Origin of the sequence: Leptolyngbya sp. CCNP1308 (assembly GCF_034932455.1) — a bacterium.
Lineage (GTDB): Bacteria > Cyanobacteriota > Cyanobacteriia > Phormidesmidales > Phormidesmidaceae > Nodosilinea.
In genome coordinates this window covers 1-55,324 of record NZ_JAYGIH010000081.1, presented here as the reverse complement: position 1 = coordinate 55,324, position 55,324 = coordinate 1, and the positions used below count along the sequence as shown (strand labels likewise).

Below are 55,324 nucleotides of genomic sequence, written 5' to 3'. Positions count from 1 at the left end.
CACGCCGTGCAAACCCTGCAACTCACCCACTCTACAAAAAGAACCCCCTGATCCAGCAGGGGGCCTAACCTGATGTCGCATTAGGGGGGACAACCTTACAGCGCGTGACACACTGCAATGCCCCTACGTTGGTCGTCGCCTGTCCGATCCTTTACAGCTGGCGACGGCTGGCAACTTCGAGCTTTTGACGGTTGTATGCTGTTAGGGTGTTCTGCAACTGTTGAGATTGGGCGAGAAGGGCATCATCTAGCGCTTGATTTAACGCCTGCACCGAAGCCGAAGCGTCGGAGTGCTCGATCATCAGGGTCAGGAGGGTGTCATATTCAGCGATCCAGGCTGCGATCGCGGCCTCATCAAAGCAGTCGCGGCGGTAACCAGCAGTCAAGTGTAGCCCCCCCTCGGCCTCACTCAGGTGCCAGCTCAAATCCCACCGCACGTAGATCGGGGGCTGGGGCATCGCTGCCACAGTCAACCCCTGCAAGTCAGGCACAGGAAGCGACGGATCAAGATTGAACAGCACGGGCACAATCGGCTGAAGTGGAGGGGCAGCATGGGGATGAGATCGCCCCTCGTTGCCCTGTGCCCAGCGCACCCACTGACTTAGGGAATAGTCGGCGTGGTCGTAGCATTCCAGCAGGCGATGGCGGGTTTGGTGCAGGTAGTCGCTTAGGGTCTGCGCTGGCTGAAGCTGGCTGTGTACGGGCAAAACATTGACGCAGTGGGCCACCAGCCGCGATCGCCCCGGCTGTCCCTGGCCCGCCACAGAAATGCCCACCATCAGTTCTGGGGCCTGGCTCCAGCGATGTAGCAGCAGGCAAAAACCCGCCAGCAGCGTCATAAAGGGCGTACAGCCCTGCCGTTGGCTCCAGGCCTGAAACCTCTGGTAGCGCTCAGTGGATAGCTGCCACGACTGATGGGCACTTTCGTAGCTGGGTGGATGGGGGCGGTTTTCCTTCGGAGAGGCTGCGCTAATAGCCTTGATTGGCAGCCGCCACTGGGGCAACGAGAGCTGCTGCCAGTAGGCCGCAGCCGTTCCCCGATCAGCCTGTTGAATATAGTCCTGGTAGGATACTGCTGGCGGCAGCATCGCGCCCTGCCGCTGTACAGCGGCGTTGTACAGCCCACTCAAGTCTTCTAGCAAAATTTGAATCGACCAGCCATCCACCACAATGTGATGCACAGTCAGCACCAGACCGTGGTGGTGCTCGGCCAGCTTCAGCACCTGCACCCGCAGCAGGGACGGCTGGGTGAGGTCAAAGGGGCATTGCTGCTCCGCGTTCAGCCAGCGCTGCACCTCGGCTTTTTGCTCGCCGGGTTCTACCCCCGTAAGGTCGATTAACGGCAGAGTCAGATTGAGGTGCGGCACAATTCGCTGCCCTGTGCCTGCGTCGTTAATCGCGGCTCTCAGCGCCTCGTGGCGATGGATCAGCTGCTGCAAACTCTGGTGCAGAGCTGTGAACTGGAGTGGCCCCCGCAGGTCTAACCAAACGCATTCTGTATAGGCTAGCGATGCCTCAGGATTGAGCTGGGCCAGCAACCAGATCTCTTGCTGGCTCTCGGTTAGCGGCAGATCCAGCGACAGATCTGCCATTGGATCTGTCGCTAGAGACTTTCCCGGCAGAAAGCCTCCCCGCTGCATCTGCACCACGGCATTTTGTACGACCTGAATAATCTGTTCTACGTCAGCCTCGGTGTGGGCGGTGGAGAGAAAGCAGTTGCGCCCTTCCCAGACGTAAATTCCCTGCTCGATCAGGTGGTAAAACAGCAGGTCATAGTTGCCGGTAAAGGCAAAGCGAAACAGCGAGCCAAACTGCACGATTTGAATAGGCACCTCGGCCTGGTCAAAGAAGGTGTTGAGCCGCTGGGCCAGGGCCTCGGTGCGCTGGTTGAGCTGGGTTTGCAGGTCAGCCCCCTGCTGCTTGAGGTGCAGCAGCACAGCTCTGGCCGCCGCCATCGCTAGGGGTGGTTTGCAAAACGTTCCGGCAAAGAAGGTGCGCTCAGCGCTAGGGTACGAGTCGTCGCCGTAGTGCCAAAGGCCGCCATCAATGCCATCCATATACTGGGCCTTGCCTGCAACGATGCCGATGGGCATACCGCCTCCCAGCACTTTGCCGTAGGTCGCTAGGTCGGCCTCTACCCCAAACCAGGCCTGCGCCCCGCCAGAATGAATGCGAAAGCCCGTAATGATCTCATCGAAGATCAGCGCAACTCCATGAGCCTCGGTGATACGGCGCAGGTCTTGGAGAAATCCTTGGGGCTGTAAGTCAGGGCGGCGGCTCTGCACCGGCTCCACCAGTACCGCCGCCAGCTCCGAGGCGCGGGTTTGAATGAGCTGAAGTGCGCTTGGTTCGCCGTAGGGCAGCACCAGCACATCCTCCACCATGCCGGGGGGAATGCCCGGAGCCAGGGGCACAGCAGCATCCCCCCCCGCGCGGGCCAGCACGCCGTCAAAGTGACCGTGGTAGGCATGTTCAAAGCGCACAATCAGGCGGCGGCGGGTGGCGGTGCGGGCCAGCCGCAGGGCGGTCATCACCGCCTCAGTGCCCGACTGGGTAAAAGTGACTCGCTCCATCCCCGTCAGTTCGTGGATTAGCTGAGCGACTTCCCCCGCCAGTTCGGCCTGGGGGCCAATCTGAATGCCTCGCTGGAGTTGGGCTGCGATCGCTTCCTGAATAAACTCGGGCCGATGGCCAAACAAATGCACCCCAAAACCCATCGTCAGGTCGATATATTCGTTACCGTCCACATCCCACAGGCGGGAGCCCTCGGCCTGGGTACCGACAATGGGGTAGAGCATTTCTTTAATTGAGGGGCGAAATCCGGCGCAGGCGCGGCTGTCAGCTAAATAGGAATGGCTGGCCTGCTTGCGGCGTTTTGACTCGGCGGTGCGCTGGGTGTAGCGCTGAATGAAGGCGTTTAGATAGCGCTGCTGCGGTTCGGTGAGTGACTGGGGCGTGGGCGCGTGGGGTTTAGGGCTCTGGGGAACAGGCGGTTGAGGGTCAGGGGCGGGGGCGATCGCCGGTATCTCTGACGGGCCTTTGACTTGAGCCTGACGCAGCAGATCGAGCTGCTGGGCCATGAGCTGCATCTGCTGGGCCACGATTTGCTCTAGGGCAGTGGGCGCGATCGCAGGTTGCACCCCAACTGCGGGAATTGCCGCAGTATTCTTAACCAACGAGGAAGGTACGACATCGTTATCGTCAGAGGAAGGCTGAGATACCGGGAGTTGAGGGGCCGAAACCAGCGTCGCCTCGGCAGGGCCATTGTTCTCAGACAAACTGTGCTGGGCAATATAGGCAGCTAACGCCTCCAGGGTTTGCAGATCTTCAAAGAACTGACGAATGGTGACTTTGACGCCAAAGCGCGCCTCAATGGCTTGCACTGCCTCAATCAGCACAATGGAGTCGGCCCCCAATTCTAAAAAAGGAGCCTGGGGGTCAAGGGTTTCGGGTGAGACCTGAAGCAGTTTTGCCACTAGCTGCTGTAAATCGGCCTGCACTGGGGCAACGGTAGCTGGCGCTGGCGAGTCAGAGCGGGCAGGCGAAGAAGCGGTAGACATCGACGTAAACCAATAGGACTGACGTTGAAAGGGATAGGTGGGCAGCGCGATGGGCCGCCCGGCTCCGGCATCGAGGGCGGCCCAATTGACGGGCAGACCGCGCACCGCCAGATGGCCCAGGGTTTGCAGCATCACCGACCCATCCTCCTGCCCTGGTTCTAGGGAGGGCAGCCAGGGCTGGATGGCCTCGGGATGACTGCGCCGGGCCATGCCCAGCAGGGTGGGCTGGGGGCCAATTTCGAGCCACAGGTTGGGGGTATGGCGAGCCAGGCTGTCGAGCCCGGCGGCAAACTGCACGGGCTGCCGCAGGTGTTGGCACCAGTAGTCGGCATCGGGGGCCGTTGTCAGCCGCTGCCCGGTCAGGTTAGAAATCAGTGGAACTTGCGGCGGCTGGCTGGGAATCGTCTGGGCGATCGCGGCAAACTCCGCCAGCATCGGCTCCATCAAGGGCGAATGAAAGGCGTGGGAAACTGCCAGAGGACGGCTGCGGATGCCCTGGTTTGAGAGGGTTTGCAGCACTTGCTCAATGGCGGTTGTGGCCCCAGAGATGACGGTATTCTGCGGCCCGTTGACGGCGGCGATCGCCACCTTAGCCAAAGGCTCTAGCAGGGGCTGCACCTGGTCAGCGGCGGCAAACACAGCGGCCATCGTGCCTTCGGGCGGTTGCTGCTGCATCAGACGCGATCGCACCGTCACCAGCCGCAGGCCATCCTGCCAGCTCAAACAGCCTGCTACGCAAGCCGCCGCATATTCCCCCAGGCTGTGACCCAGCACAATGCCGGGGGTAATGCCCCAGCTGCGCCACAGCTCACTCAGGGCGTAGGCTAGGGCAAACAGGACGGGCTGGGTATAGGCTGTTTGGTGCAGCAGGTGGGCTCGGTCATCTGTTTCGGCAAACATCACCGCCAGCAGGGGCACCGGTAGCTGCGATCGCAGCGCCGCATCGCACTCATCCAAAACGCGCCGAACGATGGACTGGGTTTCATAGAGCTGTCGCCCCATGCCGACAGTTTGCGCTCCTTGCCCCGTAAACAAAAAGGCCGGGTTCTGCGGCGGGCGGCGGGGAGCTTTCGCCGTTATAACGGCTGGATTGGGATGACCCTGGGCAAAATCCGTCAGGTGCGATCGCAGCTGCTCGGGCGAATTGGCCACCGCCATCAAACGGTAGGCAAAGTGCGATCGCCCGGTGTGCGCCGTTCGGCAAACATCCGCCAGGTTGACCGCTGGCTGGGCCTGCAAAAACTCGCCGTAGCGACCCGCCAGCGCCGCCAGGGCAGCTGCCGATTTCGCCGTCAGCATCAGCCCGTGCCAGGGGCGAGGCTGAGCCGCAGGGGCGGAGCGAGCGGGGGCCGCCGCCACAACAAGATGGGCGTTGCTGCCCCCAAAGCTAAAGGCGCTGACCCCCGCCAGCCGCCGCTCTACTCCCTCTGGCAGATCCCAGGGGCATCCCTGCTGAGGAATAAACAGGGGCGTATCGGTCAGATCGATGCGCGGATTTAGCGTATGCAGGTGCAGGTGGGCCGGAATGTGCTGATGCTGGAGGGCCAGCACCACTTTGATCAGACTGGCAATGCCCGCCGCTGCTTCCAGGTGACCTAGATTGGTTTTTAGCGACCCCAGGGCGCAGCGCTGCTGAGGTGATCGCCCGCCCATCAGCACCGCTTTGAGGGCATTGACCTCAATCGGGTCGCCCAGGGGCGTGCCCGTGCCGTGGGTTTCGACGTAGCTAATCTGGGCGGCGGGCACCTGGGCCTGGGCCAGCGCCTGGCAAATCACCGCCTGCTGGGCCGGGCCATTGGGGGCGGTCAGCCCATTACTCAGCCCGTCCTGGTTAATCGCCGAGCCCTGCACCACTGCGAGAATGCGATCGCCCGCCCGTTCGGCATCGGCCAGCCGCTTCAGTACCACTACCCCGCACCCTTCTGAGCGCACGTAGCCATCGGCGGCGGCATCAAAGGTCTTGCAGCGCCCGTCGGCCGCCATCATCCCCGCCTGCTGAAATACCCGCGTCAGCTCGGGCCGCAGAATGACATTTACGCCCCCCGCCAGGGCCAGATCGCAGTCTCCGGCGGTCAGACTTTGCCCCGCCAGATGCACCGCCACCAGCGACGACGAACAGGCCGTATCTACAGCGATGCTGGGGCCTTTTAGGTTCAGGCTGTAGGAAATGCGATTGGCGGCAATGCAGAGGGCCGTACCCGTGGCACTGTGGGAGTTCAGCCCAGCGGTCGGGCTGGTTTGTATCAAATCGCCGTAGTCGCTGTGGCTAATGCCGACAAAGACCCCCGTGCGGCTGCCGGCTAGCGACTGGGGTGCGATCGCCGCCTGCTCTAGCCCCTCCCAACAGACCTCCAACAGCAGGCGCTGCTGGGGATCAAGGTAGGCGGCTTCGCGGGGCGAAATGCCAAAAAAGGCCGCATCAAACTGATCGATGTCGGGCAAGAAGCCGCCCCAGCCTGCCGCCCCTAACCAGGGGCGATCGGGCGGCATCGGGGCGATCGCCTCGCGGCCCTGGTACAGAAGCTGCCAAAACTCATCGGCATTATTGGCCCCCGGAAACCGGCAGGCCAGGCCCACGATCGCGATCGGGTTCATTGTTCAAAAATCTCTCAATACAGATCAAACGCCTGTGGTATTTGGGGTTCAGCGCGTTACACCCCGGCGAGACGCCAGAATTTTGGGGAATGACATCCCCTAGCTCTCGCTGCCCAAATGCTCGGCCAGGGCGGCAATGGTGGGATAGTCGTAGAGCAGCGTAGGCGAAACCCGGCGCTGGAGCCAGTCTTCTAGCTCCCCTGACAGCCCCACCGCCTCGGCGGAGTCGAGCCCATAGCTGTCGAAGGGCACATCTGGGTCGATGTCGTTGGGATCGAGGCTGAGGCAGGTCGCCAACTGCTCCACCAGCCAGGTTTCGACAGTGGCAGCAGTCGGGGGAAGCGCAGTCGATCCGTCAGCGATCGCGCGATCCTGACGCTGATTAACAGGTTGATTCATAACAGAAACCCTGATTTTTATGATTGGGAAGTAGCGGGCTGGGCGGTGGTGAACGGGCGCAGCTGCCCGGCCAAAAACTGCGATCGACAGCGATCGCGCTGAATTTTGCCGCTGGAGGTTTTGGGAATGCTCCCCGGCTTAACCAGCACCACGGTTTCGACCCGCAGCCCGTGAACCTGGCTGACCCGCTGCCGAATTGCGCGCACCACGGGTTCGGGTTCCAGCCGCCGCTGCCACCCCCGCGCCACCTCCTGCACGACTACCAGCTGGGTCTGGTGGCCTTGCTCTACGGTAAAAGCCGCCCCCCAGGTCGAGTGCAAAGCGGGGTGGCTGGCCGCCACAGTGGCCTCCACATCGCTGGCGTAGTGGTTGCGACCGCGAATAATCATCAGCTCCTTCAGCCGCCCGGTCACAAACAGTTCGCCGTCATGCAGGCAGCCCAGATCACCCGTGCGCAGAAAAGGGCCAGCCCCAGCCGCACCAGCATCGGCCAGCCGGGCGTGAAAAATCTCCTCGCTGAGCTGGGGGCGCTGCCAGTAGCCCTGGGCCACGCTGGGGCTGGCCACCCAAATTTCTCCAACCTCGCTGGGGCGGCAGAGGGTCAGCGTTTCGGGGTTGACGATCGCCACTTGCCCCCCGTCAATCACCTGCCCACAGCCAACCAGCTGCCGACCCTGGGCCGCTGGCTGTAGGCGATGGGCCGTAAGCTGGGAATCATCCACAGTCAACAGCTTGGGGACACGGGTGCGATCGCCCCCGCTAATCATCAGCGTGGCCTCGGCCATGCCGTAGCAGGGGTAAAACGCCTCCGGGCGAAACCCGCAGTCAGCAAAGGCCGCCGCAAAGCGCTCCAGGGTGGCCGCCCGAATCGGCTCTGCCCCGGTAAACGCCACCGTCCAGGGGCTCAGATCGAGCCCCTGACGCTGGTCTGGCCTGATCTTTTCCACGCAGAGTTCGTAGGCAAAATTGGGGCCGCCGCTCACCGTTGCCTGGGTCTGCGACACAGCCTGGAGCCAGCGCAGGGGCCGCTGCAAAAAGTCAACCGGCGGCATCAGCATGGTCGGAAACCCCGCATACAGGGGCGTAAGAATGCCGCCAATCAGCCCCATGTCGTGGTAGGGCGGCAGCCAAATAACGCCCTGGCTGTGGTGGTCAAGGCCAAACTTGTGGCTAATCGCGGCCACGTTGTGCAGTAAGTTGCCGTGGCTAATCTGCACGCCCTTAGGCGCAGCGGTCGAGCCTGAGGTGTACTGCAAAAAAGCAATATCGTCGGGGGCGAGGATCGGGGGCTGCCAAGCGATCGCCCCCTCAGGAGCAACAGCATCCACCATCAGGCAGGGAATCGCAGATAGCGGATGGGGGCAAGCTGGCTGCGCCGAGCTCGTCAGAATGAGAGCCGCCTGCACCTCGTCAGCAATGCGTTCAAGGCGGTCGAGTGACTGGTTGGGGCGAGGGGGATACACCGGCACCGCGATCGCCCCGGCATAGAGACAAGCACAAAAGGCCAAAACGTAGTCCAGTCCTGGCGGGCAGAGCAAGAGTACTCGCTCGCCTTGCAGATTTTGCCGCTGCATCTGAGCGGCGATCGCCCGACTGCGGCAATCTAAATCGGCGTAGGTCAACGCGTCGGGCGCAGCGATACCGTCATTCCAGAGTTGCAGGGCAACCCGATCGGGCTGTCGGGCCGCCCGATCAATTAAAAGGTCAACCCAGGTCAGGCCGAGGGCAACAGCCGGGGAGCAATCCAAGGTCAGAGGGGGCATGGGGTAAGGCAAAGCAGTTGCGAATGAAGCCAAAAGCTGTTTTTGCTTAATTGACACTATTTCTCAAGAAGTATAGGTAGCTTAGGTCATCCGCGCAAGGGGCGATCGCAGGTAAACAATGCCAATAGCAGCTGGAATAGGTTCAAAATCATTTCCGGAAACCATTGTGCCTGGGCTTGACAAAGGGACTCGTTTCCCACTAACTCTTTAGTAAGTATTCTCATTAAGATCAGTTCCTTCTGTTTCGAGTTGACAATATTCTCTTTAGCGCGGCGGCGTTCAGTACTCCGCCGCGCTCGTTTCAAGCTGTTTAGTGGTGTGTGAGGACTTGACCGTGAAACTGTTTTTAGAACCCTGCGCCTTTGGAATATCAGGCGCGATCGCCGCCGCGATCGCCCTGCCCGCCTATGCCCAGACCACCGTTATTACCGCCGTGCAGCTGGTGCAAACCGAAGCCGGGCTGTCGCTGACCTTTGAGGCGGGCACCGACGCGCCCCTGCAAACCTTTATCAACCGCGATGGCAACACCGTGGTGGTCGATGTGGTCAATGCCCAACTGCAAACCTCCGAGGGCGACGCCTTCCAGCAGTCCAATCCGGCGGCGGGCATCGAGTCGATTGCGGTCAGGTCGCTGGCCACCAACCGCATCCAGGTCACCATCGTTGGCGAAACGGCGGCTCCCGAGGTGGCGATCGCCCAGCAGTCCACCAATTTAATCTTTGCCATCAGCACCGCCGCCCCCGACAGCGAAGCGCTTACCCCTGATTCCCCGGCATCCCCCGCCGCGCCCCCCGTCACCAGCGAAGGCGGTGCCCCCATTCGCGTAGTGGTCACCGCCACCCGCACCGAAGAAGCCCTGGAGGATTTGGGCCGCTCCGTCACCGTCGTTGACCGCGAGCAAATCGAGCAGCAGTCGGTCCTCTCCCGCGATGTTGCCGATATTTTGGGCAATCTGGTGCCGGGCTTTGGCCCCCCCAACCAGTTGCGCACCACCCGGGGCCAAAACCTGCGGGGCCGCGAGGCCGCCGTTTTGATCGATGGCGTGCCCCTCTCCACCAACTTTCGGGTCAACCGCCAGGAGTTGCGCAGCATCGACCCCTCGGCGATCGAGCGGGTTGAAGTCATTCGCGGCCCCAGCGCCATCTACGGCGGCCAGAGCACTGGCGGCGTAATCAACATCATCACTCGCCCCCCCGCCGATGGAGAGGTGGCGATTGAAACCCAGGTGGGCGGCAGCGCCTCGTTAGGCAGTCTAGAGGGAGATGGCTTTGGCAGTATTTTCTCCGTTGGGGCCTCGGGCGGCTTCGATCGCAGCGATTTTCGCCTCAGCATCTCTCGCGACCAAACCGGCAGCTTCTTCGATGCCCAGGGCAACCGAATCGTCTCGGAGGCTAGCCTCAGCGAAACCACCAGCTACAACCTGCTGGGCAAAATCGGCTACGACCTCAGCGACCAACAGCGGCTCGACTTTACCATCAACTATTTCGATGCCGAGCGCGATACCGAGTATGTCGCCAACCCCTCGACGCTGTTGATTCCCGGTCGTCAGGTGGCCCAGTCCTTGAGAATTCCCGGCTTGCAGCGCGACAACAACCCCGGCGATCGCAACCTGCTGGTCAACCTCGGCTATACCCACGAAGACTTGCTCGGTAGCCAGGTGCAGGGCCAGATTTACTACCAGGAGGCGATCGCTCGCGGCGAGTTTGCCGACGGTCGCCTGGGCGGCGAATTCTTTCCCTTCCTGTTTCAGTCGCGGCTCGATGCCGAACGCTGGGGCGGTCGCCTGCAAATCGAAACGCCCTTAAACACCGCCGAAACCCTCAACCTGCTCTGGGGCGCAGACTATGAAAGCCAGGAAAATCAGCAGATTACCGCCCGGTTTGACCCCGTGGCCTTTGATACTCAGCGCCGCCTCACCACCGTCCAAGAATTTGACTTCACCCCTCCCTACCGACTCAACAGCCTGGGCCTGTTTACCCAACTCGACTGGGAGGCCAGCGAGTCGCTGCTGCTGCGCGGCGGCCTGCGCTACGAAAATATCAACCTCGACGTCGATGACTACTTTTCCGCCACCCGCAACCGATCCATTCAGGGCGGCAGCCGCAGTTTTGACGATATCGTTTTTAACGCTAGCGCCGTCTACAGCCCCGTCGAAGACATTGCGCTCTTTGCCAGCGTGGCCCAGAGCTTTAGCGTGCCCGAGTTTAGCCGCATTTTGAGGACACCCCCAGCCGGGTTTGTCAGCGTCGCCGACGACCTCGACATCACCCAGCCGATCAAAGTCACCGAGTATGAGCTCGGCGTTCGCGGCAACTGGCCATCAGTGCAAACCAGCCTCAGCGGGTTTTACAATACCTCAGACCTGGGTGCCAGCCTGGTACCCAGCACCACTGGGCTGCTCAGCATTCAGCGCGCCCCCCAGCGAGTCTACGGTGTTGAAGCCACCCTCGATTGGCAGCCCGCCGACCAGTGGGGCATCGGCGGCACCATCAGCTGGGTCGAAGGCGAAAACGATGTCAATCAAGACGGCGACTTTCTGCCCCTCAACAGCGGTGAAATTGCCCCGATTAAATTCACCGCCTACCTCGAAAACGAAACCCTGCCCGGTTGGAATAATCGACTGCAAGCGCTGATTGTCGGCAATCGCAATCGAGCCGCCGCTGCGGGCGTAGAACCCTTACCGATCCAGAGCTATGCCACCGTTGACTTCATCAGCAGCGTGGATATCGGCTCGGGCACCCTGCAAATCGGCGTTGAAAACCTGTTTGACACCCAGTATTTCCCAGCCGTGGCTCAATTTCTCTCGGGCTTTGACGATCGCAACTACATCGGCGGTCGAGGCCGTACGGTTCGTATTCTCTATTCAACGACGTGGTAGCCAACCTTCTCCGGTTAGGTGAAAAACCTCTGAATAGGCTAGTCGGCTGCTAATACTAAATCCTACTTGGCTACCCCCGATTCCTCTGGGCAAATGCCATTTACCCCTACGGTTTCGCCTGGTGAAAATTGGGGTTGTGCGATGCGGATTTAGTATAAGAGGACGTTTGAAAAGTCATCTTTACTTGTAGCAAAAGTGAAGATCCCCCTCAATCCCCCTTAAAAAGGGGGACTTTTACCCCCCTTTTTAAGGGGGGCAGGGGGGATCAGCCGGTGACTAAAGCTACAGCGACTCACTTTTCAAACACTCTTTAAGCCAAAAATGACAGGGTAGGTAATTTCTTAGAAAGGACATACCCCCATGTAGGGGCGCAGGGCTTGCGCCCTTGAGAAGCATCAAAATTCTCGGGTATTTTCGTTTCCAAAATTGTTCTTAGTGAGGTTCAGGGTTCACGGTTTCAAGTTCACGGCAGGGCTTAAACCGCCTGACTAATGGGAATACACAAAGGAGTGTTGGAAACCGGGTCGGTGATGATCCGACTCTCTAGGTTAAACACCTGTTGCACCAGGGTTTCGGTCATGACGGTGATCGGTTGACCCTGGGCGACTACGCTGCCGCTGCGGAGGGCAATGAGGTGGTGACTATAGCGGCCTGCCATATTTAAGTCGTGCAAGACCATAACGATGGTGCGCCCTGTTTGCCGGTTGAGGTTGTGCAGCAGGTCAAGCACCTCAATTTGGTGGGCCAGGTCGAGGTAGGTGGTGGGTTCGTCGAGCAGCAGGATTTCTGTGTTTTGGGCCAGGGCCATGGCAATCCAGGCGCGCTGGCGCTGGCCACCGGAGAGGGTGTCGAGGGGGCGGTTGGCAAACTCGTGCAGGTGAGTTGTTGCGATCGCCTCCTCCACTTTCAATTCATCTTCCTTCGACCACTGCTGGAGCCAGGTTTGGTGGGGGTAGCGACCCTGGGCGACTAGCTCGCGCACGGTTAGCCCCTCGGGGGCGGCGGGGCTTTGGGGCAATATGCCCAGGCGCTTGGCGAGGTCTTTGGTGGGTAGGCGGGCGATCGCATCGCCATCCAGATACACCGTGCCGCCCTGGGGCCGGAGCAGCCGCGCCAGCCCCCGCAGCAGGGTTGACTTGCCGCAGCCGTTAGGCCCCACCAGGGTAGTAATCTGGCCCTGGGGAATCGCTAAATCAAGCCCCTGAATGATGACATTGCTGTCGTAGGCCAGGGTGAGCTTGCGGGTGGTGAGGGCAACTTGGGTGGCAACATCGAGCATTTTGTTGGGAGGGCTATCAACAAAGACCTAGGAGTGATTGTAGTGGATCAGCGGCCCTGTTCTAAGGCTCATTCACACTCCTGCCCGCCGCTTGACTTATGCAGGGGCATTGGAGACTATTAGGATCAATTCGCAACAATTCCTGAGATCTCCCTTAGCCATGAGTCTTGAGCTGACTACCCGAGAGGTCGAGGCCATCTGGACAGAGGCCCAGCAGCACCGCCCGTCCGCTGTTTCAATCGATCGCCTAGAAACCATCTGTACGGTGCCATCACAGCTGGGCAATGGCTACCACCGCTACCTAGAACTGTGCCCCGGTTTAGATCTTTGCCTGGTCAACACCACCTCCCACGATGTGGCCCATCACGTGCCCGAAAACCAGCATCCGGTGCAGTTTATGGCCTTTCTGTCGGGGGTCTACGACAGCGGCGACCTGGTGCTGATCAATGCTGAGCAGGGCTATGTCGGCGGTAGCGGTATTCAGCCGCGCCACCGTGTCCACAGCCCTGGCTGGCATCGCCACGTTGGCGTTAATATTCACCTGACATCGGCTCTGTTTCAGCAGTTGTTCGCATCCGCTGACGGAGCGTTGCCCCCGACCCTGCAGCCCCTGCTACAGGAGAATGACTGTCAACATCGGTTTTCTCCTAAGATGACCACCGCCATGCGAACCGTGGTGCAGCAGATCCTCGCCTGTCCCTTTGTCGGCATCACCAAGCGGCTGTATCTTCAGGGCAAGGTGTTCGAGCTGATGGCGCTACAGCTGGATGGCTTGCTCAACGAGGGTACGGCGACGCCATCGGCATCTCCCAAGGCTGACACCGTGGCGCGCATTCACTACGCCGCTGAGATTTTGCGATCGCACCTTGAGCAGCCCCCCCATCAAACCGAGCTATCCCAGCGGGTGGGTCTGAGCGATCGCACCCTGCAAAAGGGCTTCAAAACCGTGTTTGGCCTCACCCCCTTTGCCTACCTGACCCAGCAGCGTATGCACCAGGCCGAACACCTGCTGCGCCAGCCCCACCGCACCGTGGCTGAGGTGGCCAATATGATGGGCTACGCCAACCCTGCCCAGTTTGCCGCCGCCTTTAAGCGGCAGTTTGGCCTCACCCCCCGCGAATGCCTGCGGGGAAATAAACCCGCCCAAACTTCGCTTTTGGGGTGATGGTGCGGTTTTGGGGTAGATGCGATCGCCCCGCCCTCTCTACACTCAGGTCTACGTAAATAAGAATCTTTTTCAATTAAAGGTTCGCTAGCTGGTGTGTGAGGACGTGAGATGACCATGACAAAGCTGGGGCTAATTGCGGCGTTAAGCCTGGGGGGTAGCGGTATCGTACTGTCGCTACCGGGGATGGCCCAGGAGGCCGACGGGCTGGTCCAAACCGAAACCTCGCTGGTGCAAATTACTGGAGTACGGATTGAAACCAGCGAGGCTGGGTTAAATCTGGTGTTTGACACCGCCGGGGGTACCTTGGCGGCTCCAGCGACGCAGATCGTCGGTAACGCTTTGGTCTCCGACATCCCTAATGCGGTATTGGCCCTACCCGGGGGGGAGAGCTTCGAGCAGTTTGCCCCGGCTGAGGGGATTGCCCTGGTGGCAGTGACGAACGAACCGGGGGATACGGTGCGGGTGGCGATTACGGGCACCGATGCGCCGCCTGCGATCGCCGTTACCGCCACCGGCTTAGCGGTCACTCTCGGAGCCACCCCCGCCGGCACCGAGGATGACGCGATTCAAGTCGTGGTCACCGGGGAGCAAGATGAGGGCTACAACCCGTCGAGTGCCTCGGCGGCGACCCGCACCGAAACCCCCCTGCGAGACATTCCCCAATCCATTCAGGTGATTCCCCAAGAAATCATCCGCGATCAGCAGGCTCCCAACCTCACCGAAGTGCTGAGAAATGTGGGTATCACCCAGGGCGTCAACCCCTCGGGGCGGGGCGCGTTCTCGCTGCCGGTGATTCGAGGCTTCGACAGCAGCGACAACGTCGTGCGCGACGGGCTGGCCGATCCCACCTCCCGGTTTGCCGGCCCCGATCTGTCTAACATCGAGCGGGTGGAGGTGCTGCGGGGGCCAGCCTCGGTGCTTTACGGTCAAAGCGTCCCCGGCGGCACCATCAATCTAGTGACGGAAAAGCCGCTGAGCGAGCCCACCTACTCAGTCGGCTTTTCTGCCGGAAATTACAACTTCTATCGCGGCGATGTTGACCTGTCTGGCCCGCTCAACGAAGAACGGACAGTGCTGTATCGCTTGAATTTGGCTGCCCAAACCACGGAAAGCTTCGTCGATTTCTTCGATCGGCAGCAGTACCAGATTGCCCCAGCGTTGAGCTGGCAGATTAGCGATCGCACCGCCCTCAATCTCTCCGGCGAATACCTCTATCGGCCCAGCGTTGCCGCTCAGGTGGGCCTGCCCGTTGAGGGCAGCATTTTGCCCAACCCCAACGGCGAACTTTCCCGCAGCCTCAATGTCTCTGGCCCCTTTGGCGAAACCGACTACAATATCTACCGAGTCGGCTACAGCCTCGACCACCGCTTTAGCGACACCTGGTCGCTGCGCAATGCCTTTAGGTATTCAGACGTGCAGCGCGATAACCGCCTCGCCGCCTTTGGTACGTCACTAGCCGCCGATGGCCGCACCCTGACTCTCGATCGAAGTACGGGGTCTGATACCGAGCAGTTTTATAATTTCGATACCTACGCCGTCGGCGAGTTTGCCACCGGCTCGCTTCAGCATCAGCTGGTGGCAGGCATCAACCTCACCCGGCAATACTACAGTTTTGGTGGTGGCAGTCTCGCCCCCAGCACGATCGATATTTTCAATCCCGTCTATGAGCAGCCCTCGGGGCCGATCGATCCTGACTCTCTCTATGGGGGCAATAGCGCCACCAATGCCCTCGGTCTCTACGTACAAGACCAGGTCGAACTGCTGGATAATCTCAACCTTTTGGTGGGGCTGCGGTTTGATACCTTTGAGCAAACCAGCGCAAATTTTATTACCGATACCGACCAACGGCGATCGGGCAGCGCCTTTAGCCCCAGGGTGGGCCTGGTTTATCAACCCGTTGACCCGATTTCGCTCTACGCCAGCTACAGCCGGTCGTTTTTGCCAGTAGCGGGGGCAACATTTAGCGGTGAACTCTTTGACCCAGAGCGCAGCACTCAGTACGAGGTTGGGGTCAAAGCAGATATCACCAATCGCTTGTCTGCATCGCTGGCGCTGTACCAACTCACCCGCTCTAATGTGGAAACCGACGACCCGGTTAATTTGGGATTTTCGATTCAGACCGGTGAACAGCGCAGCCGAGGAATTGAGCTGAACCTGGCCGGTGAAATTTTGCCGGGATGGAACATCATTGGAGCCTACGCCTATACTAACGCCGTCATCACCGAAGACAACAACTTGCCCGAAGGCAATCAGCTGCGCCTGGTGCCTAACCATATCTTCAATGTGTGGTCAACCTATGAACTGCAAGAGGGCGATCTGCGCGGGTTGGGCTTTGGGCTGGGGCTGGTCTTAGTGGGCGATCGCCCCGGCGACTTCGCCAATTCGTTTGTGCTGCCCAGCTATTTACGCACGGATGCGGCGGTGTTTTACAACCGCGATCGCCTGCGCCTGGCCCTCAATGTTAGAAACCTTTTTGACGTCGAGTATTTTGAAACCGCCAGCAACCGCCTCAATGTCTTTCCGGGCGATCCATTGACTATCGTAGGGAGCGTTTCATGGGAATTTTGACCTATCGGCCAGCTCGAAAAGTACGCCGCCTGCTCACTTTCTTCGCGCTAGGAATTTTAGGAATTTTACTGGCTACCGCCTGCGCCAAAAATTCGCAGCCTGATCTACAAAGCGCTGCTACCGATGCTCCAGCAGCGTGCAGAACCTTTCAGCATCAGTTTGGTGAAACCGAAATTTGCGGACAGCCTACAAGAATCATTGCCTTTGATCCACCGGCTCTTGACATGCTGCTGTCGCTGGATATTCAGCCTGTCGGTTTGGCCGGGGCTAAAGCCAACGGCTATGACCAAGACCAAACAGTGGAAGGGGCACCGCAGCTCGGGGCTGAAATTGACGGGGTGAGCTATTTTGGCGATCGCCTCACCAGTCGCCCGATCTACGTTGGTACCCTACACACCCCTTCCCTTGAAGCAATTTTGGCGTTGAAGCCCGATCTCATTGTTGGCCGATACGTGAATGAAGCGCAGTACGCAACCATGTCAAAAGTTGCTCCTGTTTTGCCCTTAAATACCGATCAAACCGATTGGCAGCAAGACTTTTTGGTTCTAGCTGAGACGCTAGATCGCACCCCTCAGGCCCAGCAGGTGGTGGAGCGCTACGAGCAAAAAATAGCCGCCGCCAAAACGGCTCTCAACCCCGTTAATCAAAATGCCACCGCCCTCATTCTTGACATGATCGACCTAGGGCAAATTACCGTGCTCACCACCGACAATTACATGGGGGTTTTGTTAGAGAAACTGGGCTTTCAGCTCATGGTGCCCGATTCGCCAGCCTCTAGTGTGGGCATAGCCCCCATCTCGGTCGAATCTTTACCCCAGATGACACCTGACCTGATCATGGTGCTCGAACGCGGCAGTCTGAGCGCACCCATTAAACGGCAGTGGGCGACAAACCCCATCTTGCAATCTGTTAAAAACCAAGCCAAACACCTTGTATTTGCTGATTTTTACCTTTGGGCAACGTTAGAAGGGCCAATCGGCGCTGAATACATGATTGACGATCTACAAGCCCAGCTATCTTCCTAAGAGGGCGTTTGAAAAGTGATTTGCTGTAGTTTTAGTCACCTGCCGATCCCCCCTGCCCCCCTTAAAAAGGGGGGTAAAAGTCCCCCTTTTTAAGGGGGATTTAGGGGGATCTCCACTTTTGCTACAAGAAATAGGACTTTTCAAACATCCTCTAAGCTCGACTTTATCCATTTGCTAGAACCCTTACACGGCGCTGGCTCTGGCAGGCCGGATTTTCTCTAGACTTTTCAGCATGTCAGTCAAATATGGCATGTCTGAAAAAGTTTGGCTCTCCGACTGCGATCCAGGCACCGCCGAAAATGGCTCCAATTTCAAATGGATAAAGTCGAGCTAAGGGTGATAATTAGCATGGCGAAAGTGAGTTTATTTGTCTGTCAATCCTGTCGTCAGTCTTCCGCGAAGCAATATGCTGATCAGCCGACTGATGGCACACAGTTGCTCGATCAACTCAATTTAATAAGTATTGAAAAAATACAATCGAATAACCTTGAAGTCAAGCCCGTCAGTTGCTTGTGGGTTTGCGATCGCCCCTGTGCCGTCGCCTTCTCTGCTCCCACCAAACCCACCTACCTATTCACCACATTACCAACCGATGAAACTGCTCCTGCCCTACTTCAGTTTAGCCACCTCTATCTCAACAGCACCACAGGCGATATCCCCTGGAAACAGTTTCCTGCTGTGTTGCAGTCAACCAATATTGCCAAGATTCCACCAGCCGAATAAAAGGCAGTGCCCCCCTCACAACCCGCTACAAAATCAACACCAGCGTTCCTGCTAACACCAACATCGTCGGTGCGCCGGGTAATGGGGCTGCTGGATACGGCGATCGTCATTCCCCAGGGAGATCGCGCCCTGCCGCTAAAAACCGTCCAGGGAGACGTGCTGTTTGACCAGGTGACTTTTGCCTATAGCGATCGCCATCCCGTGCTCAAAGACCTGTCGCTGCACATTCCCGCTGGGGCCACCATCGGCATTGTCGGGGCCACGGGCTCGGGCAAAAGTACGCTGGTCAAGCTGCTGCTGCGCTTCTATGAGGTTGGCCAGGGGCAGATTGCAATTGACGTGCAAGATATTCGCAACCTCAACCTGGGGGATCTGCGCTGCTGCATCGGCTGGGTGAGTCAGGATGTGTTTTTGTTCCACGGTACGGTGGTGGAAAACATTGCCTACGGCAGCTTTGAGGCCACTCGCGATCAGATTATCCACGCCGCTAAGCAGGCGGAGGCTCACGAGTTTATCCAGGAATTGCCCCAGGGTTACGACACCATCGTGGGCGAGCGAGGACAGAAGCTCTCAAGGGGGGCAGCGGCAGCGCCTGGCGATCGCCCGTGCCATTCTCAAAGATCCGCCGATTCTGGTGCTGGATGAAGCCACCTCAGCGGTGGATAACGAAACTGAGGCAGCGATTCAGCGATCGCTGGCGGTGATTACCCAGGGGAGGACGACCATTGCGATCGCCCACCGCCTCTCCACCGTTCGCCAGGCCGACTGCATCTATGTAATGGATCGAGGGCAAATCGTAGAGCAGGGCACCCACAATGAACTGCTGGAGCAGGGCGGCATCTATGCGGGACTCTGGCGGGTGCAGTCGGGGGTGGGGGCGATCATAGTTTGATCTGCTCAACCAAAATCCCTGGATTTTAGAAAAAACCTAGGGATCTTTAGCCTCTCAGCGATTGCGATGGCCCCTTTGGGCCGATCCCTGACCATCGCGATACAGCAGCCACAAAAAGTAGGGCGCGCCGATTACCGCTGTAATCACCCCGCAGGGTAGCTCGATGGGGGCAAAGGCCAGCCGCCCCACCAGATCGGCCAGCTCCACAATGCAGGCTCCGGTCAGCGCCGCTACCGGAATCAGCCCCGCGTGGGATGGCCCCACCAGCTGTCGCCCCAGGTGCGGAGCCATCAGGCCAACAAACCCGATGGTGCCTGCGGTAGCGACCGACGCCCCCGCCAGAGCTACGGTGCAGAGCAGCAGCAGGCTGCGAGTCCATTCCACCCGGCTGCCCAACCCCTGGGCGAGGTTATCGCCTAGGTTGAGGGTGTCGAGATCCCTCGCCAGTACCAAAGTCAGGGGCAGAAATATCACCAGCCAGGGCAGCAGCGGCCACAGGTGCTCCCAACTGCGCCCGTAGACGCTGCCGGTGAGCCACACCAGCGCCTGGCTGACATCGTAGATATTGCCGAAGGTGATCATCAAACTGGTGAAGGCCCCGGTCAGCGAAGTCAGACCAATGCCAACGAGAATCAGGCGCATGGGCGAGCTGCCGCCGTTCCAGGCCAGCAGGTAGATGGCGATCGCCGCCCCCAGCCCGCCCAAAAATGCGGCCAGCGGTAGCCACCCCACCGCCACCTGCGGGAACAGCACAATCAGCGCCACCGCCACCAAACTGGCTCCTGAATTAATGCCGATGATTTCTGGAGCCGCCAGCGGGTTGCGGGTCAGCCCTTGCAAAATCGTTCCCGCCGTCGCCAGCCCCATACCCACCAGCAGCGCCACCAGGGCGCGGGGCAAGCGCAACGTATTCACCACAAAGGCATAGTCAGGGCTGGCCGGAAACCCCAGGATGGTTTTGACCACCTCCAGCGGCGGCACCGGGTACTCTCCCTGGCTGACGTTGAAGATTAGGGAGAGTAGGGCGATCGCCACCAGCGCCACCAGCACCGCAGGCACCCGGCGATCAATCCGCAAAGAGACAGGGAATTGGCGGGGCCGAAGAGAAAGCCAGGGTTTGGTGGAGGGCATGGGGAGTGGATGGGTGGATGGGTAGATGGGTAGATGGGTAGATGGCGCGTAGGGTGCATCCGCGCAGCGATGCACCGTCTGCCCAACGCGAGAATTTTTGTCAGGTCATGACCTTCGTAGGGTGGGCACCGCCCACCATCAACCTGCGCCTCACCGCTTAATCTTCGACCTGGCCAAATAAATAAAGAACGGTGCCCCCACCAGCGCCGTCATAATCCCCACGGGCAGCTCCTGGGGGCGAATTACCAGGCGGGCGGCGGTGTCGGCCACAGAGAGCAAAATCGCTCCAGCGACCATGGAGTAAGGCAAAATCCAGCGGTAGTCAACGCCGACCGCAAACCGGACGATATGGGGCACCACCAGGCCAACAAAGCCAATGGGGCCGGCCAGGGCCACAGCGCTGCCCGCTAGCAGAACGACGGCGATCGCAGATCCCACCTTTACCCAGGCTGTCTGCAATCCCAATCCCTGGGCTACGTCTTCGCCCAGGCTCATCAGCGTCAGCTGTCGCCCCAGGGCCAGGGAAGCGGCTAGCCCCACGGCGATATAGGGCAGCACCGGCAGCATGGTGGCGATATCTTGCCCCGCCAGCGACCCGGCCAGCCAAAAGCGAATTTCATCTAGGGTGCGCTGGCTGAGGATGAGAATGCCCGTGGTCAGGGAGCTAAGCAGGTAGGACAGCGCCGCTCCGGCAATTACCAGCTTGAGCGGCGTCAGGCCGCTGCGACCCATGGAGCCCAGCCAGTAGACGGTGACCGCTGCGATCGCAGCCCCCCCAAAGGCAAACCCCACATAGCTGCCGCCGCTGCCCCGCCAAAACACCGCCAGCACCATCGCCAGCGCCGCCCCCACGTTGATGCCCAAAATGTCGGGGGCCGCCAGGGGATTGCGCGTTAGCCCCTGGGTAATGGCTCCGGCCACCGCCAGCGCCGCCCCCACCACCACCGCCAAAATCGCCCTCGGCAGCCGCACCGTGCGAATGATCAGGTGCTCGGTAGAGCCATCAAATTGAACGATCGACTGCCATACGGTGCCAGGGGCAATATCCGCTGCCCCCAAAAGAATGCTCACCAGCAGGCAGCCGAGCAGGACTAGCCCACCCAGGCCCAGGCCCAGCCACAGGAGCGGGCCTTTGAGCGGTTGAGTTGAGCCTAGGGTTGCAGACACAGCTAAATCAAACTAGATAAGAATTATTCCTATGAATCTTAGCCCTAGGGTGAGCCTTGGGGCAAGGGCAACAGCGTTAGTCCACCAAACAGTCAAATCCAATTTGCTAGTCTTTTGCAGCCAAACCCCAGCTAAGTAGGCAGGCGCAATTAAATATAAGTCGATGTAGATTGGGTTGAGGCACGAAACCCAACGCCCGTACGGGTTACGCGATCGCTAACCCATCCTATTTTTGAATTAGCCCACCCACTTATGATTGCTGGCAGCTACAGTCCATAGTTGGTGTCCCCGGTTGCATCGCCCTGCTTTCTCAGGGGATGTTTGAAAAGTCCTATTTCTTGTAGCAAAAGTGGAGATCCCCCTAAATCCCCCTTAAAAAGGGGGACTTTTGACCCCCCTTTTTAAGGGGGGCAAGGGGGGATCCAGCAGGGACTAAAGCTACATCAAATCACTTTTCAAACGTCCTCTCAGGTGCTTGTTAAGAATTGATTTCATTAGTCTGATACGCTGACTCGTTGTCGGTATTGCGTGGAGCAATGCCAACAGCGGCGATGCAGCGAGCCAATTACAGGACTAAACCCAAGGTGCTAGCTAACACCAACGTCTTGCTCACCATGACCTGAATCGTTAACGGTTCACCCAAAGACAAAACAGACAGCAACCTGATTGACTGCCAAAAGTTACCATCTGGTTGGCGTTGAGCGAAACCCAACATCGTCTATTCGCCCAAACAATCCCCCAGGCGATCAGGCTTGTTCTTTGGCCATTGTGGTTGAACCTCAAAATTACAGCGACTTTACAGCCTCTATGCGCCCATTCTCTAAAAACAGAATTTGATCGGCGCGATGGAGCACTGAGGGGCGATGGGAGACGACCAGGCAGGTGGGGGGAAGGGGTGGATGGGTAGATGGGTAGATGGGTGGATGAGTGGATGGGTCAAACAATTGCTCCCACAGTTGTTGTTCGGTCTCGACATCCAAAGCGCTGGAGAGGTCGTCGAACAGCATTAAGGCGGGCTGGCGCAGCAGCATGCGGGCGGCGGCGGCCCGTTGTTTTTGTCCACCAGAAAGACGAAAGCCGCGAGTGCCAATTAGGGTCTCTAGCCCCTCGGGCAGGTTGGCAAGATCTTGGTCAAAAATGGCGGTGGCGATCGCCCGATCAAGCTGTTCCTGATCCACGGTGTCCTTCAGCCCCAGCAGCAGATTCTCTCGTAGTGAGGCGCTGAAAAGCTGGGGAATTTGCGGCGTATAGGCGGCCTGGGGCGGCACCAAGAAATTCGCTGGGTCAAGAATCGGCTGATCATTCCAATACAGCCCGCCAGACTGCCTGGGCAAAAGACCGAGCAGCACTCGCAGCAGCGTGGTTTTGCCCGCGCCCACTTGGCCGGTAATCACTGTCAAACTGCCCGCTTTCAGGCTAAAGCTAATATCGCTGATGCCCCCACCGCCAGGATAGCGGTAGGTCAACCCTTCAACTCGCAGCTCGTGGAGTGGTTCGGATGCGCTGGGGCTCCCCGGCAGGTTTTTGACCATCGCGTTAGCCATCGACGGCAGCGCTGGTTCTGGGCCAAGGATGGGTTTGAGGTGGAGGGGGTGGGGGTGGGTGAGGGGGCCGGCGGGTCGGCGGGTCGGTGGGTAGGACTCATCCACTCGTCCACTCATCCACTCATCCACTCCAACTAGCTTCCCCATGCGCTCAAAGGAGACTTCGCTCTGCTTGGTGACGGCAATAAAGCCGCCGAGGAAGGCGAGAAAGTAGGTGACAAACGATAGGTAATAGACAAATAGGGCAAAGTCGCCCACGGTGAGGTCGCCCTGGGCACCGAGGCTCTGGGAGGCGACCAGCAAAATGAGCCCGGTGCCGATGCTGACGATGTTTTCAAAGCCGGAGTTGAGGATGGCGCTGAACACCTGGTCGCGCACCATCAGGTCACGGCGGCGATCGCACCGTTCCCGCAGTTCCTCCAACATTTGGGCCTCAGCCCCGGCGACTTTGACGGCCTGTACGGCGGTGAACAGTTCGCCAATCAGCCCGGTGACCCGCTGGGTGGCTTGGCGGCTGGCGCGGCGGTAGCGTTTGAGGCGGTGCTCGGCCTGGTGGGCGAGGAGGGCGATCGCACAGAGGGGCAAAAACACCAGCAGCGTCATCGTCGGGTTGACGCTGATCAGCAGTGCCACGGAACCCACGGCAAACACCCCGGCGGCAAAGATCTCGTTGGTGCCCACCACCACATCCTCAATCTGCGCCGCATCGTCGCGAAAGTAGCTGAGAATTTCGCCAGGGGAGGCATTTTGGCCGTTGGCCCCGCCTGTGGCTAGCTCGGCCCCAGGACGCTTGAGCAGCTCTAACAGTAGATTGTGCCGCACTAAACCACTGATCAAAAACCGATGCTGGGTCTTGGTGATGCGCCCCACAAAAATTGCCACCACCCGCGCCAGCCCCACCGCCAGCAGCAGACCAATCCACAGCCAGGGCGAGGCTTCAAAGCGAGACTCCCCAGTCAGGGTGTCAAAAAATTCGCGAATGATCAGCCCCGGCACCGCAGGCAAGCCAAGGATGAACAGCCACAGCAGGGTATCGACCCAGTAGAGCCGCTGGGCGTAATGGATGAGCTGCCAGAGCAGGTGGGTGATAGGGGGCATGGGAGGGGAAATGGGTATCGAGTGCAAGGTCGAATGCCGACCCTTAACCCCCAAACCGTAAACCTTATACCCTCTCGCCAGGGGCCTGAGACGGATTTTTTTGGTTGCTCAACGGAGTTTCTGGGGAGAACTGCTGCCGGTTTTTAAGATGTGCAAAGTTGTGAGGGTAAGAAGCTTAATTTTTGCGATCGCATCCCCCGACGGCAATGGGCATACTGTCGGGCAAACAAAAGACAGGCTAGAATGTCGTCCGTTTCTTAAGTTGTGTCATGGGTAAGATGTCGCGGTGGCGCTGGTCTGGTTTAGTTTAAGCAGACCCTGTGAGGTGCGTGATGTTTCCAGCCTGGTTAGTCATTGCGGTGGTGGGGGTGGCGATCGCCTCTGCTTCCAGCCTGCTCAGCTCTCGCGATATCAAATGGTTTAAGCGGCAGCGTCGCCCCGACTGGCTTACCTTTGAGTTTGCCATTCCGGTCGTGTGGACGGTGGTGTTTATCTGCGGCGGCTGGTCGGCCTACATCGTTTGGCGGCAAACCCAGAGCTGGTGGTTTATGGCAGGGTACATCTTGCTAGAGCTATTGATTGTCAGCTATACCCCGGTGATGTGCAAGTTGCAAAATTTGCGCGTGGGCACGGCGATCGGGGCGGCGGGGTTTGTATTTGGGCTGCTGCTGGCCTGGCAAGTGGCACAGATAGACACGACAGCATTCTTCTTGCTGCTGCCCTACCTGCTGTGGAGCCCGGTGGGCACGCTGATTACCTGGCAAATGGAACAGCTCAATCCAGGCCAGTAACCGAGGGGAGTTGACTTACTCAAGGCGCAGGCGGAATACGGGCAATTCTGTGAGACTGAAGCTCCTTGGGCAACCTATTGGCCGAGACCATGCCGTCTTTGCTGTCGAGATATAGCTCAGCGGCGGTGAGCAGGTCGGCGGCGCAGGTGGTGGGGTCGAGGTCGGCAAAGAGATAGGTGGGTTTGCCGGTGCCCACATAGGCGATCGCGCAGGGCTGTTCACAAATGCACAGGCACCCGGTAGTCGCGATCGCCAGTTTCTCTTTGCGATGCCACTGCTCGTACAGGGCTTGCAGATGCTTGATTAAATGAGCCCCGCCCGTTTCGCCATCGCGCTTCTCTTCATCGGCGGTAAAGCCGCAGCTTTCACAGACAATCAACTGGTCTGGCACGGTTACGAGTCCTCCACAAGATACTTGAACAGGTCATCGAGGACGGCGTTGGCGGCGATCGGGCCATCCCCAATCCAGTAGGGAGGGACTTCATAAACCTGCCCATTTTGAACCGCACTTAATGTAGACCATAGCGGATCAGCTACTAAATTTTCTTGCTGACTCTGAGCCTGCTGGGCAATGTCATCTTGAAATCCGTAGGTCCAGAGAAAGATGGCGTCACCATCGGCATCGGGCATTTTTTCTCGACTGATCGTGTACTGAATTGGATTGTCAAACAAAGTGCTGGCTTCCGCTGCGGTCAAATCTTGGGCAGGGGGACGAGCCAGTCCGGCATCGGCCACCACCGTTCCACAGAATGAGTCTTTAAGGTACAGATTCACATAGCTGGGATACACCCGCACAATTGATACGTCAATTTCAGCCGCACGGTCCCCCATTCGTGCTTTAAATTCCTCTGTCCGGGCATAGTAATCGTCCATAACCTGATGGGCTTCGGCTGTCTTGCCAAGCGCCTCTGCAAAGCTCATAAAAAACTCTTTCCACTGCCCACTGTGCTCGTAGGCAATCAAGACTGTGGGGGCAATTTTAGATAAGGCACCGTAATTAGCTGAGACATAATCTGCGCCAATAATGAAGTCTGGCTTGAGGGTCAAGATCTTTTCGATGTTGGGGGCATCGTTGCCGCCTACGTCTTCAATATCATCGAGCATGTCGCTGAGGTGAATGTCTTGAGCAGTTAACCAGTCACTACCGATCGGTTTAATGCCTAAGCTCAAGGCATAATCTAAAGCACCCAAAACAACAACGCGCTGAGGGTTGTTGGGCACACAGGTTTCGCCTCTGGCATGGCGAATGACTCGACAGTCGGCACTGGCGATTCCGGGACGGATACTCGTTCCGAGTCGGTTCCCGAACGCTTCGCGAATTGCACCATTTTGAGTGGAGGTATTGGGGGTACAAGCGCTGCCTAGGATGACGACAACGAGACATGTAAACAATCCCAAAACAATCGATCGCCATCTTTTAATTCCTAGATTAACCCAGGGTAATTGTCGAGTCATTCTGTAACCATGCATGGGCATCAACTAACGCTCAAAATCCTAAAAATCAACCGAGACTGAACCAACAATGCTGAAAGGCTCCCCCGGCTCGATCGCCACCCGGCCAAAGTTGTTAGAGCTGAAATAGCGCACGTTAAACAGATTCTGCACATTGATGGCAGCCCGCCAATTGTTGCGCCGGTAAAACACCGCCGCATCGGTGCGCAGATAGCTGGGCAGGTCGAAAGTGTCTTCAAAATCTCCGGCGCGATCGCCGATATAAAACACCCCGGCCCCAAAGCCTAGCCCTTGCAGATCGCCGCTCTGAATTTCGTAGGTGCTCCACAGGCTAGCGGTGTGGTTGGGCACGTTTTGTACCCGGCTCCCTGGGGGCAGGCCAAAATACTCTTCGGTATAGGCAGAGTCAATATAGCCATAGGACGCAATCACATTCCAACCGGGGAGAACTTCACCCGCTAGGTTTAGATCAATGCCTCGGCTGCGCTGCTCAGCAATGGGAATGCTGAAATCGGGGTTGTCGGGGTCGGTAGTGGCCAGGTTGGTTTTGGTGATGTTGTAGGCGGCGAGGGAAGCGGTTAGGCGATCAGTGATGGCCGCCTGAACGCCCACCTCGTACTGGGTACCCCGCTCTGGCTCTAGAAAGCTGCCATCGACGCTGGTGCCAAAGTTGGGCTGAAACGATCGCGCAAAGTTGGCATAGAGCGAAATCGGCTCGATCGGCTGATAGACCACGCCGACGGTGGGCGTAAACGCCGTGACATCCTGACCAGAATCTTCACCCGTTTGGTTGTTGCGGCTATTTTGCGAAACTACATCAAACCGTCCACCGACAACCACGATCAGGTTGTCCAAAATTTGGATCTGATCCTGCATAAAGAGGCCAAGGGCGTTAGTGCGATCGCTGTTGTTCCGCACCTCATTCGTCAGGGCGCTGAGGGCAGGGCGCTCAACGACGTTGTAGATCGGGTTGAAGATATCAAGACTGGGCGTCAACCCACCGGGCAGCCGCCGCTGGGTGCCACCGGAGGTCTGTCGCCGCAGATCTAGCCCAATTAAAAGGTCGTGCTCAACCGAGCCGGTAAAAAAGTTGCCTAGCACATCGGTTTGCAGCGAGTAGATCTCAGAACGGTCGTCGTTAGAGCGAAAGTTGCGGGTCAAAATGCCGGTGGCCTCGTCCAGGGCTACTGGCTCGGCCCGGTAGTCAAAGCTGTCGGTTGACAGTAGCCGAAACTGGTTGCGCACCTGCCAACTGTCGTTAAATTCGTGCTCCAGACGGTATCCAGCCCCATATTCCCGCACCCGGCTGACATCGTTGGGCTCGCCAAAAATGCGGCTGAGCGGGGTGTCTACAATGCCCCGCCCAAAGGCCAAAAACCCTCGGTCAAAGGGGCGTTCGTCGTTGCGGTAGGTGGCGTCTAGATTGAGAGTAGTGGCATCGCTGAGACGAAACTCCAGCGAAGGCGCGGCAAAAAAGCGGTTGATGGTTTGGTCGAAGTCGCGGAAGCCATTGGCCCGTTCGTAAGCTCCGTTAAAGCGGTAGAGAATAGTGCGATCGTCATTCAGCGGCCCAGTCAAATCGACCGTGGGGCGAACAAACCCGTAGCTGCCCGCCTGAAGATCTAAGCTATAGAACGGCTCCGCTAAGGGTCGCTTGGTGACCAGATTAATGATGCCGCTGGGCTGGGTGTTGCCAAACAGCACCGAGGCTGGCCCTCGCAGCACCTCAATGCGCTCCACATTGGCGGTTTCGGCAAACCCCGAGGTGTCGCCCCTAAACCCATCAACAAAAATACCGTCCGTAAAAAAGCCGCGAATATTGAGCTGGTCGGTGGTGCTGCCAAAGCCACCATCCTGCACCACGCTGCTGACGTTGCGCACGGCATCGGTCACTCGGGTAATGCCCTGATCCTCCAGCACCTGCTCAGGAATGATTTGAATCGTGCGCGGTGTGTCGCGCAGGGGCGTATCGGTACGAGTTGCTGAGGTGGCATTGCTTGGCGCGTAGCCCTCATCGCCCTCCCCTGTCACCCCAATGCGAATGACTTCTTCTTCCCCAGAGGCCAAGCTTAGCCCTGGTGTAACGCCCAGCACCAGCCCGGTTGCCCCAGTGCTCACATTCACCGCTGGCGGCCCATCGCTGCCGGTAATCGACACCCGAACTCGATTCCCAGGCTCATTGGTCACGCTCACCAGGGCAATGCCTTCGGCGGGGCCAAACTGCTCAAAACTCTCGCCCTCCGGCAGGGCGAGCACTGCATCAGGAATCTCGGCCACCAGGGCGTTGCCCACCACCGAAGTTGTTGGTTCCCCCAGCGCCCCAGCCGCGTCTAGCACCAGCCGCAACCCTTCACCCTCGACCTCCACCCGCACGCCGGTAATCTGTGTCGCCGCCTGGGCCAAATCGAGATCTGTCGCCTGGCCGCTGGGCGGCACCGCTTCTACCAAAGACAACGCCGTTTCGGCCCGAGCCGCCATCGGCACCAGCGCCAGCCATCCCGCTAACAACACCAACCCTTGCAATCGAACGCCCATCACACCACCTGTTAACGCGTTGAGAACAATGCCCTGACTGCCCGTGGCCCCGGACAATCAGGAATACTTCTCAACAAGATACAGGTCAGTGGAAGTCGCTAAAGCGAGGAATGATCCCTAGGCGGAGTTTTTGCGATCAGATGTGGGAGTTTTTCTGCTGGCTCTACTCAAATACTGGCGACCACAGCTCTGCGATCGGCACTTCCCAGCCCGGCAGCACATCCGGGACAGTCAACAGCTCGCCATCGCGCAGCATGACGGGGGCCTGACTAAGGCGGTAAACGGTGACAGTGTGATCGTCCGGGTTGACCAAAATGCCAACCGCAGTGCCCTGAGCCAAAAACTCGTCAATTTTTGCCCGCAACTCCTCCACAGAGTCGGTGGGAGACTTGACCTCCACCATGAGATCCGGCGGAATTGTGGCATAGCCACGGGGAGCTTGGGGTAGGCGATCGGCCCGCACAAAGGCAACATCGGGAGCGCGGGTATTGGCGAGGTTGAAGCCAGCACTAGAGCCTGTCACCCGTCCCAGCTGCCGAGGTTCTACCCAGTTCCACAACTTGCCGCCAACCCGGAAGGCTACCTCATCTGACTCATAGCCCGAAGGACTCATGACAATAATCTTTCCATCGACCAGTTCCAATCGATAGTCCGAGTGCTGCGCTTGCAGGGTCTCTAAGTCTTTGACAGTGAGTGCCATGGTACCTCCAACCCGATATCCACCTGTCTTTATTATGGGATTGTTTGGGCAAGGCAGGTCGAACAGTTAACCGTGCTCTTACGCCCGCTTCCCCCGCGCATACATCCCTGGATTCACGCCGTACTTGCGGCGAAAGGCGGCAGCAAAGTGGCCCCGGCTGGCAAAGCCTACGGCCTCGGCGGCGGCGGTGACGCTGAGATCGCCCGATTCGAGCAGCTGGCGCGATCGCTCTAGGCGGTGCTCGTGCAGGTAGCCAAACACGGTGGTGCCAAACACCTGACGAAAGCCCACCTTGAGCTTGTGATCGTTGATGCCCACGGCCCGCGCCAGCTCAATCAGCGAAGGGGGATGGGTGAGCTGGCGGCGCAGCAACTTGCTGGCGTAGTGGATGCGCTCTACATCGTCGGGTTTGAGGGCCGGTGGGCCAACGTTGTCGGGCGTTGTTTGCAGATCTTCAATCAACAGCGCCATCAGCTCCCACACTTTGCTTTCTAGGTAGAGCCGCTGGGTTAGCCCTTGAAATGGACAGTGCAAAATCGCCTGCACCGCCATTTGCATCGCCGCCGTCGGGGAACCCGAGCGCTCCAGGTAGCGCTGATCGGCGGGGCGCAGGAGGTCTAGCACCGGACGATCGTCGATCAAGTCTCCAATCCACTGCTGAAATAGGGACGGCTCAATATGGACATTGACGCCCATAATCCGCCGCTGGCCGGGAACTCGCCAGACCTCTGCCGGGGCTAGCCCACTGCCGAAAAAGTCGTAGCGCTGACGGCTTTTGCCGCCGATTTGCACTTGCTCAAAGGTGAATTCGAGCGGATGGGTGCGATCGCAGTGCTGAATCTCTAAATCATCGTTCAGCCAGACATCCTCGATACAGAGATCGATCCCCTCGCGCAGCGCCACGTAGCGCTGTTGCCCCTGTCCCAGTGTGGCCGGATAAGTCGTCACGTGGCCCTCGGGGGCGGTAGTGGTGGTCTCATCGAGCCAGTTCGCGTAGTCAGATTGGGACAGGGTAATGGACATGACGACGGGTAGAACAACGGCATAACAAAAAAGGGGATGCCCAAAAGCCGTATGGCCCCTTTAAGGCATCCCCTTGGCAAACTACATCCAAGTCATTAGATGTCAGAGAGGATTGAATAATCCTACCCTTAATTGGCAATGATTCTCAATACTAAGAGGATGGATGTTAGCTATCGGATGTCAGATGGGCCATAATCGCGTTCAAAAGATGGCTAAGCGATCGCGTGCCAGTGGTTAGCCCGCCCACCTCGGCGTCGCTCAGATCGTAGAGTTGCCCAGCTTTCACCGCCGTTAGGTTGCCCCACACGGCATCTTGGGCCAGGGTTGCCCGTAGGTCGGGGGCGGGGTCTGGCACCAGCACAAAAATCACGTCTGGATCAACCTGTAGAATGTGCTCGGTGGAAAATACGGCCCAGTTGATGGCGCTGGGGGTGCGATCGCCCAAAGACCAGGGATAGTCCACCAGTTCTGCCAGGGTAGAGCCCACTAACGATTCACGGGTGGCGACATAAAAGGTGCCCTGGGTGCCGTTGGTGACCAGCACGGTGCGATCGCGTTGAGCCTGATCTTGGTGAGCTGCCAGGCGATCGCGAAAGGTTTGAGCGGCAACCTCAGCGGCGGCGGCGCGATCGGTGAGTTGGCCAACCTGGTGCAGATTGGCGATCGCCTGCTCAGCGCTGCTCACTTCCAGCAAAAACAAGGGTGCGATCGGGGCCAGGGTGGCCCGCAGGCCATCGACTTGGCCCCGGTAGCCGATGATCAGATCGGGGCGCAAAGCCAGCAGCGCTTCGAGGTTGGGCTCTGGGCCACCGACAATAGCTATTTGAGAGGCGGCCTCACCAAAGTAAATCGGGCTTTTGGCCCAGTCAGCCAGCCGGGGATGCCCCACCGCCAGGGGCACAAGATCTAGCTCAGCCAAAATATCGATGCAGCTCAGGTGCAGGCAGACAATGCGCTCGGCGGGCTGGGGCAGGGTTACCGTTGTCTCCGAGGCATCGGCCAGAGCAATCGCTGGCTCTGGGGTGGTCACTTTTCCCGTAGGGGGCGGCTGGCAGGCGGTGAGCCACAGCCCCATGGCTAGGGCTAACGGCGAGCAGCGACGATGGAACCGCTGACGGTGCGGGGATCGGGTAGATGTGGGAGTCGGCATAGTTATCGTTGGGCTGAAATCGCTAGGGCAAGGGAGAAACCCGGTTTCTGCGGCGTATGCACTGAGATGGGTGGTCACCAGCGACATAGAAACCGGGTTTTTGGTGGTCAATGGCAACCCAGAAAAACGGATTCGGTAGTATACGAAATCCGCATTGAAAATCCCCAATTCAAAACAGGAATCTCGTAGGAGCATTGCACTGCAATGTCCCTACAAACCGGGTGCAACCTGATAGGATTCGGTATTAAAACTGCACCCGGTAGCCAACGCGGAAGGTGCGGCCTTCTCCGGCGGCGTTAAAAGTTTCGTTAAAGCCGCTGAGAAACTGAGACTGCGCCGGAAAATATTGGGTGTTAAACAGGTTTTGCACACCCACTTGCAGGGTGCCAGGCCCTACAGCCACCTGGCTAACCAAATCCACCACAAAATAGTCTGTGATGCCGACACTATCCACCCCCTGGGCAAAGGCGCGATCGCGGCTGCCCGAATACAACGCCTGAATGCGGTTGCGCCAGCCAGGCAGGGTTTCGTTCTCCAGGTAGGCGGTGAGCTTGAGGGGTTGAATGCGAAAGGTCGAGATTGGCAGATAATCGCCCGTATCACTTTCGTCGTTTTCTCCCTCCGTCCAGCCCAGGGTGCCTCCTAGGCTCCAGGTATCAGCCAGCTGCCAATCTACCGTGGCCTCTACGCCATAGATACGCTCCGGGGCTCGCACCAGTTGGGACACGCCGCCGACAAAGGCATAGTCTTCGCCCAGGGCAGAGGTGTTGTAGAAGGCGGCTAGGGAGGTCTGCACACCAGGCCAGTTGCCTCGCAGGCCAATTTCGTAGTTGTTTACCGTCACCGGTTCGGTCAGACGCAGACTATCGCCCACATTGACAAACCCAGCGGGTGGGCTGCGCAGCACTCCGCCAAAGGTGGGGACCGAGAAGCCCTGGGCAAAGCTGGCAAAAGCGGTGAGTTCGGGGGTGATATCGTAGCTGGTGCCCAGGTTGAACACCGTGGCATCAAAATTCTGATTGCCGCCGGTAATGGCATCGCCAAAGAACGTGGTGTAGTCGTTGACCCGCAGGCCAATGCGCTCGTGGCGCAGGCCCCCGCTCAGCCGAAGGCGATCGCTGACATCCCACTGCACCTGGGCAAACAGACCCAATTGCTCCAGACCGTAGGGAGGCACAAAGGTGCGTTCGCCCACCTTTTGCAGCGTATTGCGGGTGTCGAAGGCCACCGGGTCAAAGATTTCAAAGGGGGCAACGTTGTTCTCATCCACATAGTCCAACCCCCACAGCAGGCTGGCGGCTCCGGCATCCCAGAGGGGCGTTTCGACCTGCACCTGGGCACCCCACTTGTCGCCCGTAGCCCGCTGGCGGCCAATCACGTCAAAGAAACCGCCTCGAAAGTCGCTAAAGCCGACAATGGAGGTGTAGTCGCGGTAGTAGAGGTTGGCCTGGAGACGGCTGCCCCAGAGGTTGTCGTGGTTGTAGCTTAGCCCGGCGGTCAAGCTGCGATCGCCCGCCAGATCGGTGCCCTCTCGCCCTAGGTTAACTGCCAGCGGACGGGCCTTTTGCACGCCCGGTTCCTGGTTCACCGCCGGATCGGACAAAAACGCTGTGTCTTGGCGGCCATCGTAGAAGCTGAGGGTCAACCGCAGCTGTTGATCGGCGGCGAAGCGGTAGCCCATGGAGCCTAAAAAGGCGTAGGACGTGGCGTCGATCACCCCGCCGCCGCTGGTTTCGGGAATGCGATCGCCCTCGGCATCAAAGGCGGCTCCGGTCTGCTGCCGCCGCAGCGAAAACACATAGTCCACCTCGCCGTCGTCGCCCGACACCCCCAGCTGCAAGCCATGGCCAAAGCTGTCGCCCAGGTTGCGAAAACTGCTGTCGATCTCGGGGGCGATCGTCACCTGCATCGGGGTGTTGGCCGGGGCGCGGGTGATGATATTGATCACCCCCCCGGTGGCCTGGCTGCCGTATACCGCCGTGGGGCCGCGCACCACCTCCACCCGCTCCACGATGCTGGGGTCGAGAGCTCGCAGCTCGCGATCGAGCCCATAGTTTGAGGTCAGGGGAATGCCATTGAACAGAATGGTAGTGCTGCGCCCCCGCAGGTTTTGCACAATTGACCGGGGCGTAGCCACACTCGGCGGCGGCCCAAACCCTGGCACCAAGTTGCCTAAAATATCGCGAAAGTCAGTGGTCAAGGCCGACTGCTGCTCGATATCGTCGCGGGTAAGCACCGTCACTGATCGCGGTAAGTCCTGAAGATCTTCTTCTGTTCTCGTCGCGCTGACGACGATCTGTAGCCCTTCATCGGTTGCTGTTACCGTCGAACCCGCTACGCCGGGCTGTAGGGTCAGAGTCAGCCCCGCCGCCGTGGCGCGGGTCGCCACCGTAGGCGGCCCATCGGTGCCCGTAACTGCCACCTGCACCCGGTTGTCGGGCAGGGCGGTGACGCTGACCAGGGCAATGCCTGCCGCCGGGCCAAACTGCTCAAAAGCCTCTCCACCGGGCAATTGCAGCACCGCATTGGGAATTTCGACCAGCAGCGCATTCCCGGCAGTAGTAATGGTAGTGGGCGCTGCCAACTCCCCCGCCGCTGTCTCTAACACCACTTCAACCCCAGCCTCCGTAGACTCAAGGCGGACTGCCGTAATCTGAATCGGGGTCTCCCCTTGCTGAGCCATCTCTAAGGACGCTGCTGGCGGCGGCTCGCTGGGGAGCAGACTCTCCGCGATCGCACTATTGGCCCAGAGCGGCAGCGCGATCGCACCACCCGCCATCAATCTCACCAGCACCCGATGATCCGGTCGCTGAACCTGTCGTGAACCCATTGTCCGTCTCTCCTCATACCGAATGCAGCAAATGAATGGCTTACCAATCATTTGCTAGGAACTATTCTCAAGAACATATCGGTAAAGGGGGAGCGCGATCGCCCCAAGGCGGATCGTTTTGGGCCTCAGGCGGATTTTTCAACTCCGGCTATAGGCCTTCGGGTTGACGCCAAACTGCTTGCGAAAGGCGGCGGCGAAGCGGCTCTGGTTGGCGTAGCCTACGGATTGGGCTACTTCTTTCACGTTGAAGCGGCGGCTGTGGAGCAGGTGGCGGGCCGTCTCCATGCGGTGCTGGTGCAGGTAGCCAAACACCGTGGTGCCAAACACCTGCTTAAAGCCCACCTTGAGCTTGTAGTCGTTAAGGTTAACCCGACGGGCCAACTCAAGCAGGGTGGGTGGATTATCCAACTGGTCGATGAGGATTTTTTGGGCGGCATAGATGCGATCGCGATCGTCGGCGCTAAGGGGCCTGAGATCTTTGGCCTGGGGAGGTTCTGTACTCAACTGCTCTAGCTTCAGGGCAACTAGCTCCAGGCATTTGGCCTCCAAAAAAATGCGCCGGGTCTGGCCTTGAAACGGGCAGCGCCAGAGTTGCTCTAGCACGAGCCGCATGGCCGGAGTAATCACATTGATATCATTCACCCAGGGGGCACTACCCGCATCCACTGGTTGGCTAGGTGGGGACAGATTTGCAATGCCATGGGCCAGCAGTTGCCCAATCTCGTGGTCAGGATCAATGTGCAAATCGACTTTGAGTACGGGGTCATTTGCGTAGTCCAGTTGCCGCCGGGGTGGTTCAACGGGGCGCGTGCCCCACTCCAAAAAGTTCTCCCCCGTGCGTTTGCCGCTGCGATTGCCGGAGAGATTAAAGCCCACCTCGTAGCTGTCTGATACATCTGCTGCTGCCGCGATCAGGCACACATCCTCATGGAGTTGATAGTCGAACAGACACAGATCAATGCCCCGCAGCTGAATTTGCTGCACATAGCCCTGGCCCAGACGGGGCGGCACAATCTTACGCATTTCGGTCGAATTCTCGCGATCGCTCCCTCCCTGCGGAGGATTGGCGGCTTGCCAGAGTTCGTCGTAGTCGGTAGCAGAGAGCGTAATGGCCATAGCAAAGGGGCAAGAGGGAACAGCGTCTTGCAGCGGCTTCTAATGAGAGTAGTTCTCAAATGTATCAGAATCTGAGCTAGTTTCTAGGCCGTCCTTTGCCCCTGGTTGGATACTGATTCAGCTATTTTCCCCTCGGCCTTGGATTAAACCCGATCGGCCACTACTCCAGACCGGAGTAGGCGCGCGAACCGCGACTGGGCATCTTGGGCTAGGTCAGCGCGATCGCCGTACTCCACCGCCTGCCCCTGCTCCAAAATCAAAATCTGGTCGGCCCGCTCCACGGTCTTCAGCCGGTGGGCAATGATAATCCCCGTGCGGTTTTCCAACAGCCGATCCACCGCCCGCTCAATCAGCTGCTCCGTCTGCGGGTCGAGCCGCGACGACGCTTCATCCATGACCACCAGCCCCGGATCTTTGAGGAATACTCGGGCAAAGGCCAGCAGCTGCGCCTGCCCCGCCGACAGCCCGCCGCTGTCGGCCCCCAGTTCGGTATCAAGTCCGGCGGGCAGCGCCTCCAGCCAGGGCATCAGGCCCAGATCCTCAAGGGTTTGCAGAATGGTGCGATCGCCAATGTGCCCATTAAAAAACGTCAAATTATTCCGCACACTGGTCTGAAACAACTGCACATCCTGCGCCACAAACCCCACATGGTGGGGCAGCTCCCGCAGCGGCACCTCGGCAATATCCACCCCTCCCAGGCGAATCTGCCCTCGCTGAATGTCATACAGCCGCAGCAGCAACCGCGCCAGGGTGCTCTTGCCGCTGCCCGTGCGACCTAGCAGGCCGAGGGTTTGCCCAGCGGGGAGGTAGAGGGTGAGGGATTGGAGGGTGGGGTGATGGGGAAGGTGGGGGTGATGGGGTGATGCAGTGACGGGGTGATCGGGTAATGGGTTTTGAATTTTGAATTTTGAATTTTGAATTTCCCCACTCCCCCACTCCCCATACCCAAACCACACCCCCTCAAACTCCACCGACAGCGCACCCGTGGGTAAAACCCCTTGACCGCCGGGGCTCACCTGAGTCTGGTGCCCCAATAAAGCCTGAATACGCTGGATACTGGCCTGGGCCTGCTGGAGCTGTTCTAGCTCTTCGCGGATGCGCTCGATCGGGTCTTGCAGCAGGGTGGCGTAGTAAAAGAGCAGGTAGACGGTGCCGATGGTGATGACGGCCTGGCTCCAGAGGTAGGCACCAACGGCCAGGGCGATCGCATTGCCCAGCGTAAATAACCCCACGGTGCTGCCCCACAGTAGGGTGCTGGTAAAGCGGGCCTGGTGGAAGGCCGCCAGCCACCGCCGCAGAATTTTGTAAAACCGATCCATCACGTAGCCCACGGCCCCGTTGGCGCGGATATCCTCAAGCCCGCTGAGGTGCTCGGCCACAAAGCCGTAAAATTCGGCGCTGATCTGGCGGTAGATACCCCAGGGGCCAATGGCCAGCGTTTGCAGGCTACCCAGCACCCCCAAGGCCACCAGGGCAAACAGACTCAGGCTCAGCCCGGCCCGCCAGTCTTCGAACCAGAGAATCACCAGAACGCCCACCACCAGCAGGCCATTGCCCACCACCTGCAACACAAACTGCGAGAAAAACCGCGACAGAGCATCCACGTCGCCATCAACCCGCTCCACCAGCTCGCCGGGGGTATGGGCTTTGTGAAAGGCTAGGTCAAGGTTCAAGGCATGGCGGGCTAGATCCAGGCATAGGGTATTCGTAGCGCGCCAGGCGATGGTTTCGCTGAAGTAGGTGGTGGCGATCGCCAGTCCCTGCTGCAAAATTGCGATCGCCACAAACGCCCCCGCCGCCCACAGTAGCGATTGCTGCTGCCCACCTGCGATCGCCGTATCGATGAAGTAGCGCAACAGCTGCGGGTTGAGCACCTGCAAACCAATACCGCCAAACAGCGTCAACCCCAGCCAGAGTACTCTCATCTGGTGGGGCTTCAGATAAGTCGCCAGAAAATTCCAATACTGCTGCGCCGAGGCATCCATCGTGAGATCAGCCCGCCAAAAATTCAGCCCACAGCTTAGCGGCCCAACCGCTAAAAAAGGGTTCCCAGCCGGAGTTTTTTAGCGCTTAGCGGGAGTCGAGCATGATTGACCGCCAAAGACCCCAACCCCGCGAACGCACCTCACATTCCTATCGCCCTGTTACTTTTTCATCCCCTACCCCACCCACTCTCACTCTGGCTGTCGCGTCGCAATCCCCAACGTTGCCCCCTCAATTTCCCGCAGCTCGTCCATCACGGCGATCACGCGGCCGTGGCTGACCGCCTCATCAGCGTTGATCACGATCACCGATTCCTGCGTGCTACCCATCAGGTCACGCACCCCAGCCTGAAGATCTTCGAGAGTAGTTGCCTGCCGATTTAGCGCAATCTCGCCCGACTCCTCGACGCTCACCGTGATGCGGGTACGCTCTTGTAGTTCAGCACTAGCGGCCTGGGGCAGATTCACCGGCAGCGACTCTGACCGAGTGAGAAACAGGCTGGAGATAATGAAAAACGTCAAAATCGCAAAGATGACATCGATCATCGGCACAATGTTGAGTTCAAAATCTTCTTCGGGTTCTTCAGGAAGGTAGGACATCGGCGTGGATGAGTGGGGGATCTGGAGGGTATTGGATATCGAGTGCTGGGTTATCGGCATCCCCTCTAGGGAGGGGCAGGGGTGGGCTATTGGGGTATCGGCTATCGACCTGACACCTAATAACCAGCCCTTATCTCATCAGCGACTCTTCCTTAAGCTGGCTCCGCTGTTCGTAGCGGGTTTCGTAGAGAATCTCAAACTGGCCGCCGTATTCTTGAATCAGCGCGATCTGGCGCTTGTAGAAGCCACGAAATAGGTTGGCAAACAGCAGCGTGCCAATGGCGACGACCAATCCGGCAGCGGTAGACACTAGGGCTTCGCTAATACCGCCCGTTACCGCGTTGGCATTAGAACCCATGTCGCCCAGCTGAATGGCGGCAAAAGACCTAATCAGGCCGAGAATAGTGCCCAGCAGTCCCAGCAGCGGAGCAACGCTGATGATGGTGGCAAAAACAGTATTGAACCGCCGCAGGTGAGGCAGTTCGGCCTGCATAGCGCTGGCTAGAGCCAGGTGAAACTGCTTGGGGCTGGCCCCCTCAATATCTAGCGCCTCTAGGAAAATGCGGGCAATGGGCAGGTTTACGTTCTGCCGCAGCTTGGGATACACATCCACAGGTGCTTGCCGATAGGTGCGTAGCACATCTTGCATGACCGGGCGCTGGCGGCGATTGATGCGAAACCAGAAGAGGGAGCGCTCGACGATGAGGGCGATCGCCAAAATCGAGAACCCCAGCAGCGGCCACATCACGATGCCGCCCGCCGCAAACATAGTACCCATAAGCTTCTATTGATAAATGCTATCAAGAAGCATTCACTCTGATTTGCGATCCAATGTCAAGTCAATGTCAAAATTTAGTTGAGACTATTTTCAGCAGAGAGACAGGTTTAGACTGCTCTAGGGCCCAATCAGCAGAGCGTACTTTCAGTAAATGCCCTTCTATATCAATATTTCAGCCACTGATTATAGTCCTGCCCTCAGCAACGACCATTGATCTGTCTACGGCACCTCATCATCTTAATGAAATTGCTTGCCAATTGTGTAAGATAGCTAAGACGCCATTTCTGGGATTAGCATCCGTGAGTCTTTCTGAGATTTGTAGTCAACAGCACCAGCGCGATCAGCAGAAACTCCGCAAGATTCTGCTCTGGGGACTGTTGGGTTCACTAGGTGCGCACGGGGTGGCCCTCAGTCTGAGCCAGTTGAACCTCTGGCAGCGCGTTGCCACCGATGAGCTAATGCCCATTGAGCTGATTGTCACCGACTCCCTCACCGAGCCACTTCCCGACGAGCCCGAGGTCTTGCCCGACCCCACCCAGCCCGCCGAACTCAGCACTCAAACCAATGATCCAGCGGCGGCAACGGCCAGCGCCCCACCCCGGGCAGCGGTGGTGGCCCCACCTGCACCAGTGACGCCTCCGGTCGAGCCTGTTTCCGCCGACATCCCAGAACCGCCAGAAGACACCCAGACCGAATCGGCCTTAGAAGAACCCCAGCCCATCGCTGAAAACGAACCAGCCCTCAGCGAGGACGAACCAACGGAGACGGCTGAAGCAACCCCAGAGGAACTTGACTCGGAGGAACTTGAGCCAGAAGCCCTCGCCACTGAGCCGACTGAATCTCAGTCTGAGCGCCTGAGCGACCTGCTCCAGCGCCTGCGCGACTCCCAGTCAGACTCTGGCACTAGCACCGCTACCGCACCCACCGGGTCCACCACCGCTGGCGGTGGCACGGTTCCCAATGCCCCTGCGGGCGACAGCCCTGGGGTCGCGGCAGCCCCCTCTACTACCCAGGGCAGCGGCCAGGGGCAGGGGTCGCGCACCGTCGCCTGTCAAAACTGCGTGCGCCCCAGCTATCCCCAGAGCGCCCTGGCCGAAGGGGCCGAGGGGCAGCCGATGGTGAGCGTTGACATCAACCCCGATGGCAGCGTGCGCAGCGTGACCCTGACCCGCTCCAGCGGCAACCCAGCAATTGACCAAGCCGCTATCCAGGCCGCTAGAAACTCCCGCTTTCAACCCGTCTCAGGCGGGGCCAGCGTACCCATTGAGTATGACCTGACCATTGAAGGGTCGCGCCGCAACCGCGACGCCCGTCGTCGGGGTGAGCGCCAGACCGTCGATGTACCTACGCCCCCACCGTCAGAAACCGCCCCGGCCACAGCAGAATCTACGCCAGCCCCAGCCCAGCCCAGTTCTAGCCCCGAAACACCTGCCGCAACGCCTGCCGAAACACTCCCTGAAACCCTGGACGAAACTCCAGACGAAACCCCGGCCCCAGCTGCCGAGGTCGACCCTCCAGCTGAGGCACCGGCCACTGCCCCAGCCGCCGAGACGACCGCCCCCGCTGACAACGCTCCCCCTGAGTCGGCTCCTGAGTCGGCTCCTGAGCCCGCCCCGGTGGCTCCACCAGTTCCAGATGCTCCACCCCCAATCGCTCCCCCAGTCCCGGTGGCCCCACCGGCAACTCCAGCCCCTGCGGCAGAGCCCCCACCCGCTCCAACTCCTGCGGCACCAGCAGCACCGCCTCCGACTGAGTCAGGGGAATGACCATAGCGTTATCGCCACATTTCAGCAGTTAATTTAGGGTTTGCGGTGGCGATCCCTAGGGATCAATCGGGCGGCAGACGGTTGGCCTTTACCCCAGTAAACGCGAAAGCTCCGGGGCACCCGCCAGGGGCAGACAGCCAGGTAGAGCACCACCAGATGCACGCCGCATTTGCCATGAAACACGCTGATGAGATCCGAAAAGGCCTTGAATTTACCTCGTTTCTCCAGCGTCGTCATGTCTAGAATCACGTGCAGATGGGGCCGACGGCCCCGAGGTCGGTAGCGCTTTAGTGCTTGGCCAATCGCGTGGCGCATCTGGCGAATGACCTGCCGCACTGACTAGGTGTACACCGTGAGAAATCGACTTAAGACGCTGGCAGACTTCAGGTGACTATGCTCAGGCAACGGTGCCCCTTGCGCTTTGAGAAACAGTTCTAGGAAAGCTTTCAGGCTTTGGCGCCGACGTTAACGACAACCGCTACCGTGGCGATCGCCCTATCCAAGAAGCTCGCGCCCTCTGGGTGCAGGCTGGTTGGCATCCCCCATCGACCGATCTGCGTCGGCCAGTAGATTCAAAACCCTAAACGGCGGCTATTTACCGCCGCCGGGGAGGCCGCACAATGCTAAACAGCAGCCACAGTCCAAAGAAACTGGCCGCCGCAAACAGCACAATGCTCAAAATCTGCCCCTGGGACGACTGCCGCCCCGTGGACACGATCGCGGCCCCGACAATCAGCGCCGCCACCACAATACTGAACGACTGCCGGTTAGAGGCGGCATCCATGCTGCGGCGCAGGTCATCTAGACCCTGAATGCTGAGGGTAAATTTGAGCTGCTCTGAACTGAGGCGATCGAGCAAAAACCCGAACTGGCGCGGCGAGCTGAGCGATAGATTGCGAAACTCTAGCCCCGTGCGCAGCAGCGCCTGAAGCGGATCATCCCCTACCAGCTGCTGGCGAAACAGGTCGGCCATCAGGGGGCGCACTTCCTCGATTAAATTCACGCCGGGGTTAAACTGCCGGGCGGCCCCCTCCAGGTTGGCCAAGGATTTGGTGAAGAGCCCCACATTAGCGGGCCAGCGCAGGTTATTGCGAATGCCCGCCGCCAGAATTTCGCCAAAAATTTCGGCGGTGTTGATCTGCTCCAAACTGAGGCCATAGTAGCGGCCCAGCAGGCGGGTGTAGTCGCTCTCTAACCGAGCCAGGTTCACGGGCTTGAGGGGTTCGGCCAGCTGGAGGGTGAGCTGGGTGCAGCGCTGGGCGTCGCAGTTGACGATCGCCAACACCATTTCGGTCATGGTATTGCGGGTGCGCGGATCCATATGGCCCATCATGCCGCAGTCGAGCAGGGCCACCCGGCCATCAGTGAGGTAAAAGATATTGCCGGGGTGGGGGTCGGCGTGGAAAAACCCATCGACAAAATACTGCTTAAAGAACGCGCGAAACAGCAGCGTAGTGGCCGCCGCCCGCAGGCCAATAGTGCTGCTGTGGACGTCTTCAGCCATCAGGTTGGCCTTGAGCAGGGGGGTGCCCTCCAGCCACTCCATGGTCATAATCTTGGTATTGGTCAGATCCCAATAGATCTGTGGCACGATCAGCTGGCTAGCGTCATACCAGGTGCTTTTAGACAGGTTGCGCCGCAGCTGATCGGTGTAGGCGGCCTCGGTGGTGAAGTCGAGTTCGGCGTTGAGGGCGTCGGCAAATTCTTCTGCTAAATCGACCACGTTGTAGCGCTGGCCAAACTGGGTCGCCGACACCAGCCGGGCAATATCGCGAATTAAGGTCATGTCGCGCTCGACCTGGCGCTCGATGCCGGGGCGCTGCACCTTAAGAGCGACTTGGCGGCCATCCTTGAGCACGGCTTTATGGGTTTGGGCAATGGAACCGGCGGCGATCGCCCGGTAGTCTAGCCGCTCAAATAGCTCCTCCGGGGGCCGCCCCAGGTGCTGGCGAATGTGAGCCTCAATCTCCTTGGGGTCTACGGGGGGGACAGTGCTTTGCAGGCTGCTGAGTTCTTCGATGTAGGCCGGGGGCATGAGGTCGGGACGGGTGCTCAACAGCTGCCCCAGCTTGACGTAGACCGGCCCCAGGTCAGTCAAAATATTGCGCAGCACTGCCGGGGGCGGAATCTCGGGCTCGTCGGCTTTGCCGCCCACCAGCAACCGCCGCATATAGTCCCAGCCGTTGCCGAGCACTACTTCAATAATTTCTTTTTGTCGGGCTAGACGTGACGAGGAAACCATTGGGGGCAGAGGTGGCAGTTTGCCTGATGGTAGCGTATGGGGGAGATGGGGAAGGCAAGGGAGATGGGGAAGGTGAAGTAAGTGGAAAGGTGAGGGAGATGGGGGAGGGGGGTGACTATTGGTGAACCTAAGGGGAAAGGCGGATTAGCCCGGTGCTATGATGCTTGGGCGCTGTCGGTTCCGGTGGGGATCAGCCACTGGAGGCAACGGGGAAAGTGCAGTGCAAGACTGCCGCTGTCCCGCAGCTGTGAGGCTATTTTGGTGTTCGGCGAGGTATCTCGCCGAACACCAAAATAGCTGAGCCAGAACGCCCGCCGATCGCCCATCTAATTTCCCCTGTTCTTTCTTCGTCTGCGAGGTACGGATGAATTATCGATTGGCTGCCTTGAAATCAATTACGGCTGGTTTTTCACGGAAGCTGCTAGGGCGTGGCATCGGGGGCGCGATCGCCGCCCTGCTGCTGCTGCCCCTGCCCAGTTTGGCCCACCACGCCATGGGGGGCGAGTTGCCTACCTCCCCTATTGAAGGCTTTGTATCGGGTCTAGCCCACCCCGTGATTGGCCTCGACCACCTAGCCTTTGTGGTGGCGGTGGGGCTGCTGGCAGCAGTTAGCGCCTGGGGCATTGTGATCCCCATGGTCTTTGTGCTGGCGGCCATGGCCGGGGCGGGGCTGCACTTGACTGGTGTCACGCTACCGGCAGCGGAGCTAGTAATTTCTGGGTCGGTGCTGGGGTTTGGTGTACTGCTGGCGCTCAGAGATCGGCCCCAGAGTATTGTCATTACAGGATTGGCGGCCCTAGCGGGGCTGTTTCACGGGTATGCCTACGGCGAAGCCATCTTCGGAGCTGGGGCCATGCCCCTGGCGGCCTACCTAGCTGGCTTCACAACCGTACAGATGGGCATCGCAATGGCGGCCTTTTTCTTTGGGCGGCAGCTTAAGCAGGGATCTACAGCGCTGTTTATGCAGCGGGCCGGCCTGGTGATTTGCGGTATTGGCGCTGCGTTTTTAGCGACCACGCTGGTCAATACCCTGCTGCCCGTCTAAGAACATCCTAAGGGTGAGGGCTACGGCTATAGTTGCTAGCGATCGCGCTTTAGACCCTGCTGCACCGGGTCAAACCCCTGGGGAAAATGGGTTTCCTCAGGGTCGTAATCGGCAGTGGCGAGGGTGGCTCCGCTCAGATTGGCCGTTTTGAGATTGGTGCCAATGAGCATCGCCCCCCGCAGGTCGGCTCCGGTGAGGTCGGCTTCGGCCAGGTTGGCGTAGCTGAGGTCGGCTCCCCGCAGATTGGCCTGGCGCAGGGTACTGCCGCTGAGGTCGGCATAGCTGAGGTCGGCCCCCTTAAGGTCGGCCCCGCTCAGGTCAACCTCTGACAAAATGATGCTGCTAAAGTTACGCTGCCCAGAGGCATAGACCTGCAAGAGATCCGCAGCGGAAGCAATGTCGGCGATGGGGGTGGGCTGGGTCATGGCGAATCCTGGAATAGACTCCTTCAGCTTAGGGGTTGACCACAGACCCAGGCCACAGTCGTAACCATCCTTTAAGGGCCTCTCTGGAGGGGCTATGGTTAGACTGCCGGGAAGGCGATTGAGGGTCTAAATGGGCTAAATTCTGCCCTATTTCTGCTTGGGGCTGAGCCTGTTATGAAATAGGCACAGGGGCCTAGGCATAAATGCTTGAGGGAGCGGTATGCTTAAGCCGTTTGGTTGAGCCAGCGGTGCATTCCCTATGACCCTATCTCCTGCTTGGGCGGCGGCCCTGTTTATGCCCGCAGCCGTGGGATTGCTGTACCAGGCGGTGCAGCCCCATCCCTGGCCCTATCGTCTGCTGGCTCTGGCGTTGTTGGTCGGCATTTTTGAGCAGGCCCATATGGCCAGGGTCGATCTACGTCATGTTCAGATTGTGGGGCAACGCTGGAGCGATCCTCGGTTGCAGTCCTTTGGCCGGGTCGTCGTTTGGGCTGTCGTGGGTCAGCTGGCAGGGTTTTATGGGGCGGCGGCAGGCTATTTAGGCAGCGGCATGGCGGTGATTATGCTGAGCGTAATGGGCTTTAACCTGATGGCTAAGATTCGGCTAGAGATCTCCAGTTTGCAGCCGATTCAGGCGGCGGGCTGGCGATCGCGCCTCGGTGTGCTGGTGTTAGATGCGATCGCCCTCATCCTCGCCCTGCTGTGGATTGCCCAGCAAGTTCAGGGCTGGGTTGCCGGGGGGTTGTTCACCATTACCGTGGTCTACGGCATCAGCAAACTGATCACCTACGCCGCCGCCCTGCGCTCTGGTGCAGCGAAAAGCTCAGCGATCCATGTCGCTCACGCCGCTCAAGAGCATCCACAGACCTCCCAGCAAAATTAGCAGGGCCAATCCGCCCATCGCTGCGTCTAGCCAGGATGTTGCTTCCATTAGATATCCCCCTCTCCCTCAAACAGCGTGTCTAGGGGCATGGCCGCTAGGTTTAACGATTCTTGCAGATAGCGCGACACCACGTCTGACTGGCCATGGGTAACGTACACCGTTTTGGCCCCAGTATCTTTCACCGTTTGAATCAGCCCTGGCCAGTCGGCGTGGTCAGAGAGCACAAAACCGCGCTCGTAGCCGCGCCGCCGCCGCGCCCCCCGCACCGCCATCCACCCCGAGGCAAAGGCGGTTTGGGGATGTTTAAACCGCTTCATCCAGCTAGAGCGGTGGCCCGAGGGCGGGGCCAGCACCAGATCGCCCGTAAATTTGTGGGTACGAGGTATTTCTGACGTGCAAATCGTCGGCACCATCGCCACACCCTGCTGGCGGTAAATCTCGGTCAGCACATGAATTGCGCCGTGGACGTAGACGGGCCGATCAGTCAGCTTAACCAGCTCACTCAGCACTCGCTGGGCCTTGCCAAAGGCATAGCAAAACAGAATCGACGGGCGCTCAGGATCGCCTTGCCACCAGTCGTAGATCTGGCGGGTGGTTTCGGCACCGCTTTCCCATCGGTAAATCGGCAGACCAAAGGTGGCTTCGGTGATGAACGTGTCGCAGGGCACCACCTCAAAGGGGGCGCAGGATGGGTCGGCGCAGCGCTTGTAGTCGCCCGATACCACCCACACCTCATCCCTGTGCTCCACCCGAATTTGGGCTGACCCCAGCACATGCCCCGCCGAGTGCAGCGAGACCCAGGTTTCGCCTAGCTTAAGTTTTTCCCCGTAGGCTACGCCCTGAAGCTGAATGTCTTCCCCCAGCCGACGCCGCAAAATGCCCTCTGACTGAGCGGTAGCGACGTACTGGGTCGAGCCCGATCGCGCGTGGTCGCTGTGGGCATGGGTAATCAACGCCGTCTCCACGGGTCGCCAGGGGTCGATGTAGAAGTCGCCTTTTTCGCAGTAGAGCCCCTCGGGGCGCACGGTAATTAGCGTCATAGGGAAACCTCACGCTGGTGGGATCCGCCAGGGTGATCCCCCCTGCCCCCCTTGAAAAGGGGGGTGTTAGAGAGATTCTTTAATGTCAGGAGTCTGGGGAGATTAGGTTTGAGCAGGGGTTTGAGCAAAGATGTGCCTCACAAACGTCAGGGAACCAGCAAAATACTGGCTAATCCTTCTTTTCTAGGCGAAAAAGCAGAATCACAATCCCAATCACCCCTAGCTGCACTCCCAGATTGGGCAATGCGCTGCTGACATCGCGCCCGGCCAGCAGTTGGGTAAAGAACACAAACGCCCCGATCGCCCCCGAGATCCCCACAGCCCCATAGATAAACTTACGCAGGCTTTTGTAGGGGGCTTGGGCCTCGGCCTTCAGCCGGGCATATTTCTCGCGGCTCATGCCCTGGGGGGGCGTGTCTGGCAGTTGGTCGGGGCGGCTATATTCAGGGGGCATCAATCGGGCCTTAAGCGGGAGAGCATACTGTCATCCTACAAGGCATTCCCTGTGCAGTGGCAGCTGACTCAGTTGCCCTGCGCCCCGACAGTTACCTGAGGAATTGCTTCCCCAGTTGGATCCTAGCGGCTCACACTACCGAAAATTGCAGGCTACCCCAGCCCACAGGTTGGTAATAGTGCCAGTGGGTTCGGCCGAGGTAAGTAGCCCATAGAGATCCCCCGCCGAAAATTCGATCCCGAGGGAACTGTCAACCACCTCGACGGTATAGGACGCCTCTAGCTCTTGGCGGGTGGAGCCAATGCCAATGCCTGAGGCGGTGGTTAGGGCGGTGTCGTCGTCACTGGGTCGCAGTGCCCAACCCACAAAGGTATCGTCAGCGGCGTTTAACGCTAGACCACTGGGCCAAGTTGCGATCGTCAGCGGGCCAGAGGGGCACTCGCTGTTCTCGCCAATCTCTTCGGGCTCACCCAAGATTTGGGTGACGACGTCTAGGGTTGGGGCCATGTCTGTGTCAAAGGCCAGGGCCGTGGTAGACCCGGTCTGCAAGTTCACCAGTTGTAGACCTTCCCCCGTCAGGATGAGGCCAACCTCCTCGGCCTGAGGCGTTTCGGTAGGCGTTTCCGTGGGGGTTTCTGCGTCAGTGGAGGCTGGATCTGGGGCGGTAGTGTTACCGGTGCAAGCGGTGGTGGTGATGAGTAGCGATAGCCCCAGCAGCGCAAGGGTTTGAGAAAAATGATTTTTTTTAGGCATGGTTCTAAAGGTTTTGGGTTATGACTGGGAAAATACAGCTTAGGCGAAGGGGTTTGCTCAGGAATCAGCTGCTGTCCACCCAGTAAACAAGCTGCGTTGGGCACTCAAACCTGACGCACCCTCAGAATACGCGGTGGTGCGTCACGCAAGCATTAAGTCTCGTTGCCAAGCCCGTTCCCCCGGCTACCCCACTCTGATCCGCATCTTTGAGGAAACCGCCATGGCTAATTCAGCTGCTTTTACGCCCGCCGATGCCGAAATTGTTACCGTGCGGCCCCAGCACGACACCGCGACGCTACAAAAGCTACCCTACTTTGTGGGCATTTCTGGCGCCACGGCGGGCTCCCACGGCATTTCGATGAATTTGGTGATTATTCCCCCTGGGGCTTCGGCAGAGCCCCACTTTCACAAAGACTACGAGACCGCGATTTACATTCTCCAGGGGCGGGTCAAAACGGCCTATGGCGAGGGGCTAAAGAAAACCATCGTCAACGAGGCTGGGGATTTTCTCTACATTCCACCGGGGGTGCCCCACCAGCCCACGAATTTGAGCGACAGTGAACCGGCGCAGGCCCTCGTAGCCCGCAATGACCCCAACGAGCAGGAGAATGTGGTGCTGTACGAGGTTTGAAGGTGAACAGGTTGGCAGGCTAAACATTCAACCTGCCAACCTGCTAACCCCCTCGACTAGGACGAGTGGCGGGGGTAGCAAACGCCTGCTGGAGTTTATCGACTCGTTGGGTAGCGGTTTCGGGCGGGGGCGAGATCCACAGCGATTCGTAGAAAAAGAAGGACATGCCGGAGTAGGCGCGATCGCGCACCGCCGCCATCTGCTCAGTAATAAAATCCATCTTCACCGGAGCCGCCCGGAGGCCGCTGAGAATGCCGATGTTGACCGGAATCTTGCGCCGCGCCGCCTGAATCGATGGCTTGTTCATCTCCCACATAAAGCGGTTTTGGTCGCTACGGTAGACCTGCACCACCAGCTCATCGACAATGCCCCGATTGACCCAGGTCGGCCAGTCTTGCAGGTAGTTGGTAAAGGCAAAGGGGTAGGGGTTGGGCGAAATCGACACCACCGCATTGGGCCGTCGCGCCTTCACCAGCTTGTGCACCTCGGCCAAAAAGTCGGAGATTTTGTTGGCCCGCCAGGCCATCCACTCGGCGTTTTGAGGATCATCGGGCGGAGCCTGACCATTGTGCTCGGCCCGGTAGAGGTTGATGGTGAAGGGGTCATAGCCAAAGTCCACCGGCAGGCCCAGGTGGTCGTCGAACTGAAAGCCATCCACTTCGTAGTTGGAAACCAACTCGTTGATCAGCTCTAGCTGAAACTTCTGCACCTGGGGATGGAAGGGGTTCATCCAGCGGCGCGGAATCACGTTGCCCTCCATCCAAATGCCGGGGTCGTTCACCGCGTTGGGGTCGGGGAGAAAGTCGTCCTGGGCGATCCACTGGTCAACTCGGTGCTTTTCGCGGGCCAGATCCCCAATCTTAGGAGCATCCAATGCGGAGTTGAACTTGGCGGTACGCTTAGATTCGTTTAGATCCGCAGCCAGCTTAGGTACATCCCTCGGTCGCGTAGAATCGCGGGGGAGCAGGGGCGTGGGCTCAGCTCGCTTTTGGGTAAACCAGTCGGGGTGGCGACGGTAGAGTTCGTAGTTGGCGGGGGCCATGAAGCCAAACTCAAACCAGGGCACCACGGCCATGCCTCGGGCGTGGCCCATAGCGATCGCCTCACGCAGCATGTCGCGATCGCTCTCGCTAGCGGGGCCGGGGGCGCGCAGGTCACCGTAGAGGTGCTGGCTCACCCCTAGCTCGCGCCGGGCGGTGGCGCTGGGGTAGAGGGTGTGGCCGTAGTTCCACACCACGGGGTAAAGCGTGTTGAAGTTGAGGTCGGCCAGGCGGGTTACTGCCGCTTGAAGCCCTTCGGTGGAAAACAGCACCTGGCTATCTACATTGGTTAGCCACACACCGCGCGTTTCGCGGGCGGGGGAGACGACGGCGGGGGGCTGGGCCTGGGCCACCCAGGCGGGGTTAATTGTCCGGCTCAGGGCAGGATTGTTTGGCGCGGCGCGACACAGTAGGGCCACCGCTTCACCCCGAGTCAACCGCTGGGTGGGGTTGAGGCGGTTGCCCTGGGGATAGTTCACCACCACGCCCTGGGTGAGAGCAGCAGCTACCCCTTCGCGAGCGTAGACGGGCACCTGGCGGCCATCCTCTAGGCTGGTGTTGATGATGGTGTTGGCGGCAATTTGGTAGCTGCCGCCCAGCTTGGTGGCCAGGGCCATAATGCCTTCGGCCCGCACCAGGGGGCGATCGCGCTGAAAGTACTGGTCGGGATAGTGGGCCGCCACCGTGGGCGCGATCTGAACCCCCAGCGCCCGCTCTAGGGGGTTAGCCCACCCCTGGGCTGGCCCCACAGGCGAGAGCATGTTCAGCAGGGTCACATAGTCGCCCCACAGAATCGGCTCATCGGGGTAAAACAGCCCCCTGGCGTCGGGGGCGATCAGGCGCTGTTCGACCAGTTCCGTGATGCAGTCCTTGGCCCAGTGGTTTTGAATATCGGTGGGAATAACGACAGGAATAGAAGGCCGTAGCAGGTTGGGCCTAGGATCCGCCTCGTCACCCAATCCCTGCTTAGGGCCAGTGGCCTGGGCCACCTCAGCCGGAACCATTGCCGCTGCCTTGGGCAGCAGGGGCAGTAGCCCTGAGCTGCCCGCAACTAGAATCAGCGCCGCGCTAAATCCGAGTAGCGATCGCCGCCACCCCCTACCCATCCATCCCCTACCCATCCAGCCCATACCCTTCAACCTCCACTCCGTTTGGCCTGATAGCCCTTGGCCACCAGGAGTTCGACTAGCTTTTGGGCGTGGTCGCCCTGAATCTCAATGGTGTCGTCTTTGGCGGTGCCGCCGGTGCCGCACTGGGCCTTGAGCTGCTTGGCCAGGGCGGTGAGCTGGTCGGGGCTGTGCTGAAACCCGTTGACAATGGTGACGGTTTTGCCGCCGCGCCCTTTGCGGCTGACCTGCACCCGCACCGTTTGCTGGTTAGGGGGGCGATCAGGCACCCCCCGCGCCATGGGGTCGGCGGGGCCAAACTCGCGGTAGGCGTGACGGTCACTTCCAGAACTGTTGCCAGCCTTGTTCTTACCCATAGCCATTACCTGAACTGCCTGATTTATACCACTGGTAGGGATACCTCCGGGCATTGCCATAGGCCAGATTGCGATCGCGGGCTGGATTGGGCCATAGTCCTCCCCCGGTTGTCATCAGAACTTGCAGGTAGCGGCAGGCGGCGGCGGCTCTGGGGGCAACATCCAGCCGTTCTTCTCTCTGATAGGAGGATTACACTAGAATCAGCAGCTTCATCCTCCGCAGCACTTCTATGCAACTTCACCTCAAGGTCTGGCGTCAGGCCGATGCCGATACCCCCGGCCAGCTCTGCACCTACACCGTGGCCAACGCCCACCCCGATATGTCGTTTCTGGAACTGCTCGACGTACTCAACGAGCAGCTTACCCACGCGGGCGAGGTGCCGGTGGAGTTTGACCACGACTGCCGCGAGGGCATCTGCGGCTCCTGCGGGGTGATGATCGACGGCAAGGCCCACGGGGGGCTGCCCCAGACCGCCACCTGCCAGCTCTACCTGCGCCACTTCAGCGACGGCGACCACATTACCATCGAACCCTGGCGGGCCAAGGGCTTTCCGGTAATTAAGGATCTGGTTGTCGATCGCTCGGCGCTCGATCGCATCGTCATGGCCGGGGGCTATATTTCGGTCAAAACCGGCTCGGCCCCGGAGGCCAACGCCATCCCCATTCCCAAAGCCAACGCCGATGCCGCCTTTGACTACGCCGCCTGCATTGGCTGCGGGGCCTGCATCGCGGCATGCCCCAACGCCTCGGCCTCCCTCTTTACGGCGGCCAAAGTGGCCCACTTGGCGCTGCTGCCCCAGGGCCATCCCGAACGCCACCAGCGGGTGCTGGCCATGGGCGACCAAATGGCGGCGGAGGGCTTTGGCGACTGCTCGAACCACGGCGAGTGCCAGGCCGTCTGCCCCAAGGGCATTTCAATTGATGCGATCGCCTCTATGCGCCGGGAGTATGTGCGATCGCTGACGGGGCTATAGCCTCATCCCCAGAGCCGACTCGGCAACCTGGCCCCTACCGATCTCACCCGCCGAGGCAACGTGTATTCTATAGTGTCAGTCTGACCCGACCCGCCCGTAACCTCAGGTCGTTACCCCAGGAGACAGCGTATGTGTGGCATTGTGGGATACATTGGCACCCGGCCCGCCGCCGACATCTTAATGGATGGTTTGCGTAAGCTCGAATATCGCGGCTACGACTCTGCCGGGCTGGCCACCGTGCTCGAAGGCGAGCTGCACTGCGTGCGCGCCAAGGGCAAACTGCAAAATCTGCAAGACAAGATCGACGGCGAAGAGAACCCCGCCCGCCTGGGCATTGGCCACACCCGCTGGGCCACCCACGGCAAACCCGAAGAGCACAATGCCCACCCCCACCGCGACGGCAGCGGTCGCCTGGCCGTGGTGCAGAACGGCATCGTTGAAAACTACCGCGAGCTGCGCGAAACTCTCAAGGCCCTGGGTCACCAGTTTGTGTCAGATACCGATACCGAGGTGGTACCCCACCTGATCGAGTCGCACCTGAGCCAGCTCAGCCCTGAAGATACTCAAGGCAAATCCCTGCTATTGGAAGCGACCCGCCGCGCCTGTCAGCAGCTGCACGGGGCCTTTGCCCTGGCGATTATTTCCGCCGACTATCCTGATGAGCTGGTGGTGGTGCGCCAGCAGGCTCCCCTGGTGATTGGCTTTGGCCAGGGCGAGTTTTTCTGCGCCAGCGACACCCCGGCGATCGTGCCCTACACCCGTGCCGTGCTGCCGATGGAAAATGGCGAACTGGCCAGCCTGACGCCCCTGGGTGTGGAGGTGTACAACTTTGAGGGCGATCGCCAGCGCAAGCACCCGATCACCCTGAACTGGAACCCCATCATGGTGGAGAAGCAGGGGTTCAAGCACTTCATGCTCAAGGAGATCTACGAGCAGCCCGGCGTGGTGCGCACCGCCCTGGAAACCTACATCAACAGCGCCTGGACGGCGGATAGCGCCAGCACGCCCCTTTCCCCTATTGCCCTGGGTCTGCCCGACGCGCTGCTCGACGGCCTCGACCACCTGCAAATCGTCGCCTGCGGCACCAGCTGGCACGCTGCCCTGGTGGGCAAATACCTGATCGAAGACCTGGCCAACTTGCCGGTGATGGTGCAGTACGCCTCGGAGTTTCGCTACTCGCCTACCCCCCTCATCCCCAACACCCTGACCATTGGCGTTACCCAGTCGGGGGAAACTGCCGATACCCTGGCCGCCCTGGAGATGGAGCAAGAGCGGCGGGCCGCCCACCCCGACCCGCGCTTTGCCCCCCGCATGGTGGGCATCACTAACCGAGCCGAAAGCTCCCTCTCGCGGCTGGTGCCCCACATTATCGACACCCACGCGGGCATTGAGATCGGGGTGGCGGCGACAAAAACTTTCACCGCTCAGGTGATGGCGTTTTACTTCTTGGCCCTCGACCTGGCCCACCGTCGCCAGACTTTGACGGGCGATCGCATCGAGGCTATTCTCACCGGGCTGCACCAGCTGCCCGCCTACATCGAGCAGGTGCTCGAAAGCCAGGAGCGCTATATCGAAGAGCTGGCCCACGAGTTCAACGAAACCCAAGACTTTATCTTTTTGGGCCGGGGCATCAACTTCCCCATCGCCCTCGAAGGGGCGCTGAAGCTCAAGGAAATCAGCTACATCCACGCCGAGGGCTACCCCGCTGGCGAAATGAAGCACGGCCCGATCGCCCTGCTCGATGCCAAGGTGCCCGTGGTGGCGATCGCTATGCCCGGCAGCGTCTACGACAAGGTGCTCTCTAACGCCCAGGAAGCCAAGGCCCGCGACGCCCAGCTGATTGGCGTGGTGCCCATGAATGACACCGATGCCCAGGAAACCTTCGATCGCCTGCTGCCGGTGCCCGTAGTCGATGAGCTGCTGTCACCGATTGTGGCGGTGATACCGCTGCAACTGCTGGCCTACCACATCGCGGCGCGGCGCGGGTTAGACGTAGATCAGCCCCGCAACCTGGCCAAATCGGTCACAGTCGAATAGGCCAAGAGGCCAGGGTTCTTAAAGAACTCTGGCCTCTAAATAAGCTGAGGATGCTGTTTTACACTAGCTCTGCCCCGCGACGTTCATGGCAGCCAGGGATCTCTTCCATACCGCAGTGAGACATGGTCTTGAGAAAGATCAGTGGCGGATTTCTAGCGATCCTCTAGAGCTGGATTGGGAAGAAGTCAAAGTCAAAATTGATTTAGCGGCTGAACGGTTGATTGCGGCTGAACGAGGCGAAGAAAAAATTGCCGTAGAAATCAAAAGTTTTATTAGCCCGTCTCCGGTGAGCGATTTTCACACCGCTCTAGGGCAGTTTTTGAATTACAGAATTATGCTAGAAGTTAAGGAGCCTGGGCGCGATCTTTACCTGGCTATACCGATAGACACCTACGAGACATTTTTCCAGAGCCGCTTTGCTCAAACGGCTGTGGAGCGTTACCAGCTTAAGCTCATCGTCTATAACCCAGTCTCAGAGGAGATTGTCAGATGGATAAGTTAGAGCATTATCGAACCTGTATTCAAGCGCTGCTAGAGCAGCATAGTCAGTACAAAACCCAGGAGGAAGGGGTCGATAATCTTCTTGTGTTTGACACAACCCGTGACCACTACCAGCTGATGCGCGTGGGTTGGAAGGGGCTAAGTCGGGTTTATCATACGGTGCTTCATTTCGACATTGAGGATGGCAAAATCTGGCTTCAGCAAAACACAACGGATATTGATGTTGGGCAAGAACTCGTCGATATGGGTGTTGCTAAGGAGGATATTGTTCTGGGTTTGCATCCTAGCTACAAGCGCCCCTATACGGGCTATGGAGTCGCCTAGAACCCCAATCGCGCAGATGAGCTATTTCGGGAGACTATATTCGAGTTATGAGGCTGAAGCGTTAGGAGCTAGCTGATCATGCCGAAGAAGAAAACTGCGTCAGTTGTCGGAACCTGGCACATTTACGAAATGGAACTATGGGATGAGAATTATTTCAATATGGAGGTGCAGGCCTACATCACGATCAACCAAAGTGGGATGGGAGATTTTCAATTCGGCTTGGTCGCCGGAGGTTTGGATGGAGAGTTTGTCCGGGAGGGCGACACTGAACGGGTTGAGTTTACCTGGGGGGGTAATGACGAGTGTGATGAAGCCTCTGGTAGCGGCTGGCTGAGGCTAAAGTCGGCAGATGAGGTGGAAGGGAGCATTGCGTTGCATGGGGGTGATCGCTCTGCCTTTGCCGCTCGGAGAGCTTGATAGTTCGATCGCCGCCTTCAGAACAACGCATTTGCCGTACAGATCAGATATGAATCACTGCTAGAAACGGATGAACCTATTGACCGAGAGGGGGCGATCGCACTCGTCAGCAGTTTGTATGCTGCTGCGGTTAGCCAGGTGAGTCTGGCGGGAGAGTAGGGCGATCGCTGCACATAAAGCCTGGATGTAGATTAACCTCACAACTGGCAGCTAAGCATGACGAGTTTGAAGCGATACAACAATTACTGTTGGACTCAGAGATAGTTTCTTACAATGAGTCAGAACTAGAGGCATAAGGTTGCATTTTTGTATTCAATGTGACGTTTCCGCAAAGTATGGTGAAGCTACTAGGCCAATATTAAGCAAAACCACAAAAGAGAATATTGTTTAAAGGGAAGAGTTCATGAATTTCAAATGTGAGCCATTGAACAACTAAAGGGCACCTCGAAAAATAGCCAGAGCGATCTCAATATGAGATCATAAGGTTGGTTTGTTGACGTATGAATGCTATGGGACAGCAGGGGTTCTGGGATGTTAAAGACCGGCAGCAAAAACTGGAGCAA

43 protein-coding genes and 1 riboswitch are annotated in these 55,324 nt (G+C 59.0%); of the genes, 17 read left to right on the top strand and 26 right to left on the bottom strand.

All coding sequences use genetic code 11. The features are described 5' to 3' along the window. Positions 1–151 precede the first annotated feature (151 nt). The 3 genes from VB780_RS24560 to VB780_RS24550 form a co-directional block, all read right to left on the bottom strand. Positions 152–6,154, bottom strand: a complete 6,003-nt coding sequence (locus VB780_RS24560; RefSeq protein ID WP_323353818.1) for an aminotransferase class III-fold pyridoxal phosphate-dependent enzyme — start codon at positions 6,152–6,154, stop codon at positions 152–154. 99 nt (positions 6,155–6,253) lie between these two features. Next, complete coding sequence (locus tag VB780_RS24555; protein WP_323353817.1) at positions 6,254–6,553, bottom strand: acyl carrier protein; 300 nt, start codon at positions 6,551–6,553, stop codon at positions 6,254–6,256. 17 nt (positions 6,554–6,570) lie between these two features. Beyond that, on the bottom strand, positions 6,571–8,316 hold the full coding sequence (locus VB780_RS24550; protein ID WP_323353816.1) for a fatty acyl-AMP ligase: 1,746 nt from the start codon (positions 8,314–8,316) through the stop codon (positions 6,571–6,573). A gap of 334 nt (positions 8,317–8,650) precedes the next feature. Between VB780_RS24550 and VB780_RS24545 the strand changes: the two genes are divergently transcribed. Beyond that, positions 8,651–11,194, top strand: coding sequence for a TonB-dependent receptor domain-containing protein (locus tag VB780_RS24545; protein WP_323353815.1), 2,544 nt, complete (start codon positions 8,651–8,653; stop codon positions 11,192–11,194). 475 nt (positions 11,195–11,669) lie between these two features. On the opposite strand, the gene VB780_RS24540 is transcribed toward VB780_RS24545, so the two are convergent. Next, positions 11,670–12,473, bottom strand: a complete 804-nt coding sequence (locus tag VB780_RS24540; protein ID WP_323353814.1) for an ABC transporter ATP-binding protein — start codon at positions 12,471–12,473, stop codon at positions 11,670–11,672. A 160-nt stretch (positions 12,474–12,633) separates the two neighbouring features. Between VB780_RS24540 and VB780_RS24535 the strand changes: the two genes are divergently transcribed. From VB780_RS24535 to VB780_RS24510, 6 genes are all read left to right on the top strand, one after another. Next, a complete protein-coding gene (locus tag VB780_RS24535) occupies positions 12,634–13,638 on the top strand; it encodes an AraC family transcriptional regulator (RefSeq protein WP_323353813.1) in 1,005 nt (334 codons plus the stop codon). 111 nt (positions 13,639–13,749) lie between these two features. Continuing rightward, on the top strand, positions 13,750–16,209 hold the full coding sequence (locus VB780_RS24530) for a TonB-dependent siderophore receptor (protein WP_323353812.1): 2,460 nt from the start codon (positions 13,750–13,752) through the stop codon (positions 16,207–16,209). Continuing rightward, positions 16,197–17,234, top strand: coding sequence for an iron-siderophore ABC transporter substrate-binding protein (locus VB780_RS24525; protein WP_323353811.1), 1,038 nt, complete (start codon positions 16,197–16,199; stop codon positions 17,232–17,234). Before VB780_RS24530 ends, VB780_RS24525 begins: the two co-directional genes overlap by 13 nt. Before the next feature lie 315 nt (positions 17,235–17,549). Next, positions 17,550–17,957: a DUF1636 domain-containing protein gene (locus tag VB780_RS24520; RefSeq protein WP_323353810.1), complete on the top strand. Its 408-nt coding sequence runs from the start codon at positions 17,550–17,552 to the stop codon at positions 17,955–17,957. Positions 17,958–18,026: 69 nt separating this feature from the next. Continuing rightward, on the top strand, positions 18,027–18,602 hold the full coding sequence (locus tag VB780_RS24515; RefSeq protein ID WP_323353820.1) for an ATP-binding cassette domain-containing protein: 576 nt from the start codon (positions 18,027–18,029) through the stop codon (positions 18,600–18,602). Continuing rightward, positions 18,550–18,849 (top strand): hypothetical protein, encoded by a 300-nt coding sequence (locus VB780_RS24510; protein WP_323353819.1) that lies wholly within the window; start codon positions 18,550–18,552, stop codon positions 18,847–18,849. Before VB780_RS24515 ends, VB780_RS24510 begins: the two co-directional genes overlap by 53 nt. Positions 18,850–18,903: 54 nt before the next feature. On the opposite strand, the gene VB780_RS24505 is transcribed toward VB780_RS24510, so the two are convergent. From VB780_RS24505 to VB780_RS24495, 3 genes are all read right to left on the bottom strand, one after another. Beyond that, positions 18,904–19,980 carry an iron ABC transporter permease gene (locus tag VB780_RS24505; RefSeq protein ID WP_323353809.1) on the bottom strand — a complete coding sequence of 359 codons (1,077 nt, stop codon included), beginning with the start codon at positions 19,978–19,980 and terminating at the stop codon, positions 18,904–18,906. 150 nt (positions 19,981–20,130) lie between these two features. Further along, the gene (locus VB780_RS24500; RefSeq protein WP_323353808.1) at positions 20,131–21,147 is read right to left on the bottom strand and encodes an iron ABC transporter permease; all 1,017 of its coding nucleotides are present in this window, start codon (positions 21,145–21,147) and stop codon (positions 20,131–20,133) included. A 785-nt stretch (positions 21,148–21,932) separates the two neighbouring features. Further along, positions 21,933–23,789: an ABC transporter ATP-binding protein gene (locus tag VB780_RS24495; RefSeq protein WP_323353807.1), complete on the bottom strand. Its 1,857-nt coding sequence runs from the start codon at positions 23,787–23,789 to the stop codon at positions 21,933–21,935. Between the two features lie 332 nt (positions 23,790–24,121). On the opposite strand from VB780_RS24495, the gene VB780_RS24490 reads away from it, so the two are divergent. Then, positions 24,122–24,580 carry a TspO/MBR family protein gene (locus VB780_RS24490; protein ID WP_323353806.1) on the top strand — a complete coding sequence of 153 codons (459 nt, stop codon included), beginning with the start codon at positions 24,122–24,124 and terminating at the stop codon, positions 24,578–24,580. A 19-nt stretch (positions 24,581–24,599) separates the two neighbouring features. Here VB780_RS24490 and VB780_RS24485 read toward each other — a convergent pair whose 3' ends face one another. From VB780_RS24485 to VB780_RS24435, 11 genes are all read right to left on the bottom strand, one after another. Then, positions 24,600–24,971, bottom strand: coding sequence for a DUF1636 domain-containing protein (locus VB780_RS24485; protein ID WP_323353805.1), 372 nt, complete (start codon positions 24,969–24,971; stop codon positions 24,600–24,602). A 2-nt stretch (positions 24,972–24,973) separates the two neighbouring features. Continuing rightward, a complete protein-coding gene (locus VB780_RS24480) occupies positions 24,974–26,035 on the bottom strand; it encodes an iron-siderophore ABC transporter substrate-binding protein (protein ID WP_323353804.1) in 1,062 nt (353 codons plus the stop codon). Positions 26,036–26,074: 39 nt separating this feature from the next. Beyond that, the gene (locus VB780_RS24475; RefSeq protein ID WP_323353803.1) at positions 26,075–28,567 is read right to left on the bottom strand and encodes a TonB-dependent siderophore receptor; all 2,493 of its coding nucleotides are present in this window, start codon (positions 28,565–28,567) and stop codon (positions 26,075–26,077) included. A 163-nt stretch (positions 28,568–28,730) separates the two neighbouring features. Beyond that, positions 28,731–29,267, bottom strand: coding sequence for a Uma2 family endonuclease (locus VB780_RS24470; protein WP_323353802.1), 537 nt, complete (start codon positions 29,265–29,267; stop codon positions 28,731–28,733). Positions 29,268–29,345: 78 nt separating this feature from the next. Continuing rightward, a complete protein-coding gene (locus VB780_RS24465; protein WP_323353801.1) occupies positions 29,346–30,290 on the bottom strand; it encodes an AraC family transcriptional regulator in 945 nt (314 codons plus the stop codon). Between the two features lie 166 nt (positions 30,291–30,456). Continuing rightward, positions 30,457–31,440, bottom strand: a complete 984-nt coding sequence (locus VB780_RS24460) for an ABC transporter substrate-binding protein (protein ID WP_323353800.1) — start codon at positions 31,438–31,440, stop codon at positions 30,457–30,459. A 244-nt stretch (positions 31,441–31,684) separates the two neighbouring features. Further along, the gene (locus VB780_RS24455) at positions 31,685–34,270 is read right to left on the bottom strand and encodes a TonB-dependent receptor domain-containing protein (protein WP_323353799.1); all 2,586 of its coding nucleotides are present in this window, start codon (positions 34,268–34,270) and stop codon (positions 31,685–31,687) included. A gap of 138 nt (positions 34,271–34,408) precedes the next feature. Continuing rightward, entirely contained in the window at positions 34,409–35,386 is a 978-nt protein-coding gene (locus VB780_RS24450; RefSeq protein ID WP_323353798.1) for an AraC family transcriptional regulator, read from the bottom strand. Positions 35,387–35,529: 143 nt separating this feature from the next. Then, complete coding sequence (locus VB780_RS24445) at positions 35,530–37,371, bottom strand: ABC transporter ATP-binding protein (protein ID WP_323353797.1); 1,842 nt, start codon at positions 37,369–37,371, stop codon at positions 35,530–35,532. 189 nt (positions 37,372–37,560) lie between these two features. Then, positions 37,561–37,968, bottom strand: a complete 408-nt coding sequence (locus tag VB780_RS24440) for a biopolymer transporter ExbD (protein ID WP_323353796.1) — start codon at positions 37,966–37,968, stop codon at positions 37,561–37,563. Between the two features lie 130 nt (positions 37,969–38,098). Further along, on the bottom strand, positions 38,099–38,746 hold the full coding sequence (locus tag VB780_RS24435) for a MotA/TolQ/ExbB proton channel family protein (protein WP_323353795.1): 648 nt from the start codon (positions 38,744–38,746) through the stop codon (positions 38,099–38,101). A gap of 299 nt (positions 38,747–39,045) precedes the next feature. On the opposite strand from VB780_RS24435, the gene VB780_RS24430 reads away from it, so the two are divergent. Next, entirely contained in the window at positions 39,046–40,512 is a 1,467-nt protein-coding gene (locus tag VB780_RS24430) for a TonB family protein (RefSeq protein ID WP_323353794.1), read from the top strand. Positions 40,513–40,545: 33 nt separating this feature from the next. Here VB780_RS24430 and VB780_RS24425 read toward each other — a convergent pair whose 3' ends face one another. Both VB780_RS24425 and VB780_RS24420 read right to left on the bottom strand, forming a co-directional pair. Then, positions 40,546–40,848, bottom strand: a complete 303-nt coding sequence (locus VB780_RS24425) for a hypothetical protein (protein ID WP_323353793.1) — start codon at positions 40,846–40,848, stop codon at positions 40,546–40,548. Between the two features lie 259 nt (positions 40,849–41,107). Then, positions 41,108–42,754 (bottom strand): AarF/ABC1/UbiB kinase family protein, encoded by a 1,647-nt coding sequence (locus VB780_RS24420; RefSeq protein ID WP_323353792.1) that lies wholly within the window; start codon positions 42,752–42,754, stop codon positions 41,108–41,110. Between the two features lie 158 nt (positions 42,755–42,912). Continuing rightward, positions 42,913–43,088: riboswitch (cobalamin riboswitch) on the top strand. A gap of 51 nt (positions 43,089–43,139) precedes the next feature. Here VB780_RS24420 and VB780_RS24415 point away from each other — a divergent pair. Next, a complete protein-coding gene (locus VB780_RS24415; RefSeq protein ID WP_323353791.1) occupies positions 43,140–43,799 on the top strand; it encodes a HupE/UreJ family protein in 660 nt (219 codons plus the stop codon). Between the two features lie 35 nt (positions 43,800–43,834). Here the strand turns inward: VB780_RS24415 and VB780_RS24410 are convergent, their stop codons facing one another. Beyond that, entirely contained in the window at positions 43,835–44,224 is a 390-nt protein-coding gene (locus VB780_RS24410; RefSeq protein ID WP_323353790.1) for a pentapeptide repeat-containing protein, read from the bottom strand. 259 nt (positions 44,225–44,483) lie between these two features. On the opposite strand from VB780_RS24410, the gene VB780_RS24405 reads away from it, so the two are divergent. Next, a complete protein-coding gene (locus VB780_RS24405) occupies positions 44,484–45,107 on the top strand; it encodes a hypothetical protein (RefSeq protein ID WP_323353789.1) in 624 nt (207 codons plus the stop codon). 47 nt (positions 45,108–45,154) lie between these two features. On the opposite strand, the gene VB780_RS24400 is transcribed toward VB780_RS24405, so the two are convergent. From VB780_RS24400 to VB780_RS24390, 3 genes are all read right to left on the bottom strand, one after another. Then, entirely contained in the window at positions 45,155–46,147 is a 993-nt protein-coding gene (locus VB780_RS24400) for a ligase-associated DNA damage response exonuclease (protein WP_323353788.1), read from the bottom strand. A 169-nt stretch (positions 46,148–46,316) separates the two neighbouring features. Next, positions 46,317–46,601, bottom strand: coding sequence for a DUF3493 domain-containing protein (locus VB780_RS24395; RefSeq protein WP_323353787.1), 285 nt, complete (start codon positions 46,599–46,601; stop codon positions 46,317–46,319). Between the two features lie 135 nt (positions 46,602–46,736). Further along, positions 46,737–47,354 (bottom strand): hypothetical protein, encoded by a 618-nt coding sequence (locus VB780_RS24390; protein WP_323353786.1) that lies wholly within the window; start codon positions 47,352–47,354, stop codon positions 46,737–46,739. Positions 47,355–47,574: 220 nt separating this feature from the next. Between VB780_RS24390 and VB780_RS24385 the strand changes: the two genes are divergently transcribed. Next, a complete protein-coding gene (locus VB780_RS24385) occupies positions 47,575–47,985 on the top strand; it encodes a cupin domain-containing protein (protein ID WP_323353785.1) in 411 nt (136 codons plus the stop codon). A 43-nt stretch (positions 47,986–48,028) separates the two neighbouring features. On the opposite strand, the gene VB780_RS24380 is transcribed toward VB780_RS24385, so the two are convergent. Both VB780_RS24380 and VB780_RS24375 read right to left on the bottom strand, forming a co-directional pair. Beyond that, a complete protein-coding gene (locus VB780_RS24380; protein ID WP_323353784.1) occupies positions 48,029–50,155 on the bottom strand; it encodes a glycoside hydrolase family 10 protein in 2,127 nt (708 codons plus the stop codon). Positions 50,156–50,160: 5 nt separating this feature from the next. Then, on the bottom strand, positions 50,161–50,508 hold the full coding sequence (locus VB780_RS24375) for a translation initiation factor (RefSeq protein WP_323353783.1): 348 nt from the start codon (positions 50,506–50,508) through the stop codon (positions 50,161–50,163). A 230-nt stretch (positions 50,509–50,738) separates the two neighbouring features. On the opposite strand from VB780_RS24375, the gene VB780_RS24370 reads away from it, so the two are divergent. The 5 genes from VB780_RS24370 to VB780_RS24350 all read left to right on the top strand — a co-directional run bounded on the left by VB780_RS24370 (position 50,739) and on the right by VB780_RS24350 (position 54,761). Further along, positions 50,739–51,482, top strand: a complete 744-nt coding sequence (locus VB780_RS24370) for a succinate dehydrogenase/fumarate reductase iron-sulfur subunit (protein WP_323353782.1) — start codon at positions 50,739–50,741, stop codon at positions 51,480–51,482. Positions 51,483–51,611: 129 nt separating this feature from the next. Then, positions 51,612–53,519 carry a glutamine--fructose-6-phosphate transaminase (isomerizing) gene (gene glmS, locus VB780_RS24365; RefSeq protein ID WP_323353781.1) on the top strand — a complete coding sequence of 636 codons (1,908 nt, stop codon included), beginning with the start codon at positions 51,612–51,614 and terminating at the stop codon, positions 53,517–53,519. A gap of 85 nt (positions 53,520–53,604) precedes the next feature. Beyond that, complete coding sequence (locus VB780_RS24360) at positions 53,605–54,021, top strand: XisH family protein (RefSeq protein ID WP_323353780.1); 417 nt, start codon at positions 53,605–53,607, stop codon at positions 54,019–54,021. Next, a complete protein-coding gene (locus tag VB780_RS24355; protein ID WP_323353779.1) occupies positions 54,009–54,344 on the top strand; it encodes a XisI protein in 336 nt (111 codons plus the stop codon). Before VB780_RS24360 ends, VB780_RS24355 begins: the two co-directional genes overlap by 13 nt. Before the next feature lie 78 nt (positions 54,345–54,422). Beyond that, the gene (locus VB780_RS24350) at positions 54,423–54,761 is read left to right on the top strand and encodes a hypothetical protein (protein ID WP_323353778.1); all 339 of its coding nucleotides are present in this window, start codon (positions 54,423–54,425) and stop codon (positions 54,759–54,761) included. The last annotated feature ends 563 nt before the right edge of the window (positions 54,762–55,324 follow it).

What these genes read in the sequence shown, in the direction of transcription:
- VB780_RS24555 (WP_323353817.1), bottom strand. Translation starts at nt 6,553, where the DNA reads ATGAATCAACCTGTTAATCAGCGTCAGGATCGCGCGATCGCTGACGGA.
- VB780_RS24440 (WP_323353796.1), bottom strand. Translation starts at nt 37,968, where the DNA reads ATGTCCTACCTTCCTGAAGAACCCGAAGAAGATTTTGAACTCAACATT.
- VB780_RS24560 (WP_323353818.1), bottom strand. Translation starts at nt 6,154, where the DNA reads ATGAACCCGATCGCGATCGTGGGCCTGGCCTGCCGGTTTCCGGGGGCC.
- VB780_RS24535 (WP_323353813.1), top strand. Translation starts at nt 12,634, where the DNA reads ATGAGTCTTGAGCTGACTACCCGAGAGGTCGAGGCCATCTGGACAGAG.
- VB780_RS24400 (WP_323353788.1), bottom strand. Translation starts at nt 46,147, where the DNA reads ATGACGCTAATTACCGTGCGCCCCGAGGGGCTCTACTGCGAAAAAGGC.
- VB780_RS24525 (WP_323353811.1), top strand. Translation starts at nt 16,197, where the DNA reads ATGGGAATTTTGACCTATCGGCCAGCTCGAAAAGTACGCCGCCTGCTC.
- VB780_RS24505 (WP_323353809.1), bottom strand. Translation starts at nt 19,980, where the DNA reads ATGCCCTCCACCAAACCCTGGCTTTCTCTTCGGCCCCGCCAATTCCCT.
- VB780_RS24370 (WP_323353782.1), top strand. Translation starts at nt 50,739, where the DNA reads ATGCAACTTCACCTCAAGGTCTGGCGTCAGGCCGATGCCGATACCCCC.
- VB780_RS24480 (WP_323353804.1), bottom strand. Translation starts at nt 26,035, where the DNA reads ATGACTCGACAATTACCCTGGGTTAATCTAGGAATTAAAAGATGGCGA.
- VB780_RS24420 (WP_323353792.1), bottom strand. Translation starts at nt 42,754, where the DNA reads ATGGTTTCCTCGTCACGTCTAGCCCGACAAAAAGAAATTATTGAAGTA.
- VB780_RS24475 (WP_323353803.1), bottom strand. Translation starts at nt 28,567, where the DNA reads ATGGGCGTTCGATTGCAAGGGTTGGTGTTGTTAGCGGGATGGCTGGCG.
- VB780_RS24520 (WP_323353810.1), top strand. Translation starts at nt 17,550, where the DNA reads ATGGATAAAGTCGAGCTAAGGGTGATAATTAGCATGGCGAAAGTGAGT.
- VB780_RS24495 (WP_323353807.1), bottom strand. Translation starts at nt 23,789, where the DNA reads ATGCCCCCTATCACCCACCTGCTCTGGCAGCTCATCCATTACGCCCAG.
- VB780_RS24540 (WP_323353814.1), bottom strand. Translation starts at nt 12,473, where the DNA reads ATGCTCGATGTTGCCACCCAAGTTGCCCTCACCACCCGCAAGCTCACC.
- VB780_RS24405 (WP_323353789.1), top strand. Translation starts at nt 44,484, where the DNA reads ATGACCCTATCTCCTGCTTGGGCGGCGGCCCTGTTTATGCCCGCAGCC.
- VB780_RS24470 (WP_323353802.1), bottom strand. Translation starts at nt 29,267, where the DNA reads ATGGCACTCACTGTCAAAGACTTAGAGACCCTGCAAGCGCAGCACTCG.
- VB780_RS24455 (WP_323353799.1), bottom strand. Translation starts at nt 34,270, where the DNA reads ATGGGTTCACGACAGGTTCAGCGACCGGATCATCGGGTGCTGGTGAGA.
- VB780_RS24395 (WP_323353787.1), bottom strand. Translation starts at nt 46,601, where the DNA reads ATGCCCCCTGAATATAGCCGCCCCGACCAACTGCCAGACACGCCCCCC.
- VB780_RS24360 (WP_323353780.1), top strand. Translation starts at nt 53,605, where the DNA reads ATGGCAGCCAGGGATCTCTTCCATACCGCAGTGAGACATGGTCTTGAG.
- VB780_RS24490 (WP_323353806.1), top strand. Translation starts at nt 24,122, where the DNA reads ATGTTTCCAGCCTGGTTAGTCATTGCGGTGGTGGGGGTGGCGATCGCC.
- glmS (WP_323353781.1), top strand. Translation starts at nt 51,612, where the DNA reads ATGTGTGGCATTGTGGGATACATTGGCACCCGGCCCGCCGCCGACATC.
- VB780_RS24385 (WP_323353785.1), top strand. Translation starts at nt 47,575, where the DNA reads ATGGCTAATTCAGCTGCTTTTACGCCCGCCGATGCCGAAATTGTTACC.
- VB780_RS24450 (WP_323353798.1), bottom strand. Translation starts at nt 35,386, where the DNA reads ATGGCCATTACGCTCTCTGCTACCGACTACGACGAACTCTGGCAAGCC.
- VB780_RS24465 (WP_323353801.1), bottom strand. Translation starts at nt 30,290, where the DNA reads ATGTCCATTACCCTGTCCCAATCTGACTACGCGAACTGGCTCGATGAG.
- VB780_RS24445 (WP_323353797.1), bottom strand. Translation starts at nt 37,371, where the DNA reads ATGGATGCCTCGGCGCAGCAGTATTGGAATTTTCTGGCGACTTATCTG.
- VB780_RS24380 (WP_323353784.1), bottom strand. Translation starts at nt 50,155, where the DNA reads ATGGGCTGGATGGGTAGGGGATGGATGGGTAGGGGGTGGCGGCGATCG.
- VB780_RS24350 (WP_323353778.1), top strand. Translation starts at nt 54,423, where the DNA reads ATGCCGAAGAAGAAAACTGCGTCAGTTGTCGGAACCTGGCACATTTAC.
- VB780_RS24550 (WP_323353816.1), bottom strand. Translation starts at nt 8,316, where the DNA reads ATGCCCCCTCTGACCTTGGATTGCTCCCCGGCTGTTGCCCTCGGCCTG.
- VB780_RS24355 (WP_323353779.1), top strand. Translation starts at nt 54,009, where the DNA reads ATGGATAAGTTAGAGCATTATCGAACCTGTATTCAAGCGCTGCTAGAG.
- VB780_RS24375 (WP_323353783.1), bottom strand. Translation starts at nt 50,508, where the DNA reads ATGGGTAAGAACAAGGCTGGCAACAGTTCTGGAAGTGACCGTCACGCC.
- VB780_RS24435 (WP_323353795.1), bottom strand. Translation starts at nt 38,746, where the DNA reads ATGGGTACTATGTTTGCGGCGGGCGGCATCGTGATGTGGCCGCTGCTG.
- VB780_RS24530 (WP_323353812.1), top strand. Translation starts at nt 13,750, where the DNA reads ATGACCATGACAAAGCTGGGGCTAATTGCGGCGTTAAGCCTGGGGGGT.
- VB780_RS24410 (WP_323353790.1), bottom strand. Translation starts at nt 44,224, where the DNA reads ATGACCCAGCCCACCCCCATCGCCGACATTGCTTCCGCTGCGGATCTC.
- VB780_RS24390 (WP_323353786.1), bottom strand. Translation starts at nt 47,354, where the DNA reads ATGCCTAAAAAAAATCATTTTTCTCAAACCCTTGCGCTGCTGGGGCTA.
- VB780_RS24460 (WP_323353800.1), bottom strand. Translation starts at nt 31,440, where the DNA reads ATGCCGACTCCCACATCTACCCGATCCCCGCACCGTCAGCGGTTCCAT.